Genomic DNA, 56181 nt, shown 5'->3' with positions numbered 1-56181 from the left:
CCTGCGCCGTTTCGAGGAGCTCACCGGCACCGGCCTGGACGCTCCGGACACCGCCGTGGAGCTCAGCTGGGCCCTGGCCGCACGCGAGCTGGAGACACCGCGAGCGGCGAAGGTGCGGCCCGCACGCGGGAATTGGTCACGGGCACACTGACCGAGGACGGACTACGGTGGTGGCACCGAGGCCGCCTGCGTAGCCCGCCCGCGCGGATGTGGTCATTCGGCCGCGGCGAGCAGCCGTGCCTCGCTCTCCTCGTACAGCCGTCGGGTCTCGAGGCTGTCGGCGGCGCGGCGCCGGTGCTCCAACCGGCTGCCCAGCCAGCCCGCCAGGTAGCCGAACGGGACGGAGACCAGTCCCGTGGACTGCATGGGGAACCAGTCGAAGTCCGCGTTCGGGAAGACCGCGGACGGCGTGCCCGAGACGGCCCTGGAGAAGACCATCAGCACCAGCGCACAGGCCGCGCCGCCGTACAGGCTCGCGAGCAGGCCCGTGCGCGTGAAGCCCCGCCAGAACAGGGAGTACGTCAGCGCCGGGGCCACGGCCGACGCCCCGATGCAGATCGCCAGCGTGGTCAGTACGGCGACGTCCCAGTTCTGGACCAGGACGGAGAGCGCGATGGCAACGGTTCCCACGGCCACGCTCGTCCACGCCGCCACCGTCATCTCTGTGCGCGGCGCCGCCCGTCCCCGCCGCACGGCGTGGGCGAACAGGTCGTGGGCGAGCGACGAGGCCGCGGCCAGGGTCATTCCCGCGACCGAGGACAGCAGAGTGATGAACACCGTGCCCGCCATGGCCGCGTAGAGAACCGTAGTGCCCACGGAGCCGGCGCCACCGCCGAGCACCCGGGACAGCATGAGCACCGCGGTCCTTCCGTGGGGGTCGGCCGCGGTGATGTACCGCGATCCCACCAGCGCCGCCGCGCCTGTACCCATGATGATCACGAGCAGGCAGAACGTGGTGACCGTACCGATCGCCCACGACATGGAGCGACGCACGGCCGGCACGTCGCGCGCGGAGTACAGACGCATCGTGATGTGGGGCAGGCAGGCAGCGCCGAGGATCACGGTGATCTGGAGACTGGCGAAGTCCAGCCGGTCAACGGCCGAGGTACCCAGCTGAAGGCCCTGCTGGAAGAAGGCGGGGCCCGCTCCACTCCCGTGCCGGGCGGCCCGGAGCGCGTCGTCGAGGCTCCAGTCGAAGCGGTTCAGGACGAGGACGGCGACGGTGGCGCTGGTCCCCAGCAGGAGCACGATCTTGATCATCTGGATGAGCGCGGTTCCCCTCATACCGCCGAGCGCCGCGTAGATGATCATCAGGCTGCCGACGAGGACGATGCACGTCGTCCTGGCGCCGGCCAGGTGCGGGATGCCCAGGATGAAGGTGAGCAGCGACCCGGCTCCGGAGAGTTGGACGACCAGGAAGGGGAGGGTCGCGCTAAGCGTCACCGCGCAGGAGGCGATACGGACCGCCCGCCCCGGCATGTTGCGGGCCAGAACGTCGCCCATGGTGAAACTGCCGGCATTGCGCAGCGGCTCGGCCAGCAGGAACATCAGCAGCACCAGCGAGAGGGCGGTGCTGACCGCCAGGACGTAACCGTCGTATCCGGCGAGCGCGATGATGCCGGTGGTGCTCAGCACCGTGGCCGCCGAGATGTAGTCGCCCGCGATCGCCAGACCGTTCTTGAGGGGCGTGAGCGAGAGGTAGCCGGTGTAGAAGTTCGTCAGGTCGTCGCGGTCCGGTCCCGCCATCACACACATCAGCAGGGTGAGGGTCACCAGGGTGGTGAACAGGACCAGGACGACAGCCTGCGTCCCTGTGCCGAAGTCGTTCATCTCGCCACCCCGGCTTCCTGGTCGGGCCGCCGGACCGCCCGCTCCCGCACGGCCCGCGCCAGCGGGTCAACGGAGCGCTGGGCGCTGCGTCCGTACCAGAGGACCGCCGCGAAGGTGACGACGAGCTGGAGGACCCCCAGGGCCATGCCCAGGCTCAGTTCACCGGCGACCTTCGACCCCATCAGGCCCGGCGCACCGCAGGACAGCACGACATACACCACGAAGGAGCCGAGCGCGGTGAGCGTGGAGACCCGGCGGAGCACACGGTAGGCCGAGCGCAGGGCGGCGAGGTCGCCACCGTGCCGGTCGGTCTCGGGCGCGGGCGGTTCGTACCAGGCCGCCTGGCCGTACGGCTCGTACGAAAAGCCGTCGTACCCATGAGGGTTGTTCTGCGGGAGTGTCATGCATGGCCTTCCGGTGCGGCTCGGACGCGTGGGAGGTTGGTCAAACCAGGTGGGGGTGGCGCACGATACCGACTGGTTGGAATGCCTGATAAGCCTGCCGAGCGTCACGTTTCGGGTTCGATGTGGATCCGGTCGACAGCACTATGGTGAATGTCACACCCACAGTCGTACCTACTGGTCGGTATGGTCGCGGGGAGCCGCGAACGACAGGAGGCGCGATGTCCGCGACCAACCGGCAGATCCGTCTGGCAGCCCGCCCCGCGGGCGAAGTGAAACCCGAAGACTGGGAGCACCGTTGCGAGCCCCTCGAGGAACCGGGCCCGGGCCGGTTCCTGGGCCGGACACGCGTCATCTCCCTGGACCCGGCCATGCGGGGCTGGCTGGACGACCGCCCCTCCTACCTGCCGCCGGTGGGCATCGGGGAGGTGATGCGCGCCGGATCGGTCGTCGAGGTCACCGCATCCAACCACCCCGGCTTTCAACCGGGTGATCACGTGGTCGGCACGTTCGGCGTCCAGGAGTACGTCGTCTCCGACGGCCGGGGTGCGATGAAGATCGACACTTCGCTCGCCCCGCCCTCGACATATCTGGGAGCACTGGGCATGCCCGGCATGACCGCGTACTTCGGCCTGCTGGACGTCGGGGCGCTGAAGGACGGCGAGACCGTCGTGGTGTCCGGGGCCGCCGGCGCGGTCGGCACCATCGCGGGTCAGATCGCGAAGGCCAAGGGCTGCCGGGTCGTGGGCATCGCCGGAGGGCCGGAGAAGTGCGCGTTGCTCACCGGTGAACTCGGATTCGACGCGGCGATCGACTACCGGGCCGACGACGTCAGAAAGGCGCTGCGCGAGCACGCCCCCGACGGCATCGACGTCTACTTCGACAACGTCGGAGGGGACATCCTCGACACCGCGCTGACCCGGCTGGCGATGCACGCGCGCGTCGTGGTCTGCGGTGCGATCAGTCAGTACAACAACGCCACGCCGGTCAAGGGCCCCTCGAACTACCTCTCCCTGCTGGTGCGCCGCGCCCGGATGGAGGGCTTCGTCGTCTTCGACTACGCCAAGCGCTACGCGGAGGCGGCGCAGGAGATCTCCGCCTGGATCGGCGCCGGCCGCATCAAGGTCAAGGAACATGTGGTGAGGGGCACCGTGGACGACTTCCCCGAGACGTTTCAGATGCTCTTCCGCGGCGAGAACATCGGCAAGCTCGTGCTGGAGCTGGCGTGACCGCCGCCGCGCTCCAGGGAAAGGTGGCCATCGTCACCGGCGCTGCCAGCGGGCTGGGCCGGGCCACGGCGCTGGCACTGGCGAGGGAGGGCGCGCGCGTGGTCGTCGCGGACCTCGACGCGCGGGGCGGCCGGGAAGTGGCCGACGTGGTCGGCGGCCACTTCCGCGCCTGCGACGTCTCCGACCTCGACGCCAACCGCGCGCTGGTGGAGTTCACCCAGGAGACGTACGGCGGTGTCGACATCGCGCTGCTCAACGCGGGCGTGGCGACCGGATGCGGCGTCGGCGAGGACTTCGACCCCGCGCGCTACCGCCGCGCGATGGGGGCCAACCTCGACGGCGTGGTCTTCGGCACCCACGCGGTGCTGCCCGCGCTGCGGGCCCGCGGCGGAGGCTCCATCGTGGCAACCGCGTCCCTGGCGGGCCTGGCCGCCGTGCCGCTGGATCCGCTGTACGGGGCCAACAAGCACGCCGTCGTGGGACTCGCACGCTCCCTGGGACCCGCTCTCGCGCCGGAGAACGTGCGCTTCAACGCGGTCTGCCCGGGGTACGCCGAATCGCGGATCATCGACCCCCTGCGCGGCATGCTCTCCGAGCACGGACTGCCGGTCATCCCGGCCGAGACCGTCGCCGACACGGTGCTGCGGATCCTCACCGGTGACGGCACCGGGGAGTGCTGGTTCATCCAGGCCGGCCGCGAACCGGAGCCGTTCCGCTTCCGCAACGTCCCCGGCCCGGGCAAACCCGTCGGCGTCTGAGACGTTTCCGGGGTGGACCCGAGAACGATCGGGCCCACCCCCACCCGACCCCCGCCGCGCCGCAGCCTCCGTTCCGAGGCTGCCGCAAACCGCCGACCAAGTCATGACTCGGCGCACTACGCTGCTCGCTACACGTTTTGCGCATAAGCGCGGTCGGTTCCCCGCGCTCCGGTGGCGGGTGGTGAGGGGCGATGCATGGACGGCACGAGGAACACCATGGCGAGCCACTTCGAGGCGATCAGTACCGTCGACTACCACACCGGCGGTGAACCGTTCCGCATCGTCCCCCGACCGCCGGTCGCCATCGAAGGAGCCACCGTCGCCGAACGCCGCGTGTTCGCCATCAGCGACCCCGAGGTGGACACCCTGCGCAAGCTGCTGTGTTGCGAACCCCGCGGACACGCCGACATGTACGGGGGGTTCATCATCCCGCCCGATGACGAGGGCGCCCACTTCGGCGTGCTGTTCTGGCACAAGGACGGCTTCTCGACGGCCTGCGGTCACGGCTCCATCGCGCTCGCCGTGTGGGCCGTACAGACCGGCCGCGTCGCCCGCGACCCGTCCGGCCCCACCAGCGTCGTCATCGACGTCCCCTCGGGCCGGGTCACCCTGCGCGTGCACACGGCCGGCGAACGGATCACCGGGGTCGACTTCGTCAACGTCCCCAGCTACCGGCTCGCCGAACAGGTCTCGGTCGCCACCTCGCGCGGGGACGTCGTCGTCGACATCGCCTACGGCGGCGCCATCTATGCACACCTCGACGCGGCCAGTACCGGACTGGCCGTCAACCCTGAGCACTACTCGGACCTCATCGCGATCGGGCGCGAGGTGAAGTGGGCGCTGAACGACACCGAGTACGCCCGTCACCCCGCCGACGACCGGCTCAGCGGCATCTACGGCACCATCCTGTACGACGACCTCGGCACCGACGAGGACGGCAACCCGCACCAGCGCAACGTCACCGTCTTCGCCGACGGCCAGGTCGACCGCTCCCCGTGTGGCTCCGGTACGTGCTCACGTGTCGCCGTCCTCGCGGCAACAGGCCTCCTCAAGCCGGGCCGGACCCTCGTCCACGACTCGATCGTCGGCACCCGCTTCCATGCCCGGATCGCCCGGGAGTTGACCGCCGACGGATACCCCGCCGTCGTTCCGGAGGTCACGGGGACGGCGTACCGGACCGGGGAGCACCGCTTCGAGCTCGATCCCGCGGACGACCTCGGCTCCGGTTTCGTCCTGCGGTAGTCACCCGCCGACCGAGCGCGCGTGCGCGGTGCGTCCGGTCGCGCACGCCGCTCACCTCAGGAGTCGTCCTCGGCCCGTCCCGCCCAGATGCCGCGGCTGTGGGCGAGGTGCCTGCGCATGAGATCGGCGGCCAGTTCGGCGTCGCCGGACTCGACGGCATCCACGATCTCGATGTGCTCCTCACCGGAGCGGGTCAACTCGCCCTGGTCGGCCAGTCTCTGAAGACCCTGCATACGGGCCTGGTCGCGCAGCTGGTTGACCATCGCGACCAGACGGCGGTTGCCCAGCAGCTCCAGCAGGCCCAGGTGGAACTGCCGGTCGAGGTCGAGGAACGAGGTGAGATCCCCCTCCCGGGCGGCATCGGTGATCTGTTCCGCCAGCTGCCGGAACCGTGGGATGGCCTGGCCGGCGAGCAGCTCGGTGACTTCGGACATGGCCGGCGCTTCGAGCATGGTGCGCAGCCGGAAGATCTCGTCGAGGTCGTGATCGGTGAGGATCGGCACCCTGAAGCCGCGGTTGCGGATGACCTCGACAATGCCGAGGTTGGCGAGGTCCATGACCGCCTCCCGGACCGGCGTGACCGAGACGCCGAGGGCTGCTGCCACGTTGATGACGCTCTCCACCTGCCCCGGTTCGATCTCGCCCAGTACGATCCGGGTCCGCAGCGCCTCCCGCGCCTGTTCGCGGAGGCTGACCGACTTGAGCGGGGGTACGGCGGCTGCTGGGCGCGAAGGAGTCACGCCTTATGGATAACACGTCAGTGCGCGGACGGTCGCCGGCGGCTCTATGTAAGGTGTAATACCTTACTGCCTGCCGGCAGGATGCGGACGAGGAGACCGAACGGACGGAGTTCCATGAAGACCATCAGCCTCAACGAGCGCGACGTCCGCGAGGCCGTGTCGATGCGCGAGGCGATCGACGCCGTGCGCTCCGGCTTCGTCGGCCTGGCGGGCGGAGAGTTCGAAATGCCCACGCGCACCGCACTGAGGGACGGTCGGTTCCTCGTGATGTCGGCCCACCACCGGCCCACCCGGTCCGCCATGATCAAGACGTTGAGCGTGAACTTCGACCGGGTTCCCGCCATCGCCGGCACCGTCGTATGGAACACCCTGGACCGGCTCGACCGCCTGATCGCCGATGCCGGCGCCGTCACCACTTTGCGCACCGGCGCGGCCGTCGGGGTCGCCACCGACCTCCTCGCCGCCCCCGACGCCGACCGGCTGACGCTGATCGGCGCCGGCGGTCAGGCCGCCGACCAGGTTCGCGCCGTCCACACGGTCCGACCGCTGCGCCATCTCACCATCGTCGGCACGAACACGGAGCGCGCCCAGTCACTGGCCGGCACACTGCATGCCGAACTGGACGGCACCGAGATCCGCATCGCCACGGACCCGGCCTCCGCCGTCGGCGATGCCCACATCGTGTGCTGCGCCACCCCCGCGACCAGCCCGCTCTTCCCCGAGTCCGCGCTGCCCGCCCAGGTGCACGTCAACGCCATCGGCGCCTTCCGCCCCACCATGCGCGAACTGCCGGACGAACTGCTGGCCGGCAGCACCGTGATCATCGACGAACTCGACGCCGTCCTCGAAGAGTCCGGCGAGATCATCCACGCTCTCCAGACCGGCGCCATCACCCAGGACGACCTCACCGAACTCGGCACCGCCCTCACCTCCGCCCCCGCCAACCACGGCCAGCGCACGGTGTTCAAGACCGTCGGCGTCGCCATGCAGGACTGGGCCATCGCACGGCTCCTGGCCGACAAGTTCCTCTGCTGATCCACGACTCCGCCCGGCTCAGGCACCGTTGCCCGGGGCATGGCACAGGTATCCGCAAGCCGCGCCGCGCCGTCATGGGCACCGGCAGGCTCCTCACCGGACCGGTCGAGGTTCAGGAGCGGGGGTGCCAACGCGCTGGCGCCGGCATTCAGTCCTCGTGCGCACATAAGTTTTGCCGTCCCGTGGTTGCCGCCCCCACGGGTCCGTCAGACTCTTGGTCACCATGCCGTCGGGCAACTGGTTCTGCTGGTCACGCGGGGTGCAGGGCTCCCCCCGCTGAGCGGGGAGTGTTCATGCACCTCGAGTTCCGACACCTCCGTATCCTGCTCACCGTCGCCGAGGCCGGCAGCATCCGTAAGGCCGCCGCACGGCTGCAGCTCTCCCAGCCGGCCACGAGCGCTCAGCTGAAGCGGATCGAACACGAGCTGGGCGGCCCGCTCTTCATCCGCAGCGCCGACGGAGTGACGCCGAACGAGAACGGACAGTACGTCCTGCGTTGCGCCCGTGACCTCGTCGTCGGCTTCGACCGGCTGCGCGAGCACGCGCGATCGGCGGCCGAGGCGGACGGAGGGGCCACCGCCCCGCTGAGGGCGGGCGGAACCGCCGGCCCGCTGATGTCCCTGCTGGTCTCCGCCCTCTTCGAACTCGTCCCGGAACGCCGGCTGACCATAGATGCCCGCCGCTCCGTGCACACCCTGGTGAAATCGCTGGGCCTGTCGAAATGCGACATCGCGGTGTTCGGAGAGTTCCCGGGCTTCCCCCTTCCGGTCGGCGAGTCGGTGGCGACGCGTACGCTGCTCCGCGAGCCGGTGTTCGTCCTGCTCGCCGAGGACCACCCGCTGGCGCGTCAGGAGGTGGTCGGCCTGCGTGACCTGGCGGGCGAGGACTGGGTCATGCCGGAGGCCGACGAGAGCGGTGTGCACGCGTACCTCCATCTCACCTGTCAGTCGGCGGGATTCACTCCGCGCATCGCTCATGTGACGCCGGACCTGTCCGTGGCGCAGATCCTGGTCGCCGGCCGGCGGGCCGTCTGCGGCGTATGGCCGACCGCCGATGTCTCCGCCCAGGGCACTGTGCAGCGGCCGCTCGTGGGCGTCCCGTTCCATCGCCGGCTGCTGCTGGCCTGGAACACGGACTCGGTTCCGCCCGAGCTCGCCGACGCGGCGTGCGAGCGTCTGCTGGCCGCCTACCTGTCGCTGGTGCGGCAGCGGCCGCAGTACCTGGCCTGGTGGGAGGACGGGGGCGAGGAGTTCGCCCTCGGCGAGCGCAGGTGACCGGGCCGGGCCACGGCTCCCCATGCCCCCATGCCCTATAGCTCCACGGTTATATCCCAGATGAAGTCGCGTCAGGGACATGTCACCTACTGAACACTTCGCGTCAACGTCCAAGGACGTCGTCACCCCACGACGAGCGAAGGAATCACCCCGACATGACCCGTCCCCTTCTTACCCTTTCCGCGATGGTCGCCGCCGGCGTCATCACCACGGGTGCGATGGCCATACCCGCGCACTCACAGCCCCATGCGGTGCAGCGCGGAACTTCCGTCCGCGACACGGCGATATCCCACGCCAAGGCGAACGTGACCCGGCACGCCGACACCTTCGGGTTCGGCGCGGGCCAAAGACTCCAGGTGAAGGACGTCGTCATCGATGCCGATGGCACCCAGCACGTCCGCTTCGAACGGACCTACCGCGGCCTCCCCGTCGTCGGCGGCGACTTCGTCGTCCACCAGAAGCCCGACGGCTCGCTCAAGGGGTCCACCCGCGCCAAGGCCCACGAGGTGGCGCTCAAGTCCGTCACCCCCGCCGTCGATGCCAAGGGTGCCTCGGCCGGCGCCCTGAGGCGCTCGCACGGGTTGGTGCGCAATGCCAAGTCCAGCCCGGAGCTGATCGTGTGGGCCGCCGACGGCACCCCGCGCCTGGCCTGGCGCACCACGGTGCAGGGCCTCGGCGACAAGGGCCAGCCGCACGGCGAGGTCTTCGTCACCGACGCCACCACCGGCGCGGCGATCGAGAACTACGACGCCGAGCACGAGGCGACCGGCACCGGCCACTCCGAGTACACCGGCGACGTCGGCATCGACACCACCCAGCAGGCCGACGGCACCTTCGCCCTGATCGACCCGGTGCGCGGCCACATCACCAAGGACGCGCACAACCTCTCGTCCTCGTCCCTGAAAAGCTCCTCCGGCACCCTGTTCACCGACGCCGACAACATCTGGGGCGACGGCAAGAAGTTCTCCACCGACCGCGCCACCGCCGCCGTCGACGCACACGCCAACACCGCGGAGACGTTCGACTACTACAAGACGACCTTCGGCCGCAACGGCATCAAGAACGACGGCCGCGGCGCCACCGTCTTCGTCCACGTCGGCACCAACTGGGACAACGCCCAGTGGTCGGACTCCTGCTTCTGCATGATGACCGGCGACGGCAACGGCACCACCGACCCCGAGCAGGTCGACCTCGACACCATGGGCCACGAGATGACCCACGGCGTCACCTCGGCCACCGCCAACCTGCGCTACAGCGGTGAGTCCGGCGGCCTGAACGAGGCCACCAGCGACATACTCGGCACCATGGTCGAATGGTACGCCAACAATCCGGTCGACACCCCCGACTACCTCTTCAGCGACCAGTCCACCCCGCCGTGGCTGCGCCGCTTCGACAAGCCGTCCCTGGACGGCCACTCCGCTGACTGCTGGTCGAAGTCGGTCGGCCGGCTCGACGTGCACTACTCCTCGGGCGTCGGCAACCACTGGTTCTACCTCGCGAGCGAGGGCAGCGGCGCCAAGACCATCAACGGCGTCTCCTACAACAGCCCCACCTGCAACGGCTCCACCGTCACCGGCATCGGCAACCAGAAGGCCTCCGCCATCTGGTACCGGGCGCTGACCGTCTACATGACCTCCACCACGGACTACAAGGGCGCCCGCACCGCGACTCTGAACGCGGCGAAGGACCTCTACGGCGCCACCAGCCCCGAGTACGCCACTGTGGCCGCCGCCTGGAGCGCGGTCAACGTCCTCTGACGCACCGACACACTGCTCCGCCGGGACGCGCAATCGGCGGTTTCGACGGTGTGCCGCAGCGCGGGCCGGCATCGCTGCCGGCCCGCGCTCTGTCCGTAGTTCGTCAGCCGCTGGTCGTCGGCAGCCGCTGGTCGTCAGCCCAGCAGCTTGGCTGCCAGTGTCGCGGCGTTGTACGAGCCCCAGCCGGTGGTGAAGTCCCAGCCGGTGGCAGCGGAGTAGGCGCCGTTGCTGCCGCTCGTGATGTCGTGGAAGCCGGTGCCGCTCGCCGCGTAGAGGGCGGGGTTGGCGAAGCCGAGGCCGGCCTTGCCGGCTGCCGCGGCCTGCTGGTTGTAGAGGGCCGCGAAGGCCGCCCACTCGGGGGCCGCCGCGCTGGTGCCGCCCACCGAGGACCAGGAGCCCTGCGAGTAGATCGAGACGCCGGGGCTGGGGTTGGCGTGGGCCGAGACGTCCGGCACCTGGCGGTAGCCGCCGCCGGCGCTCTTCTGCACCGCCGTCTGCCAGCTCGGGATCTTGAAGACGGAGGACTTGCCGCCACCACCTCCGGACCAGGCCACCTCCTTGCTCCAGGCGTTGGACGAGGTGACGGTCAGCTTGGTGCCGCCGACGCCGGTGACGTACGGGTCGCTGGCCGGGTAGTCGACGGAGGTGCCGCCGTCGCCCGCGTCGTCGGAGCCGTCGTCACCGGAGGCCGCGTAGAAGCCGAGGCCCTGGGCGGCGCCCGCCTTGAAGACGGCGTCGACCGCGTTGATGCCCGAGGTGGTGCGGGCGCTCTCGGCGGCACCCCAGCTGATCGAGGTGGTCGGGATGCCGCTGTCGACGATGGCCTGGTACGTGTCGACCTCGCCGGCGTCGGAGTTGGGGCCCTCGAACACGGTGACGTTCGCCTTGGGGGCGATCGCGTGCAGCACCTCGATGTCCAGCTCGACCTCGACCTGGCCGTCGCCGAGCGCGCCGGAGCCGCCGTCCACCTTCTTCACGGTCGGGGTGGGCGAGCCCAGGCCGTAGTGGTTGTCGTAGGTGGTGATGTTGGACTGCTGGAAGCCGTCGAACTCGATCAGCGCGATCTTCTGGCCGCTGCCGGTGTATGCGCCGGAGACGTTGTAGCCGCCCTTGAGCTGCGCCGGGGTGTAGCCGCCGCCCGGGCCGTTGTGCGGGGAGACCGTGTGCGGCGTCGCCTGGTGGTGCAGCTGGACGCGGTTGTTGAGGCCCGCCACGTCGCTGACCAGGGTGGCGAGGGAGGCCGGCAGTGTCGGCGCGGTGTCGTTGGCGTAGAACGAGCGCCCCGTCTCGGCGTCCTTCCAGGTCGACAGCTTGGTGCCGAAGGCCTTCTGCAGCTGGGCGGCGGTGCCGCTGGCGTCCACCAGCAGGTGGCCCGAGTGGACCTTGCCGATGGTGAGGCCCTGTGCGCGCAGATAGTCCTCGAGCTGCTTGATCTCGGCGTCGGTGCGGCCGAAGCGGGCCGCGAACTGGCGCTTGGTCAGGTAGTAGCCGTAGGAGCTGGAGTGCGGATCGCTGACCTTGGCGACGAAGGTGTCGAGTGCCGTGCCGCCTCTGGGAGTCAGGCTGATCGCCACCGATATCCGCTTCCCGGCCGCGACGTTTCCGGTGCGGGCCGCGTTCTGCTTCAGGCCCGGCAGGACGTCTCCGGTGATGGCGGCACGGGTCGCGTGCGGTTGCGGGGCGTTCGCGGCATAGGCGGCGGGGACGACCACGGTGACCAGGGCCGGTGCGGCGACCAGACCGAGCAGTTTCAGACGTGACTTCACTGAAGTCCTCCGGGGAGTGGGGGAGTTGTTCCGGAAGCGGAACGGCTTCACCGTAGGAACATCGACCCCGACCCCATAAGCGGGGGAACCCTTGCGTTACGTGTTAACGGCCGATGTCACGTCAACGGCGTGTGTCGGGACATCGCGTGGGCGAGCGCGGTGCGCGAGCGGACACCGACCTTGCGGTAGACCCGCGACAGGGTCCCTTCCACCGTCTTGATGCTGATGAACAGCTTCGCGGCGACTTCCCGGTTGGTGGCCCCGCCCCCGACCAGCTCGGCGACCCTGGCCTCGGTGGGTGTGAGTTCGGGTCCGACCCGGCCCGCCTCGCCGCTCCGGTCCCCGGAGTCCAGCCGCGACAGTTCGTCCCTGGCCCGCGCCGCCAGCGGAGCGGCGCCGATCCGCGTGGCGGTCTCGAGCGCCTCGCCGAGAACCGCGCGCGCCGCGCTCCTGCGGCGCGAGCGGCGCTCGACCGCGCCGAGTGCGATCAGGGTGCGCACCAGCTCGACGGGCAACGGGAGTTGACGCAGCCGGTCCACGGCGGCACGCAGCCGGGCCGCCCCCTCCTTCGCCCGGCCGATGCCCGCCTCCCGCAGCCCCTCCGCCCGCTCCAGAGCCGCCGGCACGCTGCCGGGCGTGTCACCGGACACACGGGCGCGGGCCTCGCGGAGGACCGCCCCGGCCTCGTCCGTCTCGCCCAGGAGGACCAGCGCTTCGGCCAGGTCGCCGTACCAGTGCAGCATGGGCGGGTCGGCGGCACACATGGCAGTCCCGAGTTCTCTCACGCGCTGCAGCGCCTCGACCGCGGACGCGGCTCCCCGCGGGTCGCCGGCGAGCAGTTCGGCCTGTCCGAGCACGGCCAGCGCACGCAGCAGGAACAGCCGGTCGCCGTCGGCTTCCGAGGCGCGTACCGCCTGCTCGGCGAGCTGCCGGGCCTCCTCGGCGGTGCCGCCCGCGGTAGCGGCCAGCGCGGCCGCGTACAGGGCGGGAGCCGCCTGGGCCATGGCCCGCGAGCAGCGCGCCGCGGTGTGCAGTGCCTCGCGGCAGTGTCCGGCCCGCACCTGGATCCGGGTCAGTGACACCAGAGTCGCCGTGACCTCCTCCACGCCGGCGAACTCCCCGATCGCGGCCAGGAGTTCGACGACCTGCTCCCGGGCCTCGGTCACCCTGTCGGCGTCCAGGGCGAGGATCGCCCGCATCCTGATCAGCCGCCAGCTCTGCGGACCGCCCTCGGCGCCCCCGGCCAGGGTGAGCGCCTCCTCCAGCGCGGCGTACGCCGCGACCGGATCGCCGACCAGGGACCGCACCCGGGCGAAAGTGGCGAGCGCCCCGATCCGGGTCTCCGTGTCGCCCGCCACGGCCGCCTGTCGGACAGCGCGCCGGGCATGCCGGGCCGCCTCCTCCAACTCCCCGCACAGCAGACCGCGTACGGCCGCCCAGTGGTGCAGCCACGCCTCGGCCTCCGCATCGCCGACGGCGTCCCGGAGGCCCTCCCGGATCAGCGCGTGGGTGCCCTCCAGCGCCTGCCCGGCGGTGCGCAGCAGGACCAGCCGGGCCCGCACCCGACGGCGTGCCGAGCCCGATGCGGCGAGGACTGTCTCGGCGGCCTCGGCCGCCTCCTCCAGTCGCCCGGCGTCGCACGCGTACTCCGCCGCGGCCAGCAGCCGGTCGGCCCGGTTCGCGGGCCGGTCGCCGGGGGTGCGGCGGACGGCGAGCCCGGCCAGTTCGCAAGCGGCGCCGAGCGCGCCGTCGCGGCGCGCGGACCGCGCCGCGGACATGAGTGCGCGAGCGGTGTCCTCGTCCTCGTGCGGGCGGGCGTACGCGAGATGGCGGGCCTGTTCGACCGGCTCGGTGATGGTGCGGGCCAGCAGAGCGTGCGCCTGACGGCGCTCGTTGTCCGGTGCGTCGGCATAGACGGCGGCCCGGATCAGCGGATGCCGGAAACGTATGGTTCCGTCGGCATCGGTCGTCGCCACGCCGAGTCGTTCGGCCTCCGCCAGGTCCGCGGCGGCGTCGGGGAGCCCGGCGGCACGCAGCAGGGTGAGGTCGGGGCGGGTGGCGGCGCTCGTGACCAGGAGGGTGCGCTGCGCCGTCTCCGGCAGCGCGCGCGTCCGGTCCAGCAGCAGTGTGCGCAGCCTGCGGGGCACGGGTGGCGTCGGGCCGAGGGCCACGGGTGTCGGACCGCGCAGGGCCGCCGCTCGCCCCAACTCCAGTGCGTACAACGGGTTACCGGCGGCGGTGTCCTGGATCGCCCGCAGTACGCCCGGTGGCAGGTCGGCGCCGGTGCCGGCGCGCACGAGATGGGCCACCTCGCCGTCCGTCAGCGGCGGCACCGGAATTTCGGCGGTGCCAGGCGGGCAGCAGCGCAGCCGCTCGGGTTGTTCACCGTCCGCCACCCGCTCGGCGGCCACCACCCGTATGTCCAGGCCGCCGAGGCGGCGTACGGCGAAGGCAAGCACCTCGGCGGTGGACGCATCGAGCCACTGCAGGCCGTCGAGGACCAGCACGACGGGGCCGACGGCGGCCAGCGTGCGCAGCACATCGAGAACGGCGACGCGCACCGCGAGACGGCCACGGCCGACTGCCGGTTCTGTACCGCGCAGCAGGGCTCCCCCCAGTGCCGCCCGGGGCTCGGGCGCGAGGGTGTCCAAGCAGCTCTCCGGCACCCGCGCGAACAGGTCGACGAGCCCGACGAACGGGAGCCGGGTGTCCTCCTCCGCGGGCGAGCAGTGCAGGACGGTGCCGACCGACGGGGCCTGTGCCGTCAGGGAGGCCATCAGGGCTGCCACGAGCATGGACTTGCCGATCCCCAGGGGACCGTGGAAGAGCACTCCCGGACGGGCCGTCAGTTCGGCCCGGGCGGCGTCGAGCAGCTCGCGGCGCCCGGTCAGCGACCGTGCTCCCACCGCAGCCGCCCGTCCTTAGCCCCGGGGGTGGCACCGGTGGTCCGCGCGCATGACCCGTCCGGTGACGGGTCACACCCGGCACCGAGGACGGAACCATCGGGACGGCGAGTGCGGCGGGCCCCAGGACGCAGGATCATGTGTTCATGACAACCCGCACGGAATCGCCTTGTCAATGACGGCTGTCGCGTGCCACCCGGGCCCGTGCGCAGGTCCGCACGGGGGTCGGCGGTGCTCCGATGCCGGCCGGCGTCACATCCGATCATGGGCTTTGGACGGATCGCCCCCGGGGGTGGCCCGGAGGGGCGGTCATGCGGGACCCGGTTGTCCGTGTCCGCAATGCAAGACCCGTCAGGGAAGTTCTTGACCAGCGCGACGGACCTCTGCTGAACTCCGGTCCCATGAACCCGCGCGTGGACCTCACTCGGCGGCGCCACATCGACCTGGCGCACGTCTCCAGCGCGTTCTGTTGCCGCTGAGCCGGCACGCCGCCATACGGTGCCTTGTAGGCCCGTCATCTCCACCTCCTGAACTTCACCTTCTCCGGCTCTTCTGAGCGGTCGGCCGGGCTTCAGAGCGATGAAGCGACGTGCCAGTGGACCAGCTGGGGCGGCACCTGCCGGCCGGCCGTGCGAGTCGCCGCTTCACTCCAACTCCCCGCCTCTCAGCACCCCGTGGTGCGCCGGCCTTCTCGAGAAGGACGCCCGCATGCCTCCGATGAGCCACACCCGGCACTGCTGGGTGAGCCAACCCTGCGAATGGCTCGCTCAGCCCGACAAGAAAGGTAGGGCGGTCGCATGACCGAGATCCGCCTCGCGGCGCCGGCCGTCACCAAGGTCGCCGACGCCGAGCCGGCGAGCGCCCGGGACCGCGAGGTCTTCCTGCCCCGCGATGCCCGCCGCCGGACACCGTTCAGCACACTCCGCGAGCGCCTGCGCTGGCCGCTCGGGATCTATACGACCCCGGTCGTGATCCTGGTCGCCTGGGAGGCCCTCGCCAGGGCCGGCGTGCTGGCGAAGACGTACGCTCCCGCGCCGACCTCCATCGTGAAATCCGCCGCCGATCTGTGGCAACAGGGCGTGCTCGGCCCGGACGTGGCCATCTCGCTGCAACGGGCCGGCATCGGACTCGTGATCGGTCTTACGGTGGGCATCGTCACCGGGGTGCTCGGCGGTCTGTTGCGCAGCGGCGAGTACCTGTTCAACGGCGTGGTGCAGGTCCTCAACACCATCCCGCTGCTGGCGGTGCTGCCGCTGATGATCGTGTGGTTCGGCATCGACGAGCTCACGAAGGTGCTGCTGATCTCCTTCGGAGCCGGCGTCCCGATGTATCTCAACCTGTTCGCCGCGATCAGGGGCGTTGACCAGCGCCTGATCGAGATGGCGCGGACGACGGGCGCAGGGACGTGGCGCGTCGTGACGCGGGTGCTGGTGCCCGGAGCCCTGCCGGGTTTCCTCGTCGGACTCCGGTTCTCCCTCGCGTACTCCGTGCTGGGCCTCGTCGCCGCCGAGACGGTCAACGCCGACAAGGGACTCGGCTTCCTCATCACTCAAGGGCAGACCTATCTGCAGACCAACCAGGTCTTCGTGGGGCTGGTGATCTACTCGCTCCTCGGTCTGCTCGCCGACCAGTTTGTCCGGGTACTCGAGCGGGTGCTGCTGCGGTGGCGCCCCAGTTATGAGGCGTCATGAGCAACGCAGTTGCGACGGAACCCCGTCGGCAGACCGGAGTCGTCGTCGAGCAGGTCGTCCGTCGGTTCGGTGACCGGGTGGTGCTCGATCACCTGGACCTCACCATCGCCGAGGAGGAGCTGGTCATCCTGCTGGGCCCCTCCGGCTGCGGCAAGAGCACCCTCCTGAGACTGCTCGCCGGCCTGGACCGACCCGACGGCGGGCGGGTGGAGGTCCCGGCGAAGCGGGCGATCGTGTTCCAGGCCGACCGGCTGCTGCCGTGGCAGCGGGTGCTGCGCAACATCACACTCGGACTGTACGGTCCCGACGCGGAGCAGCGAGCCCGTCACGTGCTCGCCGAGGTCGGACTCGCGGGACGCGAGGAGGCATGGCCCAAGGAGCTCTCCGGCGGTGAGGCCCAGCGGGTGTCGCTCGCGCGGGCACTGGTCTCCGAGCCCGAACTCGTGTTGCTGGACGAGCCGTTCGCTGCCCTCGACGCGATCACCCGGCTGCGCATGCACGACCTCGTGCGGGCGCTGCGCAGCAAGCACCACGCGGCCATGCTGCTCGTCACCCACGACGTGGACGAGGCGATCGCCCTGGCGGACCGCATCGTCGTCATGAGCGACGGGCGCATCGGCGCGGCGCATCTCGTTCAGCTCTCCGCAGCGGACCGCGAGGCGAGCGTCGCCCGTGAGGAACTGCGTTCCGCGCTCCTGAACGACCTCGGTCTCGCCGGTCACCACTGACGTCCCCTGCACCTCTGCACAGAAATCCGGAGACAAAGCCATGTACGGAAGAAGTACCCGCCTCGTCGGCGCCGTCGGTCTGCTCGCCCTCACGGGCACCCTTGCCGCGTGCGGCTCGTCGTCGGAGGCGGCGCCGCTGAGCAAGTCGAGCGGCAGCGCGTCCGCGCACCCCGAGTGGAGCAAGTACACCTTCACCATCGGCGACAACGGCGGGGACGGCAGCCAGGCCCTGGCGAAGATCACCGGGGCGTTCGACGACGCGCCGTACAAGGTGAAGTTCGCCCGGTTCACCTACGGCCCGCCGCTGGTGCAGGCCGCCGCATCGGGCGACATCGACCTGGGCGCCGTCGGCGACGTACCGCCGATCACCGGCGCCGCGAAGGAGTACGGCTTCAAGGTCGTGGCCGTCAACCGCTCACTGACGCCCAGTCAGTCGAACGAGAACATCATCGTGCCCAAGGGGTCGAAGCTGAAGACGCTCGCCGACCTCAAGGGCAAGAAGATCGCCGTGCCGCAGGGCAGTTCGGCCCATGGTCTGGCCCTCAACGCGCTCAACAGCGTCAGCCTCGGCCCCAAGGACGTGCACCTGGTCTTCCTCGACCCGGCGGCCGGCGCCACGGCCTTCAACACCGGCAAGGTGGACGCCTGGTCGATCTGGAACCCGCAGTCGGCGATAGCCGTCAAGAACGGGGCACGGATCCTGGCGAAGGGCCTCCCGCCGATCGACCAGACGAGCAGTTACTACATCGCCAGTGACACGTCGCTCAACGACAGGACGAAGCGGGCGGCCCTCACAGACGTCCTGCGGCGGCTGGCACGCGAGTTCGCCTACGCGATCAAGCACGAGGACAAGTACGCACAGGCCATCTCCGAGGAGGAGGGCATCCCGTTGGCCGACGCCAAAGCGTCCCTGAAGGCCTTCGAGACCCGGGTGACCCCGATCGGGAAGTCGGACATCGCGGCGGAGCAGAAGCTGGCCGACGCCTTCCTGGCGGCGAGCCAGATCACCAAGAAGGTCGACGTCTCGTCGCTCACGGACAACCTCCTCCCGGCCGGCTACGACAGCTCGAAGCCGACGTTCGGCTGAGCCAGGCCTGCCTGGTCGCCTGGGACAGCGCGGTCAGCAGCGTCAGTGGTGGCCCGCCGAGCGCATCAAGATCATCCGAATTGCTCCGTATTCCGGACCGTGTGCTACGGCAACATGTCGACCTCATGGCGGGACCAGGCAAAACCTGGTGCCGCGGCAAAGTACGGACCAGGCTGACGCGTGCACATCCATTGCTCCGTTCCGTACCCGCAGAAAGCCTCGTCGCGCATGTATTCGACCTGTCTCCCCGGTGCTCCCGAGACGCACATCTCGTCCGTGGTGAGGAGGTGCCGCGCGTGGTGCGCCATGTGACCCGCAAGGCCGTCGGCTGGCTGCTGATGATCGTGGTGGCGACGAACGCGACCTACTTCCTGGCCAGTTGGTTCCTGGACCCGCGGTCGAACTTCAAGGAGCTGCGGCCCGTCCGCAGCGAGGCACAGATCGACCGGGCCCTCGCGCCGTACAACCTGGACCCGCGAGTGCCGTTGGTACACCGCTGGTGGGACTGGCTCACCTCGGTGGTCCTGCGCTTCGACTGGGGAAAGTCCCCCACCGGCGTCTCCGTCAACGGCGAAGTGGGCTACCGGGCGCTCGTCAGCGCGGAGTTGGTCGTCGTCGCGACCGTCCTGTCCGTCGTGATCGGTGTCGCGCTCGGCGTCTACACCGCCGCACGGCAGTACGGCTGGGCCGACCGGGTGTCCCAGGCCGTGTCCATCGTGGTGTTCAACGTCCCCACGTCCGTCGCCGCCCTGGCCGTGGTCTTCGTCGCCATCTGGCTGAACCAGCACGCCGGGATGCACTTCCTCTACGTCGCCGGGGAGAACTCACCAGGCGTCGAAGGACTGCTCCCCACGATCGGCGACCGCCTCCTGCACCTGATCCTGCCGACCCTGACACTCACGCTGATGGGCTACGTCGGCTACCACCTGACGCAGCGTTCACTGCTGCTCGACACACTGAACGCCGACTTCGTACGGACCGCCCAGGCCACGGGACTCACCCGCGGCCAGGCCATCCGCAGGCACGCCCTGAGGGCCGCGCTCATCCCGACGGCGGCGTCCGTGGCGTTCAGCGTCCCGGCCGTCTTCACCGGCGCCGTCATCACGGAGACGATCTTCGGCTGGAACGGCATGGGCCGCTACTTCATCCAGACCATCAGCAAGAACGACGTACACGGAACGGTCGCGACGGCCGCCTTCGCCGCGGCTCTGACCGCGATCGGCGCGATCCTCGCGGACATCGCCACGGTCTTCCTCGACCCGAGAGTGCGGGTGAGCTGACGTGACCACCGACGCGCACCCTCGCCCGACGTACTCGAACCTCGGCCTGGGCCGGCTCTATCTGCGGCGCTTCCTGCGCAACCGCCTCGCCGTCGTCGGTGTGGTGATCTTCGCACTGCTGGTGCTGTTCGCTGCCTTCGGCGGCCGGTTCACCTCCTACGCGTACACCGACGCCGACTTCACCGCACTCACCCGGCCACCGAGCGGCCTCCACTGGTTCGGCACCAACCAGGGCGGCAACGACATCTACGCCTGTGCCGTGCACGGGCTCCAGCGCTCCCTGATGATCGCCGTGAGCGTGTCGGTACTGACGATCGTCCTCGCCGCGATCATCGGCTCCGGCGCCGCGTACTTCGGCGGCCGGGTCGAGCGGGTGACGCTCGCCGTCATCCACTTCCTCCTGATCGTCCCCTCGTTCCTCATCCTCGCTCTGGTCTCCCACCGGCTGGCCGGCGACTGGCGCGTCCTCATCGTCGTGCTGACCGTGTTCGGCTGGATGTCCACCGCGCGGGTGATCTGGTCCGTGTCGACCTCACTGCGCGAACGGGACTACGTGAAGGCGGCCGAGTTCATGGGGGTCCGCCCGGTGCGCATCATCGTGCGCCACATCATCCCCAACCTCGGCTCCCTGCTGATCGTCAACCTGACGCTCGGGGTCGTGGCCACCGTGCTCAGCGAAACCGCCCTTTCGTTCCTGGGGTTCGGCGTCCAGACCCCGGACGTCTCCCTCGGCACGATGCTCGCGGACGGCGCGAGCACCGTCACGAGCGCGCCCTGGCTCTTCGCCTTTCCTGCGGGCCTGGTCGTCCTGCTCACCGTGTCGATGACCTTCATCGGTGACGGGCTGCGCGACGCCCTCGACCCCACGTCGGTGACCGGCTCGGCAGGAGGCCGACGATGACCCTCGCGACCCCGCTGCCCGCCCCGGCGCCGCCCACCGACGCCGTCCCCGTCCTCTCGGTGCGGGACCTGCGGATCTCCTTCCCCTCCGAGGCGGGCACCGTCGAGGCGGTGCGCGGCGTGAGCTTCGACCTGCTGCCCGGCCGGACCCTGTGCATCGTCGGCGAGTCCGGCTCGGGCAAGTCGGCCACCGCGACGGGCATCATGGGCCTGCTGCCGCCCACCGCCGACCTGCGCGGCCAGGTGCTGGTCGGCGGCCAGGACCTCGTCGGCCTCGACGACCGGGCACTGTCGCGCATTCGTGGCAACACCATCGGCATGGTCTTCCAGGACCCCCTGTCCGCCCTCACGCCGATCTTCTCGGTGGGCAGGCTGCTCTCCGACGCCCTGCGGGTCCACCAGGACCTGACGAAGCGGGCGGCCTGGGAACAGGCCGTGCAACTGCTCGATCTCGTCGGCATCCCCGACCCGCGCAGCCGGGCCACCGCCTTCCCGCACGAGTTCTCCGGCGGCATGCGCCAGCGCGTGGTCATCGCCATGGCCATCGCCAACCGGCCGTCCGTGCTCGTGGCCGACGAACCCACCACCGCACTCGACGTCACCGTGCAGGCCCAGATCCTCGACGTGCTGCGGCTGGCGCAGCAGGAGACCGGCGCCGGCCTCGTCCTGATCACGCACGACCTCGGGGTCGTCGCGGGCCATGCGGACGATGTCGCCGTCATGTACGCGGGCCGGTTCGTGGAACACGCGGGCGTCGAGGAACTCTTCCGCCGGCCGACGATGCCGTACACCGCGCGGCTGCTGGCCGCCGTGCCGAGCGTGGACGGCGGGGCCCGCCGCCCCCTGGTCCCCATCGGCGGGGAGCCACCCGCCCTGGTGGGCCTCCCGGACGGCTGCCCCTTCGCACCCCGCTGCGCCGTCGCCCTCGACGCGTGCCGCTCCGGCGAACCGGAGCTGCGCCAAGTCACCGGGCACGGGCACGTGGCCTGCCTGCGGGCCGCCGAGATCGCCGACGGATCCCTGGACCCGGCGGGGGAAGCCATGCCCGTCGGCGATGCCGCGCCCGTCGGCCCACCGGCGCCTTCGGGCCGTGCCGAGGCCGGCGAAGTGGTGCTCCGTGTCGAGGACCTCGTCAAGACCTTTCCCGTCACCAAGGGCGCCCTCCTCAAACGCAGGGTCGGCACGCTGCACGCCGTCAACCGGGTCGGCTTCGAGCTGCGGGCCGGCGAGACGCTCGGCCTGGTGGGGGAGTCCGGCAGCGGCAAGACCACGACGCTGCTGGAGATCCTGCGGCTCGGCCGGCCAGAAGGCGGCCGGATCGAACTCTCCGGCACCGACGTCGGCACGGTCGCGTCCGGCGCGCGTGTACGGGAGCTGCGGCAGGACGTACAGATCGTCATGCAGGACCCGTTGGGGGCCCTGGACCCCCGCATGCCCGTGTTCCACCTGCTGGCCGAGCCCCTGCGGGCGATCGGACGCGACCGCGAGTCGATCCGCGCACGGGTCCACGAACTGCTGACCCTGGTGGGTCTGGACGACTCGGTCGGTGACCGCTTCCCGGCCGCACTTTCCGGAGGCCAACGCCAACGGATCGGTATCGCCCGTGCCCTGGCGACGGAGCCGAAGCTGCTCGCGCTCGACGAGCCGCTCTCCGCCCTGGACGTCTCGGTGCAGGCCGGGGTGATCAACCTGCTGGCGCGGCTCAAGCGGGAACTCGGCCTCGCCTACCTCGTGGTCGCCCACGACCTGGCCGTGGTCCGGTACATCTCCGATCGCATCGCGGTGATGTACCTGGGGCACATCGTCGAGACCGGGGACACCGAGGCGATCTTCTCCGATCCGAAGCACCCCTACACCCGTGCGCTGCTGTCGGCGGTCCCGATACCCGACCCCGAGCGGGAACGCACCCGCGAACGCGTCGTGCTGGAGGGCGAGCAGCCGAACGCCACACGCCTGCCCGCGGGGTGCGTCTTCGTCGACCGCTGTCCGCTGTACCGCCGCGCCGGCGAGGAGCTGCGGCACCGCTGCCGCACACAGCGCCCCGTGCCGACTCCCGCGGCCGGCTCCCCCGGCCATCAGTACGCCTGCCACGGCATCTGAACACCGGCCCCCGGCGACCGGGGACCACTTTCCTCCCTCACCGAACTCCAAGGAACCCACCATCATGCGCGCAAGACTGGCCCTGCCCGTCGCTCTGATCGCTGCCATCTCCGTCACCGCCACCGCGTGCCAGTCCTCATCCGGGAAGGACTCCGCGGAGTCGGACGCGAAGAACGCTCCCTCGGCCGCGTCGTCCGTCGCCGACTACAACCCCACGCCATACGACCGGATCAAGGACGGGGGCACATACACGACGGTCGGGACCTTCGACGACCAGGGCAACCCGTTCAACGTCAATGCCACGCTGACCGCGTCCCGTGTCTGGGCCTGGTACAACGCCGACGCGATCACCTACTCACCGACCGGGGAGGTGCAGTACACCCCGGACTACTTCAGCGATGTGAAGGTCTCCGTGCAGGGCGGGAACCAGAAGGTCACGCTGACCATCAACCCCAAGGCCGTGTTCAACGACGGCACCCCGATCGACTGGACCGCGATCAGGGCCACGTGGAAGGCCAACAACGGTTCCGACAAGGCCTACGCCGCCAACTCCACGGACGGCTATGACCAGATCACCTCGGTCGAGAAGGGCAGGAACGCCAAACAGGCCGTGATCACCTTCAAGGGAGTCGACCCGTCCTGGTCGAGCCTGTTCACCACCTTCCTGCACCCCAAGGCCGCGACGGTCGAGAACTTCAACAAGGCCTACGTCAAGAAGGCGCACCCGGAGTGGGGTGCGGGGCCGTACACCGTCGGCAAGTGGGACACCCACTCGGGCGACATCACGTTCGTCCGCAACCCGAAGTGGTGGGGCAGGAAGGGCAAGCTCGACAAGCGCGTCTTCGTCAACCTGGAATCCACCGCGGCGATCAACGCCTTCAAGAACGGGCAGCTCGACTACGTCTCCGCGGTCGACGCCGAGAGCCTCCAGCAGATCAAGGGGCTCAAGGGCACGGAGATCCGCAGTGGCGGAAGCCCCTTCGAGTACTCGCTCTACTTCAACACCAAGTCCCCCGTCCTCGCCGACAAAGCCGTGCGCAAGGCCATCGAGGAGACCATCGACCGCACGCAGATCGCGAAGATCCGGTTCCAGGGCCTGGACTACAAGGAGCCGCTGCCCGGTTCCGCCGTCCTGTACAGCTTCCAGAAGGGCTACCAGGACAACGTCTCGGCCGTGTTGAAGTATGCGCCGGACCAGGCCGGGAAGGCACTCGACGCGGCGGGCTGGAAGCCCGGGGGCGACGGCATACGGGTCAAGGACGGCAAGACGCTCGAACTCGGCTACACGCTCCTCGGCGACGACCCGCTGGACAAGGCGACCGCCGGCGCCTTCGCGGCGATGCTGAAAACGGTGGGCATTCGCCTCGACATCAGGAAGGCCGACGAGGCGGACTTCTCCAAGATCCTCAGTGACCGCAAGTTCGACCTGTTCCTGTCGGGGAACCGCTCGATGGACCCGTTCGGCGCCCGCTACCTGTGCGACTTCTACTGCTCCGACCGCGACTCCAACATCACCGGTGCGGGTTCGCCCGCGCTGGACACGGAGATCCGCGCCACCACCAAGATCGCCGACCTCGGCAAGCAGGCCGCGGCGGCCAACCAGGTCGAGCGGAAGGCGCTCCAGGAGTACGCCTTCCTCCCCCTGTTCAGCGGCCCCTCGACCTACGGCGTGAAGAAGGGCCTCGCCAACGTCGGCGCGACCATCTTCTACACCCCGCTGCCGGAGACGGTCGGCTGGGAGAAGTAACCACGGCACCCTGGACGCGGCGGCGTACGACATCGCCGACTCCGCCGCCACCCCCTACGGGGACGCGAACGGCGCGCCCCCATCGCGCCCGCTCGGCCTGGCCACGGGCGTCCGGCACGGCCACCGCCCGCGCGCCGGCCGTGCCGGACCTGTTCGTCCCGACCCGTTCACCCGATGGGCCGTGGGTACCCTGATCGCCGTACAGATCACGGCCTTCGGCCCCGTCTGCGGGCACGCTTGTCGGCGCCGCCGGCCAGGGCCCTGGCCGCCACCGTCGTCGACCGCTTCACCCGCACCCGGCGTGCGTACGACTGCTGACGGGCGGCTGAGCTCTCGCGGCGGCGGTGCCGTGCGGCTTCGCGTCTTCGGTGGGAATCTGCAGGTCAGGCGCACATATGGCGGAAGGGCACGGTGCGAGGGGTGGCTGCGCCCGGGACCGCCATGCTCGTGGTTGTCCCGTGTCGCGTCGGCCCCACCGGGTACTCGGCCGGGACAGCGGAGGGAGGTGCCGTCCTGCGACGAAAGCCGGCGGAGTGGAAGGAGTCGACTGGCATGCGATTTCGTGATCGTGTGCATGCCGGGCGGGAGCTGGCCGAGCGGCTGCGCATCCGGCAGGAGGCGGGCGCGCTGACGCACCCGGTCGTGCTGGCCCTGCCGCGCGGCGGTGTGACGGTCGCCCGCGAAGTGGCGCGGGCGCTGGAGGCGCCGCTCGATGTGCTGGTCGCACGCAAGATCGGCGCGCCGTTCCAGGAGGAGCTGGGTGTCGGAGCGCTCGCCGCCGACGACCCGCCGCTGTTCGACGAGCGGACCCTGGACCAGCTCGGACTGAGCGAAACGGCCCTGGCCGACACGGTGGAGCGGGAGCGGGCGGAACTGCACCGCCGGGAGCAGCTGTACCGGCGGGGGCGCCCGGCCCCCGAGCTGCGGGACCGGACCGTGATCGTGGTGGACGACGGGCTGGCCACCGGGGCGACCGCGCGCGCCGCGCTGCGCTGGCTGCGCCGGCAGTCGCCGGAGCGGGTGGTGCTGGCGGTGCCGGTGGCCTCGCCGCAGGCGGCCGACCTGCTGCGGGGCGAGGCCGACGAGATCGTCTGCCTGCACCGGCCGACCGTCTTCCTGGCCGTCGGCGAGTGGTACGACGACTTCGACCAGGTGACGGACGACGAGGTGCTCGCCGTCCTGCACGAGCAGTGATCCCGGGCGCGCCGACCTGGCGCGAAGGTTGCGAGGGAGCGGAGATCGCGAGGGAGCGGAGGTCGCGATGGAATTGGTCGAGGAACGTTCCTTCCGCTACCGCATCGAGCCGCGCGCGGGCATGCGGGTGCCCGGCGTCGTGTTCGCGTCCCGCGAGCTGCTCGCGGACGCCGAGCAGTCCCTGGAGCAGGTCGTGCACGTGGCCACGCTGCCCGGGATCGTGGCCGCGTCGTACGCCATGCCGGACATCCACTGGGGGTACGGCTTCCCCATCGGCGGTGTCGCGGCCACCGACGTGGACGCGGGCGGTGTGGTCTCGCCGGGCGGTGTCGGCTTCGACATCTCCTGCGGGGTGCGGCTGCTGGCCGCCGACTGCGACGGCGACGCCCTCCGGCCCGCGCTAACCGCCCTGATGGACGGCCTGGACCGGGCGATACCGCGGGGAGCCGGGCCTGGTGGCGTGTGGCGCCCGGGCGGCTCCGGCGAGCTGGAGCGGCTGCTGGCCGGGGGCTCGCGCTACGCCGTGGAGCGGGGCCACGGCGAGGAACGCGACCTGCTGCGCTGCGAGGACGGCGGCGCGGTCGCCGACGCGGATGTGACGCAGGTCGGGCAGCGGGCCCGGGAGCGGGGCCTCGGCCAGGTCGGCAGCCTGGGCTCCGCCAACCACTTCCTGGAGGTGCAGCGGGTCGCCGAGGTGTACGACGGCCCGGCCGCGGCCGCCTTCGGGATCGGAGCGGGCCAGGTGTGCGTGATGATCCACTGCGGGTCGCGTGGGCTCGGCCACCAGATCTGCACCGACCATGTGCGGCTCATGGACCGCGCCATGGCCCGGTACGGCATCACCGTGCCCGACCGCCAGCTGGCCTGCACCCCGGTGGACTCGCCCGAGGGGCGGGCGTACCTCGGGGCGATGGCCGCGGCCGCCAACTACGGCCGGGCCAACCGGCAGTTGCTGTCCGACGCGGCGCGTGGCGTCTTCCGGCGCGTCACGGGCGCCCGGCTGTCGCTGGTCTACGACGTCTCCCACAACCTCGCCAAGATCGAGACCCACACGGTGGACGGCGAGCGGCGGCGGCTGTGCGTGCACCGCAAGGGAGCCACCCGCGCCTTCCCGCCCGGGCACCCCGAACTGCCCGACGACATAGCCGAGTTCGGGCAGCCGGTGCTGATCCCCGGCACCCTCGGGACGGCGTCCTATGTGCTGGCGGGCGTGTCCGGGGGCGACGCGTTCCACTCCACCTGCCATGGTGCGGGCCGCACCATGAGCCGTCATCAGGCGGCACGCAGTGTCACCAGCGACGAGCTGCGGACACGGCTGCGGCACGCCGGAATCGCCGCCCGTCCGAAGTCCTGGCGCGGCCTCACGGAGGAGACGCCGGAGGCGTACAAGGACGTCGACGCCGTTGTCGCCGCGAGCGAGGGCGCGGGACTGTGCCGGAAGGTCGCCCGGCTGGTACCGCTCGGGGTGGTGAAGGGGTGACACCCGGTGACCTGCGGTCACACGTCCACGATCACCGTGCAGGACCATCCGTAGGGGTCCGGTCCGAAGTGCAGCTCCTGCCAGGAGACACCCTTGGGCGCGGCACCGACGACGGTGACGTCCGTGAGGCCGGCGAGGGACAGCCGTGCCTCCAGCGCGCCGTCGTCGGTGGGCTCCACTTCCGCGTCGACCGGGACCAGACCCGCGACCTCCAGCCGGAAGACGACCTCGTCCAGCAGCGCCACCAGCAGGTCCTCGTCGGCACCGGGCGCGAGACGAACCCGTTCCACGCTGCTGGGGTGTACGTCCGACACATCGGCGAAGGCCTCCACCAGGGCCTGTACGGCCTCGGCGAGGCAGCCCTCACGGGTGGTGGCCCAGGCCTGCAGGCGCATGTCGGCGGTGTGCGGCATCAGACAGTGGCCGTTCGCGCCCTCGCGCCGCGCGCGGAGTTCGTCACCTATGTCACCGACCATGCTTCGATTGTCGCTCGTCCGGCTCGGCGGCGCTGATGTCGGCGAGGACGGAGTCCGGATCGCGTTCGAGAGCGATGTCGCCCAGGCTGAGGGCACCGACCAACCGGCCGCCGTCCACGACGGGCAGCCGCCGTACCGAATGCTCGCGCATCAGCCGGATCGCCTGGTCGATCGGGTCCTGCGAGGAGCAGGTGGCCAGGTGGTGGCTGCACACATCGGCGACCGGGGTGGTGGCGGGGTCGAGATGCTCGGCTACGACCCGTACCACCAGGTCACGATCGGTGACCAGGCCGAGCACATGACCGGATTCGGCGACGACGACATCGCCGATGTGCCGTTCCCGCATCAGCCGTGCCACCTCGGTGATCGGCGTCCGCTCGGTCACCGTCACCGGGTCCACCGTCATGATCTCCGCGACGTGTCGGCTCATGATCGCCTCCGTACGCCGGCGTGGACGCGCCCGGACCCGCCGTCCGAGCGACGTCCGACGGCACCGGAGTACCCGCCCGGGCGACGTCCACGCCTGCCACGCCTCACCGCCCGGCCGCCCCGTCCGGCCGTCCGCCCTGCCGGCCACCTACGGCGACGGCGCCGGCGACGGGACAGGACTGTGGGAAGTGGACGGCAGGCCGGTTTGCCCCGGCCGTCCCGGGCTACGCGGCGGGCGAGGCCCCGCGCCTCACCACCCCGGATCCAGGAGGTGCCCGATGACTCGGCGGATACGTGACGTGATGTCGCCCGGCGCGGTGGCGGTGGAGCCGATGACCACGGTGGAACGGGCGGCGTTGCTCATGCGTGAGCACGACATCGGTGATGTGCTGGTGGCCTACGACTGCGATCTGTTCGGTGTGCTGACCGACCGCGACATCGTGGTGCGGACGCTCGCCGAGGGACTGGACCCGCACACCACCACGGTCGGCCGGGTGTGCAGTCGGCCGCCGGTGGTGACCCTGACACCGGAGGACACCACGGACCGTGCGGAGGAGCTGATGCGCCACCACGGCCTGCGCCGGCTGCCCGTCGTGGAACACGGCGGTTGCCCGGTCGGGTTCATCAGCCTCGGCGACCTGGCGGCCGTGGAGGACCCGCACTCGGCGCTGGCTGAGATCAGCACGGCGGAACCCAACCACTGAGAGCGGATCGATAGCATTGCGGCGGTGGCGGATCGGGGGGAGTCCTGGTGGAACCGTTGGCAGGCATGGTGCTCACCGCTGTCGGTACGGTCGCTTCGGGGGCCTTGTCCGGAGCCGGCGGGGAGATGGGCCGGCGCACCTCGGAGAGGTTGTGTGGGCTGCTCGGCCGGGCACGCGCCGAGCAACGAGAGGTGAGCGGCGGTCCCGGAGGGAGCGGTCAGCAGGCCCCCATCCTGCCGGGGACCGAGGCCGAGCGGAGGCAGGCGGCGTTATGGCTGACCGAAGTGGCCCGTCGCTCCCCGGATTTCGCGGCTGAGCTTGCGGAATGGCTCCGTGAGGCGTCCTGGCTGGCACCGCGGGCCGTGCCCGCCGTGGCGCACGACGCGGCCCGACCGCAGATGCTGCCGGCGACCACCGCCCTGTTCACCGACCGCGAGGACGTGACGGCGGCGGTCCTCGAACTGCTCGCCGACGAGGGCCGTTCGCCGGGCGCACCGGCGATCGTCGCTCTCACCGGGCCCGGTGGCATCGGCAAGACCGCCACCGCCGTCCACTGCGCCCATGTGCTGCGGGAGCGCTTCCCGGACGGGACGCTGTACGTGGATCTGGCCGGAGCGTCCGCCGCCACGGCACTGGCGCCTTCCGAGGCGCTCGTACGATTCCTGGAGCGCCTCGGGGTCCGGCCCGTGCCGGGTGACGAGACCCGCCAGCGCGATCTCTACCTCGACTGCACGGCCGGCCGGCGCATGCTGGTCGTGCTGGACAACGCCCATTCCGACGCTCAGATCACGCCGTTGCTGCCCGCCGCGCCCCAGTCGCTCGTGCTGGTGACGAGCCGGCATCGGCTGGACCGGCTCGTGGCCGGGACCGGGGCCCGGCACCTCAGCCTGCCGCCGCTGTCCACCGCTGACTCCGTCACGCTGCTCAAACGCCTCGTCGGACGCGGGCGTCCGGAGGCGCCGGAGGAGATCGTCCGCGCCGTGGCCGAGGGCACCGGTGGCATCCCCCTCGCCGTGTGCACCACGGGCGCGGGCCTCGCCGTCCGCGAGCATCTGCCCTGGGAACGAGTGGCGAGACAGCTGTCCGAACGGATCCGCGGCGGCGGCCAGGAGGGTGCCGAAGTGCAGGACGCAACTCACGCAGCCCCGACCGGCGCGGGCGACCCCGTACACCGTGCGCACGAGGTCTCGTACCGCGAACTGACCGCCGAGTGCGCCGCCTTCTACCGCTCGCTCGCGGTCTGGCCATGGCCGGCCCTCACCGTCATGAGCGCAGCGGACGCCGCCGACGTGAGCCAGGACGAGTCCCGGGAGCTGCTCGAGCTGCTGGCCCGGGTGCACCTGCTGGAAGAGGTGGGCGAGGAACGGTACCGGCTGCACGACCTCTCGCGCGCGTACGCCCGCGAACTCGCCCTCGCCGAGGACGGACACGGACGCATGGCCGCCGCCGTCCGCCGGGTCGCCGTCGGGTACCTGCGCTTCGCTGCGGGCGCCGACTTCCGGGTGATGCCGCTGCGGTGGCGCCTGGGTCCCGCCTATGCCGGGCTCTCGCTGCCACAGGACCGCGCCGCCTCGGACGGCAGGACCGCGCTGGAGGAGCTGCGCGGTGAGCGCGAGAACCTGGCCGCCGCCGTCCGCGCAGCCGAGCACCACGGTTTCGACGACCTCGCATGGCAGCTCTGCGAGGCGATGTGGGGGCTGCACCTGCTGCTCGGCTTTCACGTCCAGTGGATCGACACCCACCGCCGGGGAGTCGAGGCCGCCCGCCGCAGCGCGGCCGAGTTCGGGGACCCGCGGTCCGTGGGCCGCATGCTGGTCCAGCTCGCCTTCGGCTACATGGGGACGGGGCAGGCGGAGGACGCCGCCACGGCCCTGGACGAGGCAGCGGCCGCGGACCGGGCATGCGGGCACCACCGTGGGCAGGCCAGCGCGGTCGAGGCACTTGGACTCCTCCGCCTGAAGCAGTGGCGATACGCGGAGGCGGAGCGGTGCTTCGAGGAGGCTCGGGAGATCCTCGAACGCATCCGGCCGGGAGACGACGGATGGGACGACCTGCCCCGTGCCCGCGCGCTGGTGGAACATCACATCGGCCGCACCCAGGGCCGCCGGCGGCACTTCGCCGCCGCCCTGGAGCGGCTCAACGACGCGCTCGTACGATTCCGTGCCCTCCCGGGCGGCGACCCCTACAACGCGGGCCGCGTCTACATGAGCCTGGGCGAGACCCATCTGGAGGCGGGCGACACGGACCTCGCACGGGTGTGCCTGGACCGGGCCGTCGAGGCCATGGAGACCGCCGGGGCCGGGCTCCAGCTCGCCGACGCTCTGGAACTGAGGGCTCGCTGCCACCGTTCGGCGGACCGTGCCACGGACGAGGCGGCCGACCTCCGCACCGCGGCCGACTGCCATGAGAAGAACGGAAACACCGGAGGCCTGGAGCGGGTGCGGGCCCGACTGGCGGAACTGGCGACGTGACCGGGGCGTCACCGCGGAGCCAGATGCTCGACGGTGACTCGGTGCGTGGCGGTTCCCGTGCGTACGGCGATCTCGGGACCGGCCTGGGACAGGGGCCGCCCGGCGGCGAGCCAGGCGTAGACGGCGGAGGCGTAAGCCGCGGGATCACAGAGGTCGGGCCGTCCGCTCGCATCGCGGGCCGCGGCGAGCCGCGCCAGTTCGCCGGCCCGGGTGCGCACGACACAGCGGTCCGGCCCGTCGATGTAGGCGGCCAGCCCACAGTACGGGTACCTGGCGAGGGTCTCCGCCGTCCAGGCACGCGGTGGACCGACCCGTGGGTCGTCCGCGGCCCCGTACCGGATGACGACGTCCGCGAGGTGCAATCGGTCGAGCTCCCGCGTGTCCTCGTTCACCGCCGTGTGCGTTGCACCGGCGTCCTCATCGCTGCCTCCCGGCGGATCGCATTCGCCCGCGTCGGCATACCGGACCACCCTGACCTCCGGCCGGTCCCCGTCGGCCACCCGGGTCAGGGCGCGGACCGGCGCCGTACGCCGGGCCGGCTCGACGTGCGGCAGCAGCAGCGGATCGAGCAGGGCGGGCCTGACCGTCGGCTCGGCGATTCCGATGAGCCGGTAGAACAGGCGGCGCAGGAGTACGGCCGACTCGCCCGGGGACGAACTGGTCTGATCCGCGAATTCCTTGTAGTGCTCCGGCCGATGGGAGGCGATCGCGTTCTCGACCTGGGTCCGGAGGCTGCCTCTGCCGACGAGGACGGGGGCGGTACGGCCGAGGGCCGCGACGGGGGAGAGCGGGTCGAGGTCCTGCTGGGGGAAGGGACTGACGAGGATCGGAATGCCGATGGACGCCGCGTAGTAGGTGACACTGCTGTGATCCCCGACCACGCAGTCCGCCGCGATCAGGGCCTGCCGCCAGCCGTCGAGCGGCGGGATCAGATGCAGGCCGGCGCGACGAGCGCTGTCCAGCCACGCCCGGACCTGACCGGGACCGTGGCCGTGCCAGATGTTGGGATGCAGGACGGCGGCGGTCCGGTACTCGTCGGCGGGCAGCTCGGCGGCCAGGCGCGGCAGCAGCCAGGGCAGCAGGTCATCTGCGCCGGCGTTCGCCCCACGGTCCTCGCCGCCGAAGAGCGAGCGGGGTGACCAGGTCGAGCTGATGACGAGCAGCCGCTGACCCGGCCCGACGCCCAGGGCGCGCCGGAAACGGTCGCGGTGGGGCAGAGCTGCGAGGATCCGGTCGTAGCAGGGATCTCCGGCGAGGACGGCGGTGGGGACCGCCTCCGGGCAGGATGCCCGAAGCCTGTCCAACTGCTCGGGATGGGACAGAACGGTGGCGGCGGCAAGGGGGCGCCCGTCCTCAAGGAGCCACTCCGGCGACATCCCGAAGACCGGATGTCCGGTGTCCGGTGTCCGGTGTCCGGTGTCCGGTGTCCGGTGTCCGGTGTCGCGAGCCTCTTATTGTAGCCGACGCCATGCGACAGGATGATCAACCTGCCCTGGAATGCCCCTAGTTCGCCCCCATAGCTTGCGGCAACGACCAGATCGAATTCGAGCTCCTTGGCTTGCTCCCAAGGCAGTACGGGCAGTCCGACCTGCGCCAGAAGCTCGGGCACACCGGCCAGGAAGGGGGATGATCCCGTACAGGTGGCGAACGCTTGCAGCCGCAGGTCGCTGTCCAGCAAGGGCAGTACGTCCAACAGACGTGTCGCGGATGTCACGTTGTGCACGACGAACAGGACACGACGGCACCCCGCACGCGTGACCCAACGCTCGGCATCCACGCCCACCGGCACGCGCAGTCGCATCGCCCCACCCATAACCGCCGTCCCGCTTCCCCTGGCTGATCAACCCCGATGCTATCGAGGCCGACCGACCGGGGGGCGGTCGTGCGCCGCACGTTCGGATGCCTAGCCGAGGGTGAAGTCGTCGGCGTAGACGTTGCCCTGGCCGTACCAGCCGTGGACGTAGACGGTGACGGTTCCGCTGCTGCCGGTGGTGAAGTTGACCGACAGCTGGTTCCAGCTCGTGTTGTTCGACCAGGTGCCGGCGGAGGCGCCGCCGCTGACCCCGATGTAGGCGTAGGGCCCCTGGACCCAACCGGTGAGTGTGTAGCTGTGGTTGGGGGAGAGGGTGACGGTCTGGTCGCATTCGCCGGTGCCGCTGGAGCTCGGGGTGACCTGGAGGGCGTGGCCGCCGGTGTGGGCCGGGCCGGAGACCACCGTGCTGCCGCCCGTGCAGGTCCAGGGGCTCAGGCTGCCGGTTTCGAAGCCGGCGTTGGTCAGCGAGCCCCCGCCGCCTCCGCCCCCGCCGCCGCTGGTGGTGACGGTGAGCGTGTAGGTCGCGCTGTGGCTGCCGCCGGCGGCCGTGCCGGTGACGGTGATCGGGTAGCTGCCCGCGGCCACGGACGAGCCGACCGTCGCCGTCAGCGTCGAGGTGCCGCCGGATGTCACCGAGGCCGGGCTGAACGAGATGCCGACACCGGAGGGAGCGCCGGAGGCGGAGAGGCTGACGGATTCGGCGCTGCCGGAGGTGACGGCCGTGGAGACGGTCGCGGTCGCGGAACCGCCCTGGGCGACCGAAGCGGAGCCCGGCGACAGGGAGAGAGCGAAGTCACTGGTGGTGCCTCCGCCCCCGCCGCCCGTGCTGCCCTCGTACGGTACGAACGCGTCCGTGAACGCGAGGCTGTTCTGGCTGATCTCGCTGCACGTGGGCAGGGAGTTGGCGCTTCCGCTGCACGGCTGGTCCCGGTTGACCGACCAGAACGCCAGCCGTCCGACGCCGTTCTGCGCGGCGAAGCTCTCCACCGTCTGGGCGTCCGCGAGCGTGAAGATGGAGCCGTCGTCGTTCTTGCCGATCATCGGGGTGATCCCGAGGTTGGCGTAGGCGTAGCCGGAGTCCACGGACTGCATCTGCGCCAGGGTCGCCTTTGCGGCGGAGACCGCGCCCTGGCCCATCTCGGTGCCCGTGCCGGCGTAGTAGTCCATGGCCATGATGTTGACCACGTCGATCTTGATGCCCGCGTTCTTGGCGGCCTTGAGGATGTTGACGCCGTCGTTGGTCAGACCGCTCGTCAGCACCGGCAGGGTCATGGAGAACCGCAAGCCGGGATTGGACGCCTTGAGGTCCTTCATCGCCTGCATCTGGCGGGCCGCTGCCGCCGTGTCCGCGACGGCCGCGCCTTCGACGTCGAAGTCGAGCTGGGTGACGCCGTAGTCGTTGATGAGGGCCTGGTAGCCGGCGTCGATGCTGCTCTGGGTGGAGCAGGTCCAGGCGAGCGGTTCACCGCTCGCCCCGCCCGAGGAGATGATGACGGAGGCGCCCTCGGACTTCGCCTTGGCGATCTCGGGGTCGGTGTAGGAGTCGTTGCCGATGGGGAGGGTGTCGCCCCAGATCTGGTTGCAGCCTGTGCCGAGGACGAACGCCGCGGTGTAGGCCTTGAGCTGGTGTCCGGTGATGGCGGTGTCGAGCAGTCCTTCCTGACTGTTCGACATGTCGACGTAGGGAGCCACGGAATAGACGCTGCTCGCCGCGGCACTGCTGGGCGGTGCCAGAGCGACGACGGCGCCGGTGGCCGCGAGCGCGAGCGAGCATGCGGAAGCCGCGAATCTTGCCAGGTGCATGACAGTGCCCCCCTCGGGGATGCCCTAGGGCGGGGAGTGGTGGGGTGACGCCGCATGGGGCTGGGCGTTGGTACATACCAAACAGCTCGCGAGTCACCCCGTCAAGAGGACTAGACCAACTGTGTCCGTCCGGATTCCTGATGTCTGCGGCCGCGTACGGTCCGCGGCGAACTCGGGGCTGGTCGGCAAGAGTTGGCTGCCGGTCGGCACGGCGTCCGGCAGTGATCGTTCGTCGGTTGTCCGTGGGCGGTATTAGGCTGGGTGACCGTGCATCCGGCACGTCGACGACAACCGCGCCGGACTGAAGCGTCAGGGAGTGACCGATGACCGTGGGAACCGAGCGGGCCGTCCTGGCAGGCGGTTGCTTCTGGGGCATGCAGGATCTGATCCGCAAGCAGCCGGGCGTGGTGGCCACCCGCGTCGGCTACAGCGGCGGCGACACGCCGAACGCCACGTACCGCAATCACGGCGACCACGCCGAGGCCATCGAGATCCTCTTCGACCCCACGGCGACGAGCTACCGCGACATCCTGGAGTTCTTCTTCCAGATCCACGACCCGACCACCAGGGACCGCCAGGGCAACGACATCGGGCGGAGCTACCGGTCCGCCATCTTCTACGGCGACGAGGAGCAGCACCGAATCGCCGTGGACACGATCGCGGACGTCGAGGCGAGCGGGCTGTGGCCGGGGAAGGTGGTCACGGAGGTGGAGCCCGTCGGCGACTTCTGGGAGGCGGAGCCCGAGCACCAGGACTACTTGGAGCGCTATCCCAACGGCTACACATGCCACTTCCCGCGCCCGAACTGGAAGCTGCCACGGCGCGGCCCGGCCACGGCGAACTGAGCGTCCGCCGAACCTCCCCCCGAACTCACCGGCACCGGGTCTCCGCCGGACGGCGGAGAGCGATCCGACCTGCGCGTGATGCGACCGGTCCGGGCGGCGACGAGTGTGGTCCTTCCGGAGGCGGAAGACCAGCACACGGCTTCCGCGGGACGCAGGGGGGAACTCGTGGAAGGGCTGGGCTCGTGGGACCGCTTCGACCGGCTGGGGCGGTCGGCGGCGTACGGGGCTGCGGCGGTGATGGCGCCGTACGCGTTGATCAAGATCTCGTGGGTGGTCGGCGCGATCGCGGGAGTGCTGCCGATCGGCGAGGGCTTCGGCCTGGCGGGGTGGCTCGTGCTCAACACCGCGACCATCGGCATGGCCGGCCTCGGAATCGCCATGGCCCTCGCGCTGGTACGGCCCTGGGGCATGCGGCTGCCGGAGCGGTGGGTCGCGGGTGTCGCCTGGGTGGGTACCGGCTTCCTCGTCCCTCTACTGCCGTACGCCGTACTGGACTCACTGCTGGGCCTGACGGGCGGTACGCCACGGCACCACGAGGACAGCGGCCCGACCATGCCGGGCTGGGAGGCCGCGCTGATCCAGACCAGCTTCGTGGGCATGGGACTCGGCCTGGCCCTCGCCCTGCCCGCGTATCTCAGGCGGCGCCGGCCGGACGTGTTCGCAGGCCGGGTCGGCGACGCGGGTACCGGCACCGCAGGCCGGGTGCGGTGGGGGGTGGGCGCCGGGCTGCTGATCGGGGCGGCCTGGATCTACTGGGCGTTCGGCGGTACGGCCGGTGTCGCGCATCCGGCGGACCGCGGCGCCGCTGAGCGGTTGCTGACCGGTGTGTGGGGGCTGTGGGCGTTCATCGCCTCGGCGGCCACCTGGGCCATCGCCCGCGGCCGCCCCGCCCGGCTGCCGCGGTGGATCCCCTTGACGCTCGGCTGGCTGGGGACGGGGTCGCTGTGCGCGTGGAGCGGCTGGCAGCTCCCGTTCGTCCTGTACGTGGCGCTGGCCCACCCCGCTGATACGTCCCTGCCGGAGAACCTCGCCGTCGCGGCCGCGCTGCACACCGCCGCGGTGACGGCAGGCGCGCTCATGCTGCCGACGCTCGTCCGCACCGGCGGGTCGGTCGCGGCGTGACCTGTTGGTCCGCACCGGCGGGTCGGTTATGGCATGACCTGTTCGTCCGTACCGGCAGGTCGGTTATGGCATGACCTGTTCGTCCGCACCCGCCGATCGGTCACGGCACGACCCGTTCGTCCGCACCCGCGGATCCGTCACGGCCTGACCCGAAGCCGCCGATGTCACGCGCACCCGGCGCTCGCGCGGGGCGGACACCCCGTTGGCCGGCGTGGCCGGTGGGCTCAGGACGGCCCAGGCCCGTCCGCGGGCACGGGCGGCAGGGCGAGGTGGGCCAGGTCGCCGGGCGGGGGAGTGGTCACCGGCCACAGGGGAGCGGCCTCCCCGTCGGCGAGTGCGGCCGGCGCGTCGGTGAGGTTCATGCGCTCGCGCAGCCGGCCGTAGAAGTCAGTGGGGCCCAGCCGAACCGCCTTCAGCCGGCGTGGCGCGGCGTACACGCCGATCCAGTCCCCGGGGCCGAGCACTCCGCGCAGCTGGCCGTCGATGCTGACGGCGGCCTGGCCCGAGCGTTCGAGGATCCGCAGCGCGACGGGCTCGTCGGGGGCGGCGACGACCGATCGGTTGAACACCATGTGCGGGGCGACGGGGGTGAACACCAGGCCCTCCGTGCGCGGTGAGACGACCGGGCCGCCGGCGGCGAAGCTGTACGCGGTGGAGCCCGTGGGCGTGGCCACCAGCAGCGCGTCGGCGGAGTAGCAGGCCAGGAGCCGGCCGGCCAGGTAGACACCGACCGACACCTGTCGGTCCCTGGCGAGCTTCTCCACGACGACGTCGTTGAGGGCGGTGACGTTCAGCGCGACACCCCACTCGTTACCCGTCTCGCACTCCGTACGGACCCGGGGCGGCGGCAGCATCGGCCCGCGGCCGTACCGCAGCAACGCCTCCATCTGCGCCGGCACCTCCAGCCGGCACGACGCCCGCATGGTGAGGAGCATCCGGCTCTCCACGGTGATCCGCTCCGTCAGGACCGCGTCCAGCGCCGCGCGCACCGCCGAGGCGGGAACCTCGGTGAGGAAGCCGACGCGGCCGAGATCGACACCGAGGACCAAGGCGTCGTGCTCGGCCGCCAGCCGGGCACCGCGCAGGAACGTGCCGTCACCGCCGAGCGTGACGATGAGATCCGGATCGCCCGCCGCCTCGACCTCCTCCAGCGCGCTGTGCCGCGCCCCCTCCTGCCACACGTCGATGTCGGCGCACCCCACGGCGTGCTCCGCGCACCACGCGCGCACGGTCCGCGCGGCGGCCACGGCCTCGGGGCGTCCGCCGTGTACCACCAGGCCGATACGGTTCACCGTCATCTCCGCCTCCCAGCCGGCTGTTCCCCTCCGCCATCCTCGCCGCGGACCGCTCCGGCACGGCACGCGCCACGCCGCCGGGGGGCCGCCTGGGTAGGCGGGCACGGGGAGGTGAGTACGGCTACTCGGGCCGTCGGCGCCGTACCGCGGGACACCAGGCGAGGATACGGCTACGCCGCAGCCTCGGGCGTCGTACTGGCCGCCTCCCTGCTGTCCTCCGTGGCGCAGCTGTCGCCGGCCGTGGCGTGCCGCTCGGTCGTCTTCATCGGGCTCGGTACCTTCCTCTCCCTCTACGCGGAGCAACGGCTGGGAGGGGGCGCGGCCGCCGGCACCGCCGCGCTGTTCCTGGTCTACCTCGGCGGCGCGGTCGGCTCCGTGCTGGGCGGCACGCTGGCGGAGCGCTGGAACCGGGTCACGGTGTGCCGGTGGTCCTACCTGGTCTCGGTCGCGGCGGTCGCGGGCGTGGTGTTCGTCCCCGGCCCCGCTCTGTACGCGTGCACTGCGCTGACCTCCGCCTGCAAACCGCCCTCGCCCCGCTCGTCCTCCTGCCCGCACTGAGCTGGCTGTTGCTGCGCACGCTCGCCGAGCCGGCCGACCCGCGGCTGCCCGCGCAAGAAGCCGGGACGTCGTGTTCGCCGTCGTAAAGACGGCGAAACGGCGGGGTAATGGCGTGGCGCGAACCTTCCCTGCAACGCCTCGGCACCCACCGGGGCGGACCGCAGGAAGAGGGAGCAGCCGTGACGGACACCGTCGACAAGCAGGCGCCGCCAGCCCCGCCGTCCTCCCCGGGCGGCCGGACCTACAACGGGTGGACCCGGAACGACACGCTGGAGGACTACTCACTGCGCTACGCGCCCAAGTCCTTCCGCCGCTGGACGCCGTACGTCGTGGCCACCACGGCCCTCGGCGGCATCGCCTATCTCGCGGACTTCGCCATCGGCGGCTCGATCGCCGTCTCCCACGGCTTCTCCAGCGCCATGGTGGCGATCCTGACCGCGGCGGTGGTCATCTTCCTCACCGGCATCCCGATCTCGTACTACTCGGCGAAGTACTCCATCGACATGGACCTGCTGACCCGGGGCGCCGGATTCGGGTATCTGGGCTCGACGCTGACCTCGGTGATCTACGCGAGCTTCACCTTCATCTTCTTCGCCCTCGAAGGCTCGATCATGGCGCAGGCCCTCGAACTGGGCCTGCACATACCGCTGCCCGTGGGCTACGTCATCTGCTCCCTGATCATCCTGCCGCTCGTCGTGTACGGCATGACCGCGCTGTCGAAAATGCAGGTGTGGACCCAGCCCGTCTGGCTGGTGCTGATGGTCGCGCCGTTCGTGTCCATCGCGATCCAGGAGCCGGGAAAGTTCGCCGAGTTCACGCACTTCGCGGGTGACTCGCCCACCGGGTCCGGCATCAGCATGATCGGCGTCGGGGCGGGCGCGGGCGTCGCGCTGTCGCTGATCGCGCAGATCGGGGAGCAGGTGGACTACCTGCGCTTCATGCCCGACAAGACGCCCGAGAACGGCAGGCAGTGGTGGGCCGCGGTCCTCGGCGCCGGGCCCGGCTGGGTGGTGCTGGGCGCGCTGAAGCAGATCGGCGGCGCCTTCCTCGCCTTCTTCATCGCCTCAAGCGTGGGACTGGCCAAGGCGAACGAGCCGATCCAGCAGTACGTCCACGGGTTCGGGACGTTCGCCGCGCCCGTCGCGCTGGGACTGGCCACCTTCTTCGTCATCCTGTCCCAGATAAAGATCAACTCGACCAACGCGTACTCCGGTTCGCTGTCCTGGTCGAACTTCTTCTCCCGGCTGACGCACCGTCACCCCGGCCGGGTCGTCTACATCTTCCTCAACGTGGGTATCGCGCTCGCGCTGATGGAGGGCGGCGTCTTCGGCTTCCTCAACACCGTCCTCGGCTTCTACTCCAACGTGGCCATCGCCTGGATCGGCGCGGTCGTCGCCGACCTGGTCGTCAACAAGCCGCTGAAGCTGAGCCCGTCGTACATCGAGTTCAAGCGGGCGCATCTGTACCACTTCAACCCGGTCGGTTTCGGCTCCATGCTGATCGCGTCGGCGGTCTCCATCGCCGCGTACTTCGATGCCTTCGGCTCCTACGGCAAGGCGTTCTCGCCGTTCATCGCGCTGTTCCTGGCCATGGTGCTCTCGCCGCTGTTCGCGGTGCTGACCAAGGGCAAGTACTACATCGCCCGCCCGGACGGCCTGGACGAGCCGCTGCTGGGGGCCGACGGGCTGCCCTCGGCCGCCACCTTGACCTGCTCGGTGTGCGAGACCGGCTTCGAGCGGCCCGACATGGCCGGCTGCCCCTTCCACCAGGGCGCGATCTGCTCGCTGTGCTGCAGCCTGGAGAAGGACTGCCACGACTCCTGCAAGGCCGTGGGAGCCGCGGGACCGGTCGACCTGGGCCTGCCCGCCGTACGCACCGCGGACTGAGCCGCCGCACGCCGGCGGTCGGTCAGCCGTAGCGACCGTCCTTGACGCCCCCGGTGCACCGGCCTAGCGTGAAACAGACACGTCTAGACAGGTAGGGCAGGTGGCTCGGCCATGACGCAACCGCAGGACCCCCTCGGACTCACCGACGGCAGATCCTCCGGCCGCCCGATGCAGGTGGAGACGCACGGACTCGACGTGATCGGGGACGCGGAGCGCAAGGGCTCCCCGCGCACGCTGTTCTGGCCCTGGTTCGGGGCGAACGTCTCCGTCCTCGGCCTGAGCTACGGCGCCTTCGCGTTCGGCTTCGGCATCTCCTTCTGGCAGGCCCTGGCCGCCGGCGTGCTCGGCATCATCGTCTCGTTCCTGCTGTGCGGGTTCATCGCGGTCGCCGGAAAGCGCGGCTCGGCGCCCACCATGGTGCTCAGCCGGGCGGCGTACGGCGTGCGCGGCAACCGGCTGCCGTCGGTGATCTCCTGGATGCTCACCGTCGGCTGGGAGACCGTCCTCGCCGCACTCGCCACGCTCGCCACCGCGACCGTCTTCAGCCGCCTCGGCTGGGGCGGCGGCACCGAGACCAAGGTGGTCGCGCTCATCGTCGTGGCCGCGCTCACCGTCGTCGGCGGAGTCATGGGCTTCGACCTGATCATGCGGCTGCAGACGGCCATCACCGTCATCACGGGCGTCCTCACGATCGTCTACGTCGCCCTCGTCGCCGACCACATCCACTGGAGCACCGTCAGCGCCCTCCCGGCCGGATCCGCCCAGCAGTTCATCGGCGCCCTGGTGTTCATGATGACCGGCTTCGGACTCGGCTGGGTCAACGCCGCCGCCGACTACTCCCGCTATCTGCCCCGCAGTTCGTCCAGCCGGGGCGTGATCGGCTGGACCACCTTCGGCGCCTCGGTCGCCCCGCTGCTCCTGCTGGTCTTCGGCCTGCTGCTGGCCGGTTCCTCGCAGCAGCTGAGCAAGGCCATCGCGGCCGACCCGATCGGCGCGCTCACCACGATCCTGCCCACCTGGTTCCTGGTGCCGTTCGCCGTGGTCGCCGTCCTCGGCCTGGTCGGCGGCGCCGTCCTCGACATCTACTCCTCGGGCCTGGCCCTGCTCTCCGCAGGCCTGCCGATCCCCCGCTACCTGGCCGCCCTCGTCGACGGCGTCCTGATGATCGCCGGCTCGGTCTACATCGTGTTCTTCGCCGGCGACTTCCTCGGCCAGTTCATGGGCTTCCTGACCACGCTCGGCGTCCCCATCGCCGCGTGGTGCGGCATCATGCTCGCCGACCTCGCCCTGCGCCGCCGCGACTACGACGACGGCGACCTCTACCGCCCGCACGGCCGCTACGGCGACATCGCGCTGCCGCCCCTGCTCCTCACCCTCGCCGCCACGGCCGTCGGCTGGGGCCTGGTCACCAACACCGCGGCGAGCTGGCTCGCCTGGCAGGGCTACCTCCTCGGCCCGCTGGGCCTCGGCGGCAAGACCGGTGCCTGGGCCTACGCCAACCTCGGCGTCCTGGTCGCGCTGGCCCTCGCCTTCCTCTGCACCCTGCTGCCGGGCCGGGGTCGGGTGCGTGCCCAGGAGGCACAGGCGCCGAGCCCGGTGGCCGACGAAGGGGTGCTGAACACATGACCGCCGGACACCTCGCCGTCATCGACATGCAGCGCGTCTTCGCCGACCGGGCGAGCCCCTGGGCCACCCCCCGGTACGCCGACGCGGCGGCGGGTGTACGCAGCCTGCTGCCGGCCTTCGCCGACCGCGTCACCTTCACCCGCTTCCTGGCCCCCGCGCAACCCACCGGAGCCTGGCGCGCCTATTACGACGACTGGCCCTTCGCCCTGCAGCCCCCGGACGCCGAACTCTGGGACCTGTCCGACGGGTTCGCCGACCTGGCCGGCCATGTCGTCGACGCCACCACCTTCGGCAAGTGGACCCCGGAACTCGCCGCCCGCGTCGGCCCGGACGACCGTCTGGTGCTGGCCGGTGTCAGTACGGAATGCTGTGTGCTGTCCACCGCCCTGGCCGCCGCCGACGCCGGTGCCGAGGTGCTGGTGGCCGCGGACGCCTGCGCGGGCGTGGACGACGACTCCCACGTCAAGGCCCTGCAGATCATGGAGCTGTACCGGCCGCTGATCCGCGTCACCACGGTCGACGACCTGCTCGCGGAGGCCGGGCCGTGACCGGCGTCCCGCTCAAGCACCAGCGGATCAGCCGGATCCTCGCCCGGGAGATCCGCGACGGCAGCCGCCCGTCCGGCGAACGGCTGCCCGGCGAACACGCCCTCGCCCAGCGGTTCGGCGTCAGCCGTACGACCATCCGCGCGGCCCTCGCCGAACTGTCCGAGGAAGGCCTGATCACCACCCGCACCGGCAAGGGCTCCTACGTCCTCTTCGACGGCCGCCCGCCGGACGACCGGCTCGGCTGGGCCCACGCGCTGCCCGTACGGGGCGTGGACACCACCGTGCGGACCCTCGCCGTACGCGAGACGCACGACGGGGCCCTCGCCGCCGAACTCGGCCTGGAGAAGGACGTGTTCGTGTGCGTGGAGCGGACCCGGGAGCTGGCCGCGGACGGGACCGTGGTGTCGTACGAGCGCTGCTTCCTGCCGCCGGTGCCGGTGATCCGCGAGCTGCCCGCCCGCGGCCTCGGCCAGGACCCGCTCACCGAGCTGCTGCTGCGCGCCGGGCTGCGGACCGACCACGGGGAGCAGCGGATCTCCGGGCGGCCGGTCGACGCCCGGGAGGCGGAGCTGCTGCGGCGCGCGCCGGGCGACTGGTTCCTCGAGACGCGGCGGACCAGCCGGGCGGCCGACGGCTCCTTCGTCGAGCACGTCGTCAGCCTGCTCGACCCCGACCACTTCCAGCTGACCCTCACCTTCGGCTGACGCGGTCGCGGCCGTGAGCGCGGTCGGCTGCGGTTCCCCAGGGGGAGGCCGCGCCCCCACCGGATCTCCTGCCGTCTCCTGCCGACCCGCACGCATGTCCCGCGGCCCACCGGGTACGCGAGGCGCGAGCACGCCCGGGCGCGGATCCGTCCCCGGGAGGCCCGTACGACCGTCGCTACCTGGGGATCTGCCATGGAGACACCCGCACACAACGACCTGCCGACGCCGGCCCAGCAGGCGCTGGACACGCTCGCCGAGAACGCCGAGGACGAGGCCGCGCTGGACGTCCTCGCCCACAGTGACGTGCTCGTCCCCGTGCCGGACGACGCGGTCGACGGAGAGGGCGCCGACGCCACGACCGTGGCCCTTCCCGTCCTGGAACAGCCCGGAGGCGACCCGGTCGTCCCCGTCTTCACCACAGAGGGCGAGATGGCCGACCTCCTGCCGTTCGTCTCCCGCTACCGCCTCATCCCCCTCGGCGCCCTCGCCTCCCAATGGCCCGACGAGGACCTCTCCCTGGCCATAGACGGCAACTCCACCCACGCCCTGACGCTCACGTCACAGGGGGTACGCACGCTGCTGGCCCGATGATCAACGCGCCCCTGGAAGGGGCGCAAAAATGACCCCATGGAATACATCGTCGGCGCGGCAGGGGCCCTGATCCTGGTGCTGGTCCTGACCAGCATCCTCCGTACCCTGGTGGTACCCCGGGGCCTCTACTCCGCGCTGGTCTTCCGCCTGTGGTGGGTGCTGCGCCGACTCCTCCGGCTCACAGCCGTCCGCAAGGACTACGCATCCATCGACCGCGCACAGACCTGGCTCGCCCCGCTGATGCTCGTCGGCATGCTCGCCACCTGGCTCGCCGGTGCCCTGCTCGGCTTCGGCCTCCTGCTGTACTCGCTGTCCCCGCTGTCCTGGACCACCGCGTTCCGGGAGGCGGGGTCCAGCCTGTTCACCCTCGGTTTCGCCGGCGGAGCCCGGCTGAGGCTGTCGGTGCTCGACTTCGTCGCCGCGGCCACCGGACCGGTCCTGATCGCCCTGCAGATCGCCTATCTGCCCACCCTGTACGCCGCCTACAACCGCCGTGAACTGGAGGTCACCCTGCTCCAGGCGCGGGCCGGCGAGCCGGCGTGGGGGCCGGAGATCCTCGCCCGGCAGTGGCTGGTCGACACCGAGACCGCGCTGCCCGCGCTGTACGGCGCCTGGGAACGCCTCGCCTCGGACATGGGTGAGAGCCACTCGACGTACCCCGTCCTGCTGACCTTCCGCTCCCCGCGCCCGCACCGCAGCTGGCTGGTCGGTCTCGTCGCGGTGATGGACGCGGCCGCGATGCAGCTGGCCCTGGACCCGCGGCTCGCCCCGCCGGAGGCCAGGCTGGTCCTGCGGGCCGGATTCACCGCCCTGCGCGACATCGCCCGCGCGCTGCGCATCCCGTTCGACTCCGACCCGTCGCCGGACGCCTCCATCCGGCTCACCTTCGCCGAGTTCGACGCCGCCGTGGCCATGCTGGAGTCGGCCGGTTTCCATGCCGAGCGTCCATCCAAGGACGCCTGGCAGCACTTCCAGGGCTGGCGGGTCAACTACGAGGCGATCGCCTACGAGCTGTGCCGCCGCTGCGACGCTGTACCCGCGCTGTGGACCGGCCCCCGAGACTTCCCCGGCGGCCCGATCCCGCCCGAGCGCCCGGCGGACCGCAGGCCCGGCGAAGGACGGCCGGAACTGCCCCCCGCCGCCGGGTAGTCCCCGGCCCGACGCGGGAAGATCCCAGCCAGGACAGGTCCGGACGTGTGCGAAGGAGCCGATGGTCGTGAGGGTCGTCCTGCTGGGCACCGCCGCCGGGGGCGGCTTCCCGCAGTGGAACTGTGCCTGCTCGCTGTGCGCGGCCGCCCGGGACGGCGAGCTGCCCTCCCGCACCCAGGAGTGCGCCGCCGTCACCGGCAACGGCCGCGACTGGTGGCTGCTGAACGCCTCGCCCGATCTGCGCACCCAGCTCGCCGCCACGCCGGCGCTGCGGCCGGGACCCGGTCCCCGGGAGACCCCGCTGCGCGGTGTGCTGCTCACCGACGCCGAGGCCGACCACGTCACCGGTCTCGCCGAACTGCGCGGAGCGGCGGGCCTCAAGGTCTACGCCGCCCCGCCGGTCCGCGCGGTCCTGGCCCCCGCCCGTGCCGCCCTGGACCGATACCGTCCCTGGGAGTGGGCGGACAGCCTGGCCGACGGCGGCTTCGTGCTGGCCGGGGGGCTGGTGGTCACGGCCCATCCGGTGGGCGTGAAGATCCCGAAGTACGTACCGGTGCAGGCGCCGGGACCGGCCGGCCCGTGGGTGACGGCGTACCGCGTCGAGTCACTGGCCAGCGGGGGAGTGCTGGTGTACGCGCCCTGTGTGGGTGCCTGGAGCCCGGCGCTCGACGAGCTGTGCGCCGGGGCGGACTGCGTGCTGATGGACGGCACCTTCTACGCGGCCGACGAGATGGGCAGCGCGGTACGGTCCGGCGCCGGGCAGGCCGCCATGGGACACCTGCCGGTCACGGGCCCGGACGGGACGCTCGCGGCACTGGCCCGCCATCGGGGAGCACGCCGGATCTACACCCACCTCAACAACACGAACCCGCTGCTCGACCCGGCGTCACCGGCACGCGCGCGTGTCGCCGAGGCGGGCGTCGAGGTCCTGCCCGACGGGGCCGAGCTGGTGCTCCAGCGGTCCGGCACCGTCTCTAGCGGTCCGGCCCGATGCTCTGACGGTCCTGCTCGGTGAGCATGCGCTCCAGCACGGCGCGCTGCAGGGGCAGCACCTCGGTGTGCAGCGCGCGGCCCTTGTCGGTGAGTGCCACCCACACCCCGCGCCGGTCCTCCGCGCACACCGAGCGCTCGACCAGACCGTCCTTCTCCAGTCGGCCGATGAGCCGGGACAGCGCGCTCTGGCTGAGATGGACCCGGCCGACCAGGTTCTGCACCCGGCACTGGTCCCCCGCCGCGGGCGACTCGGTCGCCAGGATGTCCAGCACCTCGAAGTCGCTGGCGCCCAGCCCGTGCGGGTGCAGGGCCCGGTCGATCTCGCACATCGTGCGTGCGTGCACGGCGAGGATGTCCCGCCACCGTTCCTCGAGCCGGGCGTCGGCCGTCTTGACTGCCATACCCGCACCGTAGCACCGATCCAGCCAATCGTTGAGTGTGCAATTAGTGCGGGTGCAAGCGTATGTGTACGGGGGCCGGTGCTCAGGCGGCCGCGTCCTGGAGGAGGCCGATCAGGTTGCCGTCCGGGTCCTTCACCGAGGCGATCAGCCGGCCGTTGCCGACGTCCCGCACGTCCTGGACCACCTCGGCGCCCGCCGCCAGCAGCGCCGCGAGGCGCTCCCGCAGGTCGGTGACGTGCCAGAACGGCACCGGCCCGGTCAGGCCCTGGGCGTGCCCGTTCGGGTCGAGACCGACGTCCTGGCCCTCGGCCTTGAATCCGACGTAGTAGGGCTGGTCCGCGTACGGCTCGACGCCCAGCAGGGCGGTGAACAGGGCCTTCGCGCGGTCCTTGTCCTTGACGGGGTAGATGATCGTCTGCACGCCGGCGGTCATGGGAGTCTCCTTCTCAGGTACGTGGCCCGACGGGGGTTTTCCGTCGGTGCACTTCACGTTAGGACCCGGGAGCCCGCCCCGGCTTCTTCGATCCTGACCGGTTGCGGGCTCCCCGGGTCCCTACTCGTTGTGCAGCACCTCGGCAACGGTGAGGCGGGCCGCGCGCCGGGCGGGGATCAGGGCGCCCACGACGGCGATCACCAGTCCCGCGAGCGCGAGTCCGGCCAGTTTCGGCGCGTGCCAGACGTCCGTCATGTACGACGGCAGGGTGATGTCGATTCCCGCCGCCATCCGCGGGATCACCACCTCGTAGGCCGCGATGCCCAGCGGGACCCCGAGCACGGATCCCAGCGCGCCGAGCACCGCCATCGACGTCACCGTCATCACCGTCACCTGGCGTGGGGTCATGCCGATCGACTTCAGCATGCCGAGGTCGCGGCGCCGGTCATGGGTGTTCAGCACGGCCGTGTTGAACACGCCGAGGGAGGCGACCAGGGCCAGCATCAGGGTGAGGGCGGTCGCCGAGTCGATGATGGTCCGGGCGCCGCTGCTCGGGCCGGTCAGTTGGGTACTGAGCCCCTTGTCGGCGGCTCGGGCGGCGCGCGCGTACGCCGCCGCGTCCGTGCCCTTGCGCAGTTCGACGTGGTAGGCGAACGCCTTTCCGTCCGGGACCAGGGCGGTGAACGTCGGCCAGGTGCCGGTGACCACCCGGTCGTTCTCCCGCATCAGCTCGCCGACCACGGTGACCTCCTCCGCGCGGCCGCTCTTGCGCAGCCGGAGGTGGTCACCGATGTGCGCCCCGTTGCGGCGTAGAAAGGCCGAGCCGACCACGACCTCTCCCGGACGGTGCATCCAGTGGCCCCGGACGAGCACGTCGTCCAGGGGGAGGTCCGGCCCGCGCCGGCCCTCGAAGACGATCCTCTGTGTGGAACCCTCGAGCCGCGCGTCCTCGTCCCCCCGGGCCGTCACCCGTGCCGCGCCCGGCAACGCGCCCAGCATCGACTGGAGTTCGCGGTCGCCGTGGACCGGCAGCACCTTCTTGCCATGGACGTAGTCGCTTGCGTACACCGTGACGTCGTACGCACCCTTGCGGCCGTCCCCGAAGAGGGTCATCGTCGTCGCCAGGCCCGTCGCGAACGTCACCGTGGTCACGCCCAGGACCACCGCGGCCAGGGTGAGCGCGCTGCGCGCGGGACGGGCGAAGGGCAACCCCACCCCGAGGCTCACCGACCGCGGCAACCGTAGCCCCGCGAGCCGTCGCTGGATGCCGAGCGCCCGCCCCGCACGCGGTGCGCTGCCCGCGCTGATCGCTCGCGCTGCGGACAGCCTCTGGGCCCGCACGGACGGGCCGAGCGCGGCCAGCACGCAGACCAACGGCATGCCGATGAGACTGAGCAGGTCGACCCAGGGCGCGATGCCGAGCTTGTCGTGCAGCACTCCTGAGTCCGGCCCCGTGAACACGAACTTGAAGAACGGCTCGGCCAGCAGGTTGCCGACGAGCGTGCCGAGTGCGCAGCCCAGCACGGCCGGTACGCAGACCATCACCAGGTAGACGCCCAGCACCTGCCCCGGAGTGAACCCGAGGGCCTTGAGGATGCCGATGTGCCGGAAGCCCGACACCACCGCGCCGCCGACCACGTTGGCGACGATCAGCACCGCGACCAGGATGCCGAGGATGCCGAATGCCATGAGGTACGGGGCGTACGCGCGCGCGTTGCTCCCGATCCGGTGCTTGAGCGTCAGATAGCTCTGCGATCCCCTCAGCGAGCCCTTCGGCAGCCCCTCGGTCACCCGGGCCAGCCCCGCGCCCAGCGCGCTCTGCGAGGACGCGTCCCGGAAGCGGTACAGCATCTGCGTGGTGTTCGGGTGCAGGGCCGCGATCTGGTCCGGGGCGACCCACACGTCCGCCGTGTCACTCAGATCGAAAGCGAATCCGACGATGGTGAGGGTCGGCCCGGACGGCAGCTGGAACTTCTTGCCGATGTCGGCGCCGGTCCAGTCGGACTGCCGGTTGAGAACCATCTCGCCCGGCCGGGTCGGCCACCGGCCCGCCCACAGGTCCAGCCGGTCCACCGCGCCGCCGGGCCCGGAACGGCCCACGACCGTGACCTCGCCGCCGAGCCCCAGGTCCTCCGCGTCGCGCGGGATGTCCACCGTCGCCTGCGGGAACGGGCCCGCCACCGCCTCCACTCCGGGCTGCATCGCGGCTCGTTCCAACTGCGCGTCCGACACCTCGCCCGGATCGAACCCGGCGACGATGTGCGGTCCGTGCTGCTTGCCGAAGACATGGTCGAACGGCGCCGACGCCGCGTCCACCAGCCCCAGCGCGACCACGATCGACCCCGTCGACACCAGTGTGACCAGCCAGATCACCAGCGTCTGAAGTCTCCGCCTGCGCACCGCCGCCCGCGCGGCCTTCCACACCGCCCTCATACCGACGGCTCCAGGGTGTGCTCACCGGTCACCCGGCCGTCGGCCAGCTCCACCAGGCGGCTCGCACAGCGCTGGGCGAGATGCCGGTCGTGCGTGACGATGACGAGCGTCTGCCCGATCTGGTTCAGGTCGATCAGCAGGTCCATCACCTGCTCCCCGGCCCGGCTGTCCAGCGCGCCGGTCGGCTCGTCGGCCAGCAGCAGCGCCGGCCGGTTCATCAACGCCCGTGCCACGGCGACCCGTTGCCGCTCACCACCGCTGAGCACCGCCGGGTAGGCGTTGCGGCGGTCCGTGATGCCCAGCTCCTCGAACAGCTCCAGTGCGCGGCGACGGGCCTGCCTGGCCGGCGTGCCGGTCAACTGGGCGGCCAGCGCCACGTTGTCCAGGGCCGACAGATCGTCGATGAGGTTGAAGAACTGGAAGATCATGCCGATCCTGCGCCGCCGGTACAGCGCGAGCCCCTTCTCGCTCAACTCCCCGACGCTCTCGCCGTGTACGACGACACTTCCGGCCGTCGGCCGGTCCAGCCCGGCGATCATGTTGAGCAGCGTGGACTTGCCGCACCCCGAGGGGCCCATCACCGCGACCGCCTCCCCGGCGCGGATCTCCAGTGACACCCCGTCGAGCGCGACCGTCTCGCCGTACTCCTTGCGCACACCGTCGAGCCGTACGACGGTGTCTCCCGTTCTCACCTCGGTGACCATGGGCAGGACGCTAGACGCGGGACGACACCCCGTGCATCCCTCCCCGGATGGCACTGCGGCGCGGACTCATCCCACGGATGGATAACGCTGAATCCCCAGGTCGATGCGGATGTCAGTGCCGTCTGCGACCATGAACGGCATGGGGGAGAACGACGTGCTGGCGGCGGCGCTCGCGGTGGCGTGCGCGGCCGTTCTCGGGCTGACGGTGGCGCTGGTGCGCACCCGGCGCCGCTGGCAGGCGGCGGTCGGGGAGCGGGGCTGGCTGCTGGAGCGCGAGCGGGAGAGCGCGGCGGAGGCCGCGATCGCTGCCGAACGCGACCGGATCGCCCGCGAGTTGCACGACATCGTCAGTCACAACGTCAGCCTCATGGTGGTCCAGGCGAGCGCCGCCCGCGAGGTGCTGGGCACGATGCCGGACGAGGCGGCCACGGCTCTCAGAGCCGTCGAGGACGCGGGCCGGGGCGCGATGACCGACCTCAGACATCTGCTGGGACTGCTGGCACCCGCACAGGACGGCACGGACACGGACCCGGCACGCCCGGACACCGGCCCGGGAGCGGACGCGGATGCGGTGAGCAGGCCCCTCGCCCCACAGCCGGGCCTCGACCGGCTCGGCCCGCTCGTGGACCGGATATCGTTCGCCGGGCTGCCGGTGGAGGTCCGCATCTCCGGCGAGCCGCGCCCGCTGCCCCAGGGCATCGACGTGACCGCATACCGAATCATCCAGGAAGCCCTGACCAATGCGCTCCGGCACGGCGACGGCGGCAAGGCGGAGGTGACCGTGCGGTACGCCGACCACGCGCTGCGCGTCGAGGTACTCAACACCGGTCCCAGCGTGCTCACCGGCACCGCCCCGGCCACGCCGAGACCGCCGACCCGCGGCACCGGCCGCGGCCTGCTCGGCCTGCGCGAGCGGGTCGCCGTCTACGGCGGTGACCTGGACGCCCGCCGCAGACTCGGCGGCGGCTATCGCGTCCGCGCCCGCATACCCCTGGACCGTCCATGGGACCGTCCATGACGGCGGACGCGCCCGAGCGGGCGCCCCGGGTACTGATCGCCGACGACCAGACACTGATCCGAACCGGCTTCCGGTTGATCCTCACCGCCCGCGGCATCGAGGTGGTCGGCGAGGCCGCGGACGGCACCGAAGCGGTGTCCGCGGCACGCGAACTGCGCCCGGACGTGGTCCTCATGGACATCCGCATGCCCGCCATGGACGGCCTGGAGGCCACCCGCCGCATCCTGGAGCAGATCCCCGGCTGCCGGGTGCTCATGCTGACCACGTTCGACCTGGACCGGTATGTGTACGAGGCGCTCTCCATCGGGGCCAGCGGCTTCCTGCTGAAGGACGTCACCCCGGAGCACCTGGCGGCGGCCGTACGCCTCGTCGGCACCGGCGACGCCCTGCTCGCGCCGCAGATCACCCGGCGCCTGGTCGAGCGCTACGCGGCCGAGGCCGACCGGACGCCGGAGACGGTGCCCACCGACCTGGCCGCGCTCACACCCCGCGAGCGGGAGGTGCTGACCCTCATGGGCCGCGGCCTGTCCAACACGGAACTGGCCACCGAGCTGACCCTGAGCGAGGCGACGGTCAAGTCCCACGTGGCCCGCATCTTCGCCAAGCTGGGCCTGCGCGACCGCGCCCAGGCGGTGGTCCTGGCCTATGAGACGGGCCTGGTCGCGCCCCGCAGGGGTGCGGGGAACGGCGCGACCAGCCACAACGGTGCCGCAGACGCCTGACGCCCTTTACCGGCACCCCGCGACGCGCCAAGGCGGCTCACGCGGAAGCGCGCCGCACCAGCTCCGTAGGCAGTATCACCGCCGCCGGATCCTCCCCGCCGATCTGCGCGAGCAGCACCCGCACCATCTCGTTGCTGATCCGGTCCCACGGCTGCCGGATCGTGGTCAGCTCCGGGGTCACGGCCGTCGCCGCCGGGGAGTCGTCGAAGCCGCCGACAGCGATGTCATCCGGCACCCGTTTGCCCGCCCGGTGCAGCGCCGCCAGCACGCCCTGCGCCATCAGGTCGGAGGCGACGAACACCGCGTCCATGTCGGGGGCCTGCGCCAGCAGCCGCTCCGCGCCCGCCTCCCCGCTCGCCCGGCTGTAGTCCCCGGACACGATCAGGCTCTCGTCGACCGCGATGCCCGCCTCGACCAGCACCTCCCTGTACCCGGCGAGCCGCTCCACACCGCCGGGGGTGTCCAGCGGACCGGTGACCACCCCGATCCGGCGCCGGCCCAGTGACAGCAGGTGCCGGACCATGTCCCGGGCACCGTCCCGGTCGTCGGCGGCCACGTAACTCACCTTGGAGCCGAGCCCGATGGGCTTGCCGCACGCCACGAGCGGCACACCCGCCTCCCGAAGCTCCTGCGCGACCGGATCGCCCGAGTGGCTGGAGACCAGCAGCACCCCGTCGACGTGCCCGGCGGTGATGTACCGCGTGATACGCCGCCGTTCGTCCTGGCCCTGCATCTCGCCAAGGGCGGCGACAAGTCCGGCATGGAGTGGTGGTTCGACAACGCCGTCGCGAACGGCGTGAAGTTCGACGCGATCGGCCTGTCGTACTACGGCTACTGGCACGGCCCGCTCTCCGACTTCCAGACGACCCAGGACGACGCGGCCTCCCGCTACGGCAAGCCGGTGTTCGTCGCCGAGACCGCCTACCCGTTCACCCTGGCCCAGGACGACTCCCTGGAGAACCAGATCGATACCACGAGCGAGCTGGTGAGCGGCTACCCGGCGACCGTGGCCGGCCAGACCGAGTGGATGAACGACGTGGCGAGCATCGTCGAGGCCGTCCCGAACGGCCGCGGCCTCGGCGTCTTCTACTGGGAGGCGACCTGGACCGCCGTCACCGGCGACGGCTGGGACCCCACCGACGCCACCTCCGGCAACGGCTGGGAGAACCAGGCCCTGTTCGGCTACGACGACAAGGCGCTCTCCTCCATGACGTGGTTCAGCCACCGCTGAACCACGGGTGACGAGGCCCGGCCGTAAGGGGCGGCCGGGCCTCCGCCGATTTTCCGGGGTCATATGCCCACTCCTTGGTCGCACGGCCGTTCGGTACCGGACAACGACGGCCGAGTCCCCTGCGCGACGGAGTTGCCCGGTCCACAGTGGGAACACTGCGTACGAGGAGGCCGGGGACGGAGGCGGACGGATGATGGGAACTCCCTCGGGCCGGATGCGGCAGACGATTCTGGAATGGCTCAAGGAACCCGCGGCGCATTTCCCGGCGCCCCGTCGCCGCGATCTGGCCGAGACGGGAGTCACCGCGCGCGCCGTGGCCGCCAAGCTGGGCGTGCCGCGCCGGACCGCCCTCGCCCACCTGGACTTCCTCACCCGGCTCGGCCTGCTGCGCAGCCGCCGCGTCTGCTGCCGCACGTACTACCGGCGCGACGAGATCCGCATCGCCGAGGTGGCCCGGGTTTTCGAGAAGGGGTGGTGAGGGGACGACACTGTGGGCACGGCCGGCCGCCGGGATGGACCGGCCCACGGCGGAAGGGCAGCGCACATGGACCGACCCACGGCACTGGTCCCACTCCACTACGTCTCCCTGGGCGCCCGCGGCCCCGAGGACGTCGTGCCCGACGCGCACGGGCGGGTGCTGACCGGGGTGGGCGACGGCCGGATCCTGCGCGTCCACCACCCCGGCGACCCGCGCCTGGCCCGGGTGGAGGTGCTGGCCGACACCGGCGGCCGGCCGCTCGGAGTCGAACCGCTGCCGGACGGCGGCCTGTTGGTGTGCGACGCGGAACGGGGACTGCTGCGCGTCGACCCCGGGGACGGCCCCGGCGCCGGTACCGTCCGTGTCCTCGCGGACGCGGCGGCGGGGGAGCGGCTCCGCTTCTGCAGCAACGTCGTCGCCCTGCCCGACGGCACCGTGTACTTCACCGTCTCCAGCCGCCGCTACCCGCTGGACCAGTGGATCGGCGACATCGTCGGACACACCGGCACCGGTCGCCTGCTGCGCCTGCCGCCCGAGGGAGGCGAGCCCGAAGTCCTGCTGGAGGGGCTGCAGTTCGCCAACGGCCTGGCGGCAGCCGCCGACGGCGCGTTCCTGGTGATCGCCGAGACCGGTTCCTGCCGCCTCACCCGCTACCACCTCACCGGCCCGCACGCCGGACAGTCCGACCTCTTCGCCACGCTTCCCGGCATGCCGGACAACCTCTGGCGCGAGGGCCCCGACGGCCCGTTGTGGGTCGCGCTCGCAAGCCCCCGGGTCCCGCCCCTGGACCTGCTGCACCGCACCCCGCCCGCCGTGCGCGGCGCCGCCGCCCGGGCCGCCGTACACGCGCCGTACCGCCCGAGCGGAACGATCGGGGTGCTGGCCCTCGACGACGCCGGCCGGACCGTGGCGCACCTCACCCGCCGCCGCTCGGGCTTCCGCATGGTCACCAGCGTCTGCGCGATCGGGGACCGTCTCGTCCTCGGCAGCCTCCAGGAGCCGGGCGTCGCGGTCTGTGCCCGGCCCGTCGTCCCCTGACCCGGCGGTAGGCTGGTGCCCGGCCGTGATCACCCGTCGGGGCAGGCCGAACAGGAGACCCAAGCAGCATGACAGCCCCGGAAGTCGAGAGCCTCCGTGTCCGCCCCACGCCACGGCGGCGGTCCGAGTGGCGTACCCAGGCCCCCGTCGTCGCGGTGGTCGCCCTCGGCGGCGCCCTGGGTGCGTGCGCCCGTTACGGGCTCACCCTGGCCTGGCCCACGTCGCCCGGCGCCTTCCCCTGGGCGACCTTCTGGACCAACGTCGTCGGCTGCGCCGTCATCGGCGTTCTCATGGTGCTGATCACCGACGTGTGGGCCGCCCACCGCCTCGTCCGCCCCTTCTTCGGTACCGGCGTGCTCGGCGGCTTCACCACCTTCTCCACCTACGCCGTGGACATCCGCAAGCTGGTCGACGCCGGCCGCCCCGGCATCGGGCTGGCCTATCTCGCCGCGACGCTGTGCGCGGCCCTCGCCGCGGTGTGGCTCGCCTCGGTGGCCGCCCGCCGGGTGCTGATCAGGAGGCAGGGATGACGTCACTCACCGGCCGGGCCCTCAGGCTGACCGTCTACATCGGCGAGGACGACACCTGGCACCACAAGCCCCTCTACTCGGAGATCGTGCACCGCGCGCACGCGGCCGGACTGGCCGGGGCGAGCGTCTTCCGGGGTATCGAGGGCTTCGGCGCCTCCTCGCGCATCCACACCTCCCGCCTGCTGTCCCTGAGCGAGGACCTGCCCGTGGCGGTCGTCGTCGTGGACACCGAGGAGCGTGTACGGGCGTTTCTGCCGCAGCTCGACGAACTCGTCGACGAAGGACTCGTGACCCTGGAGGAGTGCGAGGTCGTCCGGTACGTGGGACGCGAAAGCGGCCCGCGGGGCACGGATCCGAAGGGTAAGAAGTCGTTGTGAACTGGCTGTTGGTCATCGCGGGGGCCGCGGTCGGCGCACCGCTGCGCTATCTCACCGACCGTGCCGTACAGGCCCGCCACGACTCGGTCTTCCCCTGGGGCACCTTCGTGGTGAACGTCACCGGCTGCCTGGTCCTCGGGCTGCTCACGGGCGCGGCCTCCGCCGGGGCCGCCGGGCCCCACCTGCAGCTTCTGCTGGGCACCGGGCTGTGCGGGGCGCTGACGACGTATTCGACCTTCTCCTACGAGACCCTGCGGCTGACCGAGGCCGGATCCGGCCTCTACGCTGCGGTCAACGTCGTCGCGAGCGTGGTGGCGGGACTCGCCGCCGCCTTCGCCGGTGTCTCACTCGCGCACGTCCTGTGGGCCTAGCGCTTGCCACACGTCCGGGCACAGCAAGTACTGTCTACAACACTGTCGACCAACTCTCCTCAGAACTGGATCCCATGAGCGCCATCTCCGTCGGTCAAGCCGTCGTCCTCGGAGTAGTCGAGGGGGTGACCGAGTTCCTCCCGGTGTCCTCCACGGGGCACCTGAAGATCACCGAGGGACTCATGCACATCCCGGTCGACGACAAGTCCGTCGTCGGTTTCTCCGCCGTCATCCAGGTCGGCGCCATCGCCGCCGTGCTCGTGTACTTCTTCAAGGACATCAAGCGGATC

General features: G+C 71.3%; 49 protein-coding genes and 3 pseudogenes (2 of these 52 running past the window's edge). 37 read left to right on the top strand and 15 right to left on the bottom strand.

The genetic code is table 11. The features are described 5' to 3' along the window. Nucleotides 1-151: the final stretch of a PucR family transcriptional regulator gene (locus ACWC0C_RS15590; protein WP_450864437.1), read on the top strand. 281 nt of this gene lie to the left of the window's left edge; the window shows 151 of its 432 coding nt (coding positions 282-432); its start codon lies off the left edge, out of view; the stop codon is at nt 149-151. 62 nt (nt 152-213) lie between these two features. On the opposite strand, the gene ACWC0C_RS15585 is transcribed toward ACWC0C_RS15590, so the two are convergent. Both ACWC0C_RS15585 and ACWC0C_RS15580 read right to left on the bottom strand, forming a co-directional pair. Then, nucleotides 214-1830 carry a sodium/solute symporter gene (locus ACWC0C_RS15585; protein WP_450864435.1) on the bottom strand — a complete coding sequence of 539 codons (1617 nt, stop codon included), beginning with the start codon at nt 1828-1830 and terminating at the stop codon, nt 214-216. After that, nucleotides 1827-2234: a DUF485 domain-containing protein gene (locus ACWC0C_RS15580; protein WP_450864434.1), complete on the bottom strand. Its 408-nt coding sequence runs from the start codon at nt 2232-2234 to the stop codon at nt 1827-1829. The genes ACWC0C_RS15585 and ACWC0C_RS15580 overlap by 4 nt, the downstream gene beginning before the upstream one ends. Before the next feature lie 218 nt (nt 2235-2452). On the opposite strand from ACWC0C_RS15580, the gene ACWC0C_RS15575 reads away from it, so the two are divergent. The 3 genes from ACWC0C_RS15575 (at nt 2453) to ACWC0C_RS15565 (ending at nt 5460) form a co-directional block, all read left to right on the top strand. After that, nucleotides 2453-3460, top strand: coding sequence for an NADP-dependent oxidoreductase (locus ACWC0C_RS15575; protein WP_450864432.1), 1008 nt, complete (start codon nt 2453-2455; stop codon nt 3458-3460). Beyond that, a complete protein-coding gene (locus ACWC0C_RS15570) occupies nt 3457-4218 on the top strand; it encodes an SDR family oxidoreductase (protein ID WP_450864430.1) in 762 nt (253 codons plus the stop codon). The genes ACWC0C_RS15575 and ACWC0C_RS15570 overlap by 4 nt, the downstream gene beginning before the upstream one ends. A 195-nt stretch (nt 4219-4413) precedes the next feature. Next, nucleotides 4414-5460 carry a proline racemase family protein gene (locus ACWC0C_RS15565; protein ID WP_450864428.1) on the top strand — a complete coding sequence of 349 codons (1047 nt, stop codon included), beginning with the start codon at nt 4414-4416 and terminating at the stop codon, nt 5458-5460. Nucleotides 5461-5516: 56 nt separating this feature from the next. Here the strand turns inward: ACWC0C_RS15565 and ACWC0C_RS15560 are convergent, their stop codons facing one another. After that, the gene (locus tag ACWC0C_RS15560) at nt 5517-6200 is read right to left on the bottom strand and encodes a GntR family transcriptional regulator (protein ID WP_449196148.1); all 684 of its coding nucleotides are present in this window, start codon (nt 6198-6200) and stop codon (nt 5517-5519) included. Nucleotides 6201-6314: 114 nt separating this feature from the next. Between ACWC0C_RS15560 and ACWC0C_RS15555 the strand changes: the two genes are divergently transcribed. The 3 genes from ACWC0C_RS15555 to ACWC0C_RS15545 all read left to right on the top strand — a co-directional run bounded on the left by ACWC0C_RS15555 (nt 6315) and on the right by ACWC0C_RS15545 (nt 10266). Beyond that, nucleotides 6315-7235, top strand: a complete 921-nt coding sequence (locus tag ACWC0C_RS15555) for an ornithine cyclodeaminase family protein (protein ID WP_450864426.1) — start codon at nt 6315-6317, stop codon at nt 7233-7235. 293 nt (nt 7236-7528) lie between these two features. Beyond that, nucleotides 7529-8509, top strand: coding sequence for a LysR family transcriptional regulator (locus ACWC0C_RS15550; protein ID WP_450864424.1), 981 nt, complete (start codon nt 7529-7531; stop codon nt 8507-8509). A gap of 155 nt (nt 8510-8664) precedes the next feature. Then, the gene (locus ACWC0C_RS15545) at nt 8665-10266 is read left to right on the top strand and encodes a M4 family metallopeptidase (RefSeq protein ID WP_450864422.1); all 1602 of its coding nucleotides are present in this window, start codon (nt 8665-8667) and stop codon (nt 10264-10266) included. Between the two features lie 134 nt (nt 10267-10400). Here the strand turns inward: ACWC0C_RS15545 and ACWC0C_RS15540 are convergent, their stop codons facing one another. Beyond that, entirely contained in the window at nt 10401-12032 is a 1632-nt protein-coding gene (locus tag ACWC0C_RS15540; protein WP_450864420.1) for a S53 family peptidase, read from the bottom strand. Nucleotides 12033-12148: 116 nt separating this feature from the next. Continuing rightward, nucleotides 12149-14938: a helix-turn-helix transcriptional regulator gene (locus tag ACWC0C_RS15535; RefSeq protein WP_450864418.1), complete on the bottom strand. Its 2790-nt coding sequence runs from the start codon at nt 14936-14938 to the stop codon at nt 12149-12151. A 794-nt stretch (nt 14939-15732) separates the two neighbouring features. Between ACWC0C_RS15535 and ACWC0C_RS15530 the strand changes: the two genes are divergently transcribed. The 9 genes from ACWC0C_RS15530 to ACWC0C_RS15490 all read left to right on the top strand — a co-directional run bounded on the left by ACWC0C_RS15530 (nt 15733) and on the right by ACWC0C_RS15490 (nt 27142). After that, nucleotides 15733-16626 (top strand): ABC transporter permease, encoded by an 894-nt coding sequence (locus tag ACWC0C_RS15530; protein ID WP_450864416.1) that lies wholly within the window; start codon nt 15733-15735, stop codon nt 16624-16626. Then, nucleotides 16623-17354, top strand: a complete 732-nt coding sequence (locus ACWC0C_RS15525; RefSeq protein ID WP_450864414.1) for an ABC transporter ATP-binding protein — start codon at nt 16623-16625, stop codon at nt 17352-17354. Before ACWC0C_RS15530 ends, ACWC0C_RS15525 begins: the two co-directional genes overlap by 4 nt. 40 nt (nt 17355-17394) lie before the next feature. Further along, nucleotides 17395-18441, top strand: a complete 1047-nt coding sequence (locus tag ACWC0C_RS15520) for an aliphatic sulfonate ABC transporter substrate-binding protein (RefSeq protein WP_450864412.1) — start codon at nt 17395-17397, stop codon at nt 18439-18441. 296 nt (nt 18442-18737) lie between these two features. Beyond that, on the top strand, nt 18738-19721 hold the full coding sequence (locus tag ACWC0C_RS15515; protein WP_450864410.1) for an ABC transporter permease: 984 nt from the start codon (nt 18738-18740) through the stop codon (nt 19719-19721). Between the two features lies 1 nt (nt 19722). Beyond that, on the top strand, nt 19723-20622 hold the full coding sequence (locus ACWC0C_RS15510; RefSeq protein WP_449196158.1) for an ABC transporter permease: 900 nt from the start codon (nt 19723-19725) through the stop codon (nt 20620-20622). Then, a complete protein-coding gene (locus ACWC0C_RS15505; RefSeq protein ID WP_450864408.1) occupies nt 20619-22721 on the top strand; it encodes a dipeptide ABC transporter ATP-binding protein in 2103 nt (700 codons plus the stop codon). The genes ACWC0C_RS15510 and ACWC0C_RS15505 overlap by 4 nt, the downstream gene beginning before the upstream one ends. Nucleotides 22722-22785: 64 nt before the next feature. Then, complete coding sequence (locus ACWC0C_RS15500) at nt 22786-24468, top strand: ABC transporter family substrate-binding protein (protein WP_450864406.1); 1683 nt, start codon at nt 22786-22788, stop codon at nt 24466-24468. A 552-nt stretch (nt 24469-25020) separates the two neighbouring features. Continuing rightward, nucleotides 25021-25662 (top strand): phosphoribosyltransferase, encoded by a 642-nt coding sequence (locus ACWC0C_RS15495; protein ID WP_450864404.1) that lies wholly within the window; start codon nt 25021-25023, stop codon nt 25660-25662. A 67-nt stretch (nt 25663-25729) separates the two neighbouring features. Next, entirely contained in the window at nt 25730-27142 is a 1413-nt protein-coding gene (locus ACWC0C_RS15490) for an RtcB family protein (protein ID WP_450864402.1), read from the top strand. A gap of 17 nt (nt 27143-27159) precedes the next feature. Here ACWC0C_RS15490 and ACWC0C_RS15485 read toward each other — a convergent pair whose 3' ends face one another. Together ACWC0C_RS15485 and ACWC0C_RS15480 are read right to left on the bottom strand one after the other, a co-directional pair. Then, nucleotides 27160-27618, bottom strand: a complete 459-nt coding sequence (locus ACWC0C_RS15485) for an archease (RefSeq protein WP_449196164.1) — start codon at nt 27616-27618, stop codon at nt 27160-27162. Further along, entirely contained in the window at nt 27608-28048 is a 441-nt protein-coding gene (locus ACWC0C_RS15480; protein WP_450864400.1) for a CBS domain-containing protein, read from the bottom strand. The genes ACWC0C_RS15485 and ACWC0C_RS15480 overlap by 11 nt, the downstream gene beginning before the upstream one ends. Nucleotides 28049-28325: 277 nt before the next feature. On the opposite strand from ACWC0C_RS15480, the gene ACWC0C_RS15475 reads away from it, so the two are divergent. Next, entirely contained in the window at nt 28326-28751 is a 426-nt protein-coding gene (locus ACWC0C_RS15475) for a CBS domain-containing protein (protein ID WP_450864398.1), read from the top strand. A gap of 47 nt (nt 28752-28798) precedes the next feature. After that, on the top strand, nt 28799-31222 hold the full coding sequence (locus ACWC0C_RS15470; RefSeq protein WP_450864396.1) for an ATP-binding protein: 2424 nt from the start codon (nt 28799-28801) through the stop codon (nt 31220-31222). Nucleotides 31223-31230: 8 nt separating this feature from the next. Here the strand turns inward: ACWC0C_RS15470 and ACWC0C_RS15465 are convergent, their stop codons facing one another. Together ACWC0C_RS15465 and ACWC0C_RS15460 are read right to left on the bottom strand one after the other, a co-directional pair. Continuing rightward, the gene (locus ACWC0C_RS15465; RefSeq protein WP_450864394.1) at nt 31231-32598 is read right to left on the bottom strand and encodes a hypothetical protein; all 1368 of its coding nucleotides are present in this window, start codon (nt 32596-32598) and stop codon (nt 31231-31233) included. Between the two features lie 527 nt (nt 32599-33125). Continuing rightward, nucleotides 33126-34838 carry a carbohydrate binding domain-containing protein gene (locus ACWC0C_RS15460; protein ID WP_450864392.1) on the bottom strand — a complete coding sequence of 571 codons (1713 nt, stop codon included), beginning with the start codon at nt 34836-34838 and terminating at the stop codon, nt 33126-33128. A gap of 323 nt (nt 34839-35161) precedes the next feature. Here ACWC0C_RS15460 and msrA point away from each other — a divergent pair, with 323 nt between their 5' ends. Continuing rightward, entirely contained in the window at nt 35162-35683 is a 522-nt protein-coding gene (msrA, locus tag ACWC0C_RS15455) for a peptide-methionine (S)-S-oxide reductase MsrA (RefSeq protein WP_449196171.1), read from the top strand. A 165-nt stretch (nt 35684-35848) separates the two neighbouring features. Beyond that, entirely contained in the window at nt 35849-36805 is a 957-nt protein-coding gene (locus tag ACWC0C_RS15450; protein WP_450864390.1) for a hypothetical protein, read from the top strand. A 224-nt stretch (nt 36806-37029) separates the two neighbouring features. On the opposite strand, the gene ACWC0C_RS15445 is transcribed toward ACWC0C_RS15450, so the two are convergent. Continuing rightward, nucleotides 37030-38103 carry an NAD(+)/NADH kinase gene (locus ACWC0C_RS15445; RefSeq protein WP_450864388.1) on the bottom strand — a complete coding sequence of 358 codons (1074 nt, stop codon included), beginning with the start codon at nt 38101-38103 and terminating at the stop codon, nt 37030-37032. Nucleotides 38104-38310: 207 nt separating this feature from the next. On the opposite strand from ACWC0C_RS15445, the pseudogene ACWC0C_RS15440 reads away from it, so the two are divergent. The 8 genes and pseudogenes from ACWC0C_RS15440 to pqqB all read left to right on the top strand — a co-directional run. After that, a pseudogene (locus ACWC0C_RS15440) lies at nt 38311-38744 on the top strand (MFS transporter); the annotation flags it as partial. A gap of 93 nt (nt 38745-38837) precedes the next feature. Continuing rightward, entirely contained in the window at nt 38838-40544 is a 1707-nt protein-coding gene (locus tag ACWC0C_RS15435) for a purine-cytosine permease family protein (RefSeq protein WP_450864386.1), read from the top strand. A gap of 111 nt (nt 40545-40655) precedes the next feature. Next, nucleotides 40656-42170, top strand: a complete 1515-nt coding sequence (locus ACWC0C_RS15430; RefSeq protein WP_450864384.1) for a purine-cytosine permease family protein — start codon at nt 40656-40658, stop codon at nt 42168-42170. Then, nucleotides 42167-42718, top strand: coding sequence for a cysteine hydrolase family protein (locus ACWC0C_RS15425; RefSeq protein WP_449196175.1), 552 nt, complete (start codon nt 42167-42169; stop codon nt 42716-42718). Before ACWC0C_RS15430 ends, ACWC0C_RS15425 begins: the two co-directional genes overlap by 4 nt. Continuing rightward, nucleotides 42715-43422, top strand: a complete 708-nt coding sequence (locus ACWC0C_RS15420; protein WP_450864382.1) for a GntR family transcriptional regulator — start codon at nt 42715-42717, stop codon at nt 43420-43422. The genes ACWC0C_RS15425 and ACWC0C_RS15420 overlap by 4 nt, the downstream gene beginning before the upstream one ends. A gap of 192 nt (nt 43423-43614) precedes the next feature. After that, complete coding sequence (locus tag ACWC0C_RS15415; protein ID WP_449196177.1) at nt 43615-44013, top strand: SseB family protein; 399 nt, start codon at nt 43615-43617, stop codon at nt 44011-44013. Between the two features lie 36 nt (nt 44014-44049). Beyond that, nucleotides 44050-45162 carry a hypothetical protein gene (locus ACWC0C_RS15410; RefSeq protein WP_450864380.1) on the top strand — a complete coding sequence of 371 codons (1113 nt, stop codon included), beginning with the start codon at nt 44050-44052 and terminating at the stop codon, nt 45160-45162. Between the two features lie 67 nt (nt 45163-45229). Beyond that, on the top strand, nt 45230-46177 hold the full coding sequence (pqqB, locus tag ACWC0C_RS15405) for a pyrroloquinoline quinone biosynthesis protein PqqB (RefSeq protein ID WP_450864379.1): 948 nt from the start codon (nt 45230-45232) through the stop codon (nt 46175-46177). Here the strand turns inward: pqqB and ACWC0C_RS15400 are convergent. From ACWC0C_RS15400 to ACWC0C_RS15385, 4 genes are all read right to left on the bottom strand, one after another. Next, the gene (locus ACWC0C_RS15400) at nt 46137-46556 is read right to left on the bottom strand and encodes a MarR family winged helix-turn-helix transcriptional regulator (protein WP_449196180.1); all 420 of its coding nucleotides are present in this window, start codon (nt 46554-46556) and stop codon (nt 46137-46139) included. The two genes, pqqB and ACWC0C_RS15400, sit on opposite strands and share 41 nt — an antisense overlap. Nucleotides 46557-46638: 82 nt before the next feature. Continuing rightward, on the bottom strand, nt 46639-46989 hold the full coding sequence (locus tag ACWC0C_RS15395; protein ID WP_449196181.1) for a VOC family protein: 351 nt from the start codon (nt 46987-46989) through the stop codon (nt 46639-46641). A gap of 120 nt (nt 46990-47109) precedes the next feature. Beyond that, nucleotides 47110-49422 (bottom strand): FtsX-like permease family protein, encoded by a 2313-nt coding sequence (locus ACWC0C_RS15390; protein WP_450864376.1) that lies wholly within the window; start codon nt 49420-49422, stop codon nt 47110-47112. After that, nucleotides 49419-50126: an ABC transporter ATP-binding protein gene (locus tag ACWC0C_RS15385; RefSeq protein ID WP_449196183.1), complete on the bottom strand. Its 708-nt coding sequence runs from the start codon at nt 50124-50126 to the stop codon at nt 49419-49421. Before ACWC0C_RS15385 ends, ACWC0C_RS15390 begins: the two co-directional genes overlap by 4 nt. A gap of 139 nt (nt 50127-50265) precedes the next feature. On the opposite strand from ACWC0C_RS15385, the gene ACWC0C_RS15380 reads away from it, so the two are divergent. Continuing rightward, nucleotides 50266-51144, top strand: coding sequence for a sensor histidine kinase (locus ACWC0C_RS15380; RefSeq protein ID WP_450864375.1), 879 nt, complete (start codon nt 50266-50268; stop codon nt 51142-51144). After that, complete coding sequence (locus tag ACWC0C_RS15375) at nt 51141-51866, top strand: response regulator (protein WP_450864373.1); 726 nt, start codon at nt 51141-51143, stop codon at nt 51864-51866. The genes ACWC0C_RS15380 and ACWC0C_RS15375 overlap by 4 nt, the downstream gene beginning before the upstream one ends. 37 nt (nt 51867-51903) lie before the next feature. Here the strand turns inward: ACWC0C_RS15375 and ACWC0C_RS15370 are convergent. Continuing rightward, nucleotides 51904-52590, bottom strand: a pseudogene (locus ACWC0C_RS15370) (LacI family DNA-binding transcriptional regulator); the annotation flags it as partial. Between ACWC0C_RS15370 and ACWC0C_RS15365 the strand changes: the two are divergent. From ACWC0C_RS15365 to ACWC0C_RS15335, 7 genes and pseudogenes are all read left to right on the top strand, one after another. Beyond that, nucleotides 52588-53097: pseudogene (locus ACWC0C_RS15365) on the top strand (glycosyl hydrolase 53 family protein); the annotation flags it as partial. The pseudogenes ACWC0C_RS15370 and ACWC0C_RS15365 overlap by 3 nt on opposite strands. A 190-nt stretch (nt 53098-53287) precedes the next feature. Beyond that, the gene (locus tag ACWC0C_RS15360; protein ID WP_450864371.1) at nt 53288-53575 is read left to right on the top strand and encodes a helix-turn-helix domain-containing protein; all 288 of its coding nucleotides are present in this window, start codon (nt 53288-53290) and stop codon (nt 53573-53575) included. Between the two features lie 66 nt (nt 53576-53641). Next, on the top strand, nt 53642-54613 hold the full coding sequence (locus ACWC0C_RS15355; RefSeq protein ID WP_450864369.1) for an SMP-30/gluconolactonase/LRE family protein: 972 nt from the start codon (nt 53642-53644) through the stop codon (nt 54611-54613). 68 nt (nt 54614-54681) lie between these two features. Continuing rightward, nucleotides 54682-55143, top strand: a complete 462-nt coding sequence (gene crcB / locus ACWC0C_RS15350; RefSeq protein ID WP_450864367.1) for a fluoride efflux transporter CrcB — start codon at nt 54682-54684, stop codon at nt 55141-55143. Further along, nucleotides 55140-55520, top strand: a complete 381-nt coding sequence (locus tag ACWC0C_RS15345) for a DUF190 domain-containing protein (RefSeq protein WP_450864365.1) — start codon at nt 55140-55142, stop codon at nt 55518-55520. The genes crcB (ACWC0C_RS15350) and ACWC0C_RS15345 overlap by 4 nt, the downstream gene beginning before the upstream one ends. Then, nucleotides 55517-55891 (top strand): fluoride efflux transporter CrcB, encoded by a 375-nt coding sequence (gene crcB, locus ACWC0C_RS15340; RefSeq protein ID WP_450864363.1) that lies wholly within the window; start codon nt 55517-55519, stop codon nt 55889-55891. Before ACWC0C_RS15345 ends, crcB (ACWC0C_RS15340) begins: the two co-directional genes overlap by 4 nt. Nucleotides 55892-55965: 74 nt before the next feature. Next, nucleotides 55966-56181, top strand: the start of a protein-coding gene (locus tag ACWC0C_RS15335) for an undecaprenyl-diphosphate phosphatase (RefSeq protein ID WP_449196191.1). Its footprint extends 621 nt past the window's final position; only the first 216 of its 837 coding nucleotides appear in the window; its start codon is at nt 55966-55968; the stop codon falls past the right edge of the window.

Source organism: Streptomyces sp. NPDC001709 (genome assembly GCF_053596375.1).
Note: the sequence above shows the minus strand (reverse complement) of the source record. Positions and strands in the feature narration are given on the sequence as shown.

Excerpts from the sequence above, each read along its gene's own strand:
- ACWC0C_RS15585 (WP_450864435.1), bottom strand. The coding sequence starts at position 1,830 with ATGAACGACTTCGGCACAGGGACGCAGGCTGTCGTCCTGGTCCTGTTC.
- ACWC0C_RS15580 (WP_450864434.1), bottom strand. The coding sequence starts at position 2,234 with ATGACACTCCCGCAGAACAACCCTCATGGGTACGACGGCTTTTCGTAC.
- ACWC0C_RS15575 (WP_450864432.1), top strand. The coding sequence starts at position 2,453 with ATGTCCGCGACCAACCGGCAGATCCGTCTGGCAGCCCGCCCCGCGGGC.
- ACWC0C_RS15565 (WP_450864428.1), top strand. The coding sequence starts at position 4,414 with ATGGACGGCACGAGGAACACCATGGCGAGCCACTTCGAGGCGATCAGT.
- ACWC0C_RS15555 (WP_450864426.1), top strand. The coding sequence starts at position 6,315 with ATGAAGACCATCAGCCTCAACGAGCGCGACGTCCGCGAGGCCGTGTCG.
- ACWC0C_RS15550 (WP_450864424.1), top strand. The coding sequence starts at position 7,529 with ATGCACCTCGAGTTCCGACACCTCCGTATCCTGCTCACCGTCGCCGAG.
- ACWC0C_RS15545 (WP_450864422.1), top strand. The coding sequence starts at position 8,665 with ATGACCCGTCCCCTTCTTACCCTTTCCGCGATGGTCGCCGCCGGCGTC.
- ACWC0C_RS15530 (WP_450864416.1), top strand. The coding sequence starts at position 15,733 with ATGACCGAGATCCGCCTCGCGGCGCCGGCCGTCACCAAGGTCGCCGAC.
- ACWC0C_RS15525 (WP_450864414.1), top strand. The coding sequence starts at position 16,623 with ATGAGCAACGCAGTTGCGACGGAACCCCGTCGGCAGACCGGAGTCGTC.
- ACWC0C_RS15520 (WP_450864412.1), top strand. The coding sequence starts at position 17,395 with ATGTACGGAAGAAGTACCCGCCTCGTCGGCGCCGTCGGTCTGCTCGCC.
- ACWC0C_RS15505 (WP_450864408.1), top strand. The coding sequence starts at position 20,619 with ATGACCCTCGCGACCCCGCTGCCCGCCCCGGCGCCGCCCACCGACGCC.
- ACWC0C_RS15500 (WP_450864406.1), top strand. The coding sequence starts at position 22,786 with ATGCGCGCAAGACTGGCCCTGCCCGTCGCTCTGATCGCTGCCATCTCC.
- ACWC0C_RS15495 (WP_450864404.1), top strand. The coding sequence starts at position 25,021 with ATGCGATTTCGTGATCGTGTGCATGCCGGGCGGGAGCTGGCCGAGCGG.
- ACWC0C_RS15490 (WP_450864402.1), top strand. The coding sequence starts at position 25,730 with ATGGAATTGGTCGAGGAACGTTCCTTCCGCTACCGCATCGAGCCGCGC.
- ACWC0C_RS15485 (WP_449196164.1), bottom strand. The coding sequence starts at position 27,618 with ATGGTCGGTGACATAGGTGACGAACTCCGCGCGCGGCGCGAGGGCGCG.
- ACWC0C_RS15480 (WP_450864400.1), bottom strand. The coding sequence starts at position 28,048 with ATGAGCCGACACGTCGCGGAGATCATGACGGTGGACCCGGTGACGGTG.
- ACWC0C_RS15475 (WP_450864398.1), top strand. The coding sequence starts at position 28,326 with ATGACTCGGCGGATACGTGACGTGATGTCGCCCGGCGCGGTGGCGGTG.
- ACWC0C_RS15465 (WP_450864394.1), bottom strand. The coding sequence starts at position 32,598 with ATGTCGCCGGAGTGGCTCCTTGAGGACGGGCGCCCCCTTGCCGCCGCC.
- ACWC0C_RS15460 (WP_450864392.1), bottom strand. The coding sequence starts at position 34,838 with ATGCACCTGGCAAGATTCGCGGCTTCCGCATGCTCGCTCGCGCTCGCG.
- msrA (WP_449196171.1), top strand. The coding sequence starts at position 35,162 with ATGACCGTGGGAACCGAGCGGGCCGTCCTGGCAGGCGGTTGCTTCTGG.
- ACWC0C_RS15445 (WP_450864388.1), bottom strand. The coding sequence starts at position 38,103 with ATGACGGTGAACCGTATCGGCCTGGTGGTACACGGCGGACGCCCCGAG.
- ACWC0C_RS15430 (WP_450864384.1), top strand. The coding sequence starts at position 40,656 with ATGACGCAACCGCAGGACCCCCTCGGACTCACCGACGGCAGATCCTCC.
- ACWC0C_RS15425 (WP_449196175.1), top strand. The coding sequence starts at position 42,167 with ATGACCGCCGGACACCTCGCCGTCATCGACATGCAGCGCGTCTTCGCC.
- ACWC0C_RS15415 (WP_449196177.1), top strand. The coding sequence starts at position 43,615 with ATGGAGACACCCGCACACAACGACCTGCCGACGCCGGCCCAGCAGGCG.
- ACWC0C_RS15410 (WP_450864380.1), top strand. The coding sequence starts at position 44,050 with ATGGAATACATCGTCGGCGCGGCAGGGGCCCTGATCCTGGTGCTGGTC.
- ACWC0C_RS15400 (WP_449196180.1), bottom strand. The coding sequence starts at position 46,556 with ATGGCAGTCAAGACGGCCGACGCCCGGCTCGAGGAACGGTGGCGGGAC.
- ACWC0C_RS15395 (WP_449196181.1), bottom strand. The coding sequence starts at position 46,989 with ATGACCGCCGGCGTGCAGACGATCATCTACCCCGTCAAGGACAAGGAC.
- ACWC0C_RS15390 (WP_450864376.1), bottom strand. The coding sequence starts at position 49,422 with ATGAGGGCGGTGTGGAAGGCCGCGCGGGCGGCGGTGCGCAGGCGGAGA.
- ACWC0C_RS15385 (WP_449196183.1), bottom strand. The coding sequence starts at position 50,126 with ATGGTCACCGAGGTGAGAACGGGAGACACCGTCGTACGGCTCGACGGT.
- ACWC0C_RS15380 (WP_450864375.1), top strand. The coding sequence starts at position 50,266 with ATGGGGGAGAACGACGTGCTGGCGGCGGCGCTCGCGGTGGCGTGCGCG.
- ACWC0C_RS15375 (WP_450864373.1), top strand. The coding sequence starts at position 51,141 with ATGACGGCGGACGCGCCCGAGCGGGCGCCCCGGGTACTGATCGCCGAC.
- ACWC0C_RS15360 (WP_450864371.1), top strand. The coding sequence starts at position 53,288 with ATGATGGGAACTCCCTCGGGCCGGATGCGGCAGACGATTCTGGAATGG.
- ACWC0C_RS15355 (WP_450864369.1), top strand. The coding sequence starts at position 53,642 with ATGGACCGACCCACGGCACTGGTCCCACTCCACTACGTCTCCCTGGGC.
- crcB (WP_450864367.1), top strand. The coding sequence starts at position 54,682 with ATGACAGCCCCGGAAGTCGAGAGCCTCCGTGTCCGCCCCACGCCACGG.
- ACWC0C_RS15345 (WP_450864365.1), top strand. The coding sequence starts at position 55,140 with ATGACGTCACTCACCGGCCGGGCCCTCAGGCTGACCGTCTACATCGGC.